Annotated in this window: 50 protein-coding genes and 7 pseudogenes (2 of these 57 running past the window's edge); 34 read left to right on the top strand and 23 right to left on the bottom strand. The window is 70.7% G+C overall.

The window, feature by feature from the left end:
* Positions 1-454, bottom strand: the 5' portion of a protein-coding gene (locus AMK21_RS17185; RefSeq protein ID WP_107429941.1) for a DUF6542 domain-containing protein. 146 nt of this gene lie to the left of the window's left edge; only the first 454 of its 600 coding nucleotides appear in the window; its start codon is at positions 452-454; its stop codon lies off the left edge, out of view.
* Positions 455-788: 334 nt separating this feature from the next.
* Here AMK21_RS17185 and ychF point away from each other — a divergent pair, with 334 nt between their 5' ends.
* Positions 789-1877, top strand: coding sequence for a redox-regulated ATPase YchF (gene ychF, locus AMK21_RS17180; protein ID WP_073878768.1), 1089 nt, complete (start codon positions 789-791; stop codon positions 1875-1877).
* An 84-nt stretch (positions 1878-1961) separates the two neighbouring features.
* On the opposite strand, the gene AMK21_RS35440 is transcribed toward ychF, so the two are convergent.
* From AMK21_RS35440 to AMK21_RS17170, 3 genes and pseudogenes are all read right to left on the bottom strand, one after another.
* Entirely contained in the window at positions 1962-2291 is a 330-nt protein-coding gene (locus tag AMK21_RS35440; protein WP_199863228.1) for a hypothetical protein, read from the bottom strand.
* A 43-nt stretch (positions 2292-2334) separates the two neighbouring features.
* Positions 2335-2787 (bottom strand): annotated as a pseudogene (locus AMK21_RS17175) (transposase); the annotation flags it as partial.
* A gap of 193 nt (positions 2788-2980) precedes the next feature.
* Positions 2981-3325 (bottom strand): hypothetical protein, encoded by a 345-nt coding sequence (locus AMK21_RS17170; RefSeq protein WP_073878766.1) that lies wholly within the window; start codon positions 3323-3325, stop codon positions 2981-2983.
* Between the two features lie 234 nt (positions 3326-3559).
* Between AMK21_RS17170 and AMK21_RS17165 the strand changes: the two genes are divergently transcribed.
* From AMK21_RS17165 to AMK21_RS17155, 3 genes are all read left to right on the top strand, one after another.
* Positions 3560-4429, top strand: a complete 870-nt coding sequence (locus tag AMK21_RS17165; RefSeq protein ID WP_073878764.1) for a DUF5707 domain-containing protein — start codon at positions 3560-3562, stop codon at positions 4427-4429.
* 514 nt (positions 4430-4943) lie between these two features.
* Positions 4944-6143: a PP2C family protein-serine/threonine phosphatase gene (locus AMK21_RS17160; protein ID WP_234421960.1), complete on the top strand. Its 1200-nt coding sequence runs from the start codon at positions 4944-4946 to the stop codon at positions 6141-6143.
* 319 nt (positions 6144-6462) lie between these two features.
* The gene (locus tag AMK21_RS17155) at positions 6463-7014 is read left to right on the top strand and encodes a tellurite resistance TerB family protein (RefSeq protein ID WP_199863216.1); all 552 of its coding nucleotides are present in this window, start codon (positions 6463-6465) and stop codon (positions 7012-7014) included.
* 373 nt (positions 7015-7387) lie between these two features.
* Here AMK21_RS17155 and AMK21_RS17145 read toward each other — a convergent pair.
* The 5 genes and pseudogenes from AMK21_RS17145 to AMK21_RS17120 all read right to left on the bottom strand — a co-directional run bounded on the left by AMK21_RS17145 (position 7388) and on the right by AMK21_RS17120 (position 11508).
* Positions 7388-8567: pseudogene (locus AMK21_RS17145) on the bottom strand (IS3 family transposase).
* Positions 8568-8620: 53 nt separating this feature from the next.
* A complete protein-coding gene (locus AMK21_RS17135) occupies positions 8621-8800 on the bottom strand; it encodes a hypothetical protein (protein WP_073878758.1) in 180 nt (59 codons plus the stop codon).
* A 76-nt stretch (positions 8801-8876) separates the two neighbouring features.
* Entirely contained in the window at positions 8877-9425 is a 549-nt protein-coding gene (gene ssuE, locus AMK21_RS17130) for an NADPH-dependent FMN reductase (protein WP_073878756.1), read from the bottom strand.
* A gap of 102 nt (positions 9426-9527) precedes the next feature.
* Positions 9528-10613, bottom strand: a complete 1086-nt coding sequence (locus AMK21_RS17125) for an LLM class flavin-dependent oxidoreductase (RefSeq protein ID WP_073878754.1) — start codon at positions 10611-10613, stop codon at positions 9528-9530.
* Between the two features lie 118 nt (positions 10614-10731).
* The gene (locus tag AMK21_RS17120; protein WP_073878752.1) at positions 10732-11508 is read right to left on the bottom strand and encodes an MBL fold metallo-hydrolase; all 777 of its coding nucleotides are present in this window, start codon (positions 11506-11508) and stop codon (positions 10732-10734) included.
* Between the two features lie 87 nt (positions 11509-11595).
* Between AMK21_RS17120 and AMK21_RS17115 the strand changes: the two genes are divergently transcribed.
* The 7 genes and pseudogenes from AMK21_RS17115 (at position 11596) to AMK21_RS37110 (ending at position 18044) form a co-directional block, all read left to right on the top strand.
* Complete coding sequence (locus AMK21_RS17115; RefSeq protein WP_073878750.1) at positions 11596-12213, top strand: CGNR zinc finger domain-containing protein; 618 nt, start codon at positions 11596-11598, stop codon at positions 12211-12213.
* A 145-nt stretch (positions 12214-12358) separates the two neighbouring features.
* The gene (locus tag AMK21_RS36895) at positions 12359-12730 is read left to right on the top strand and encodes an MBL fold metallo-hydrolase (RefSeq protein ID WP_308311598.1); all 372 of its coding nucleotides are present in this window, start codon (positions 12359-12361) and stop codon (positions 12728-12730) included.
* Positions 12731-13296: 566 nt separating this feature from the next.
* Positions 13297-14205, top strand: coding sequence for a MerR family transcriptional regulator (locus tag AMK21_RS17105; protein WP_073878748.1), 909 nt, complete (start codon positions 13297-13299; stop codon positions 14203-14205).
* A gap of 1281 nt (positions 14206-15486) precedes the next feature.
* On the top strand, positions 15487-15924 hold the full coding sequence (locus tag AMK21_RS17090; protein WP_073878744.1) for an NfeD family protein: 438 nt from the start codon (positions 15487-15489) through the stop codon (positions 15922-15924).
* 29 nt (positions 15925-15953) lie between these two features.
* On the top strand, positions 15954-17048 hold the full coding sequence (locus AMK21_RS17085) for an SPFH domain-containing protein (RefSeq protein WP_073878742.1): 1095 nt from the start codon (positions 15954-15956) through the stop codon (positions 17046-17048).
* 85 nt (positions 17049-17133) lie between these two features.
* Positions 17134-17823: pseudogene (locus AMK21_RS37115) on the top strand (zinc-binding dehydrogenase); the annotation flags it as partial.
* Positions 17824-17978: 155 nt separating this feature from the next.
* A complete protein-coding gene (locus tag AMK21_RS37110; RefSeq protein ID WP_308311601.1) occupies positions 17979-18044 on the top strand; it encodes a hypothetical protein in 66 nt (21 codons plus the stop codon).
* 9 nt (positions 18045-18053) lie between these two features.
* Here AMK21_RS37110 and AMK21_RS17075 read toward each other — a convergent pair whose 3' ends face one another.
* The 3 genes from AMK21_RS17075 to AMK21_RS17065 all read right to left on the bottom strand — a co-directional run bounded on the left by AMK21_RS17075 (position 18054) and on the right by AMK21_RS17065 (position 22433).
* Positions 18054-18302: an SCO4226 family nickel-binding protein gene (locus AMK21_RS17075; protein ID WP_073878738.1), complete on the bottom strand. Its 249-nt coding sequence runs from the start codon at positions 18300-18302 to the stop codon at positions 18054-18056.
* A gap of 94 nt (positions 18303-18396) precedes the next feature.
* Positions 18397-21039 carry a discoidin domain-containing protein gene (locus tag AMK21_RS17070; protein ID WP_073878736.1) on the bottom strand — a complete coding sequence of 881 codons (2643 nt, stop codon included), beginning with the start codon at positions 21037-21039 and terminating at the stop codon, positions 18397-18399.
* A gap of 179 nt (positions 21040-21218) precedes the next feature.
* Positions 21219-22433, bottom strand: coding sequence for an erythromycin esterase family protein (locus tag AMK21_RS17065; RefSeq protein ID WP_073878734.1), 1215 nt, complete (start codon positions 22431-22433; stop codon positions 21219-21221).
* Positions 22434-22502: 69 nt separating this feature from the next.
* On the opposite strand from AMK21_RS17065, the gene AMK21_RS17060 reads away from it, so the two are divergent.
* Positions 22503-23282, top strand: coding sequence for a TioE family transcriptional regulator (locus AMK21_RS17060; RefSeq protein WP_073878732.1), 780 nt, complete (start codon positions 22503-22505; stop codon positions 23280-23282).
* Positions 23283-23289: 7 nt separating this feature from the next.
* Here AMK21_RS17060 and AMK21_RS17055 read toward each other — a convergent pair whose 3' ends face one another.
* Positions 23290-24399: a threonine synthase gene (locus AMK21_RS17055; protein ID WP_079181192.1), complete on the bottom strand. Its 1110-nt coding sequence runs from the start codon at positions 24397-24399 to the stop codon at positions 23290-23292.
* A gap of 238 nt (positions 24400-24637) precedes the next feature.
* On the opposite strand from AMK21_RS17055, the gene AMK21_RS17050 reads away from it, so the two are divergent.
* Positions 24638-26236 carry a S8 family peptidase gene (locus tag AMK21_RS17050; protein WP_073878728.1) on the top strand — a complete coding sequence of 533 codons (1599 nt, stop codon included), beginning with the start codon at positions 24638-24640 and terminating at the stop codon, positions 26234-26236.
* A 76-nt stretch (positions 26237-26312) separates the two neighbouring features.
* On the opposite strand, the gene AMK21_RS17045 is transcribed toward AMK21_RS17050, so the two are convergent.
* Positions 26313-27716 carry a glycoside hydrolase family 18 protein gene (locus tag AMK21_RS17045; protein WP_073878726.1) on the bottom strand — a complete coding sequence of 468 codons (1404 nt, stop codon included), beginning with the start codon at positions 27714-27716 and terminating at the stop codon, positions 26313-26315.
* A gap of 367 nt (positions 27717-28083) precedes the next feature.
* Between AMK21_RS17045 and AMK21_RS17040 the strand changes: the two genes are divergently transcribed.
* From AMK21_RS17040 to AMK21_RS17020, 5 genes are all read left to right on the top strand, one after another.
* Entirely contained in the window at positions 28084-28836 is a 753-nt protein-coding gene (locus AMK21_RS17040; protein WP_073878724.1) for a GntR family transcriptional regulator, read from the top strand.
* A 223-nt stretch (positions 28837-29059) separates the two neighbouring features.
* Positions 29060-29263, top strand: a complete 204-nt coding sequence (locus AMK21_RS17035; protein ID WP_073878722.1) for a hypothetical protein — start codon at positions 29060-29062, stop codon at positions 29261-29263.
* 124 nt (positions 29264-29387) lie between these two features.
* Positions 29388-29792, top strand: coding sequence for an NUDIX hydrolase (locus AMK21_RS17030; RefSeq protein WP_199863215.1), 405 nt, complete (start codon positions 29388-29390; stop codon positions 29790-29792).
* A 139-nt stretch (positions 29793-29931) separates the two neighbouring features.
* A complete protein-coding gene (locus AMK21_RS17025; RefSeq protein ID WP_073878718.1) occupies positions 29932-30420 on the top strand; it encodes an ATP-binding protein in 489 nt (162 codons plus the stop codon).
* 193 nt (positions 30421-30613) lie between these two features.
* Positions 30614-33181, top strand: coding sequence for a SpoIIE family protein phosphatase (locus AMK21_RS17020; RefSeq protein WP_199863225.1), 2568 nt, complete (start codon positions 30614-30616; stop codon positions 33179-33181).
* Between the two features lie 4 nt (positions 33182-33185).
* On the opposite strand, the gene AMK21_RS17015 is transcribed toward AMK21_RS17020, so the two are convergent.
* Complete coding sequence (locus tag AMK21_RS17015) at positions 33186-33902, bottom strand: PspA/IM30 family protein (RefSeq protein WP_073878714.1); 717 nt, start codon at positions 33900-33902, stop codon at positions 33186-33188.
* Positions 33903-33955: 53 nt separating this feature from the next.
* Positions 33956-36085: a TPM domain-containing protein gene (locus AMK21_RS17010; RefSeq protein WP_073878712.1), complete on the bottom strand. Its 2130-nt coding sequence runs from the start codon at positions 36083-36085 to the stop codon at positions 33956-33958.
* Between the two features lie 240 nt (positions 36086-36325).
* Between AMK21_RS17010 and AMK21_RS17005 the strand changes: the two genes are divergently transcribed.
* The 3 genes from AMK21_RS17005 to AMK21_RS35435 all read left to right on the top strand — a co-directional run bounded on the left by AMK21_RS17005 (position 36326) and on the right by AMK21_RS35435 (position 39878).
* Positions 36326-37876, top strand: a complete 1551-nt coding sequence (locus AMK21_RS17005) for a glycosyltransferase (RefSeq protein WP_073878710.1) — start codon at positions 36326-36328, stop codon at positions 37874-37876.
* Positions 37877-37890: 14 nt separating this feature from the next.
* Positions 37891-39399 (top strand): DUF6056 family protein, encoded by a 1509-nt coding sequence (locus AMK21_RS17000; RefSeq protein ID WP_073878708.1) that lies wholly within the window; start codon positions 37891-37893, stop codon positions 39397-39399.
* A gap of 311 nt (positions 39400-39710) precedes the next feature.
* Positions 39711-39878 carry a hypothetical protein gene (locus tag AMK21_RS35435; RefSeq protein ID WP_199863214.1) on the top strand — a complete coding sequence of 56 codons (168 nt, stop codon included), beginning with the start codon at positions 39711-39713 and terminating at the stop codon, positions 39876-39878.
* 95 nt (positions 39879-39973) lie between these two features.
* Here the strand turns inward: AMK21_RS35435 and AMK21_RS16995 are convergent, their stop codons facing one another.
* The 4 genes and pseudogenes from AMK21_RS16995 to AMK21_RS16985 all read right to left on the bottom strand — a co-directional run.
* A complete protein-coding gene (locus AMK21_RS16995; protein WP_073878706.1) occupies positions 39974-40963 on the bottom strand; it encodes a glycoside hydrolase family 6 protein in 990 nt (329 codons plus the stop codon).
* A gap of 214 nt (positions 40964-41177) precedes the next feature.
* Positions 41178-41318, bottom strand: coding sequence for a hypothetical protein (locus tag AMK21_RS35120; RefSeq protein WP_158070721.1), 141 nt, complete (start codon positions 41316-41318; stop codon positions 41178-41180).
* 171 nt (positions 41319-41489) lie between these two features.
* Positions 41490-41705, bottom strand: coding sequence for a DUF397 domain-containing protein (locus AMK21_RS16990; RefSeq protein ID WP_073878704.1), 216 nt, complete (start codon positions 41703-41705; stop codon positions 41490-41492).
* Positions 41702-41914: pseudogene (locus tag AMK21_RS16985) on the bottom strand (transcriptional regulator); the annotation flags it as partial. The pseudogene AMK21_RS16985 and the gene AMK21_RS16990, both read right to left, overlap by 4 nt.
* A gap of 8 nt (positions 41915-41922) precedes the next feature.
* Here AMK21_RS16985 and AMK21_RS16980 point away from each other — a divergent pair.
* From AMK21_RS16980 to AMK21_RS16965, 4 genes and pseudogenes are all read left to right on the top strand, one after another.
* A pseudogene (locus tag AMK21_RS16980) lies at positions 41923-42325 on the top strand (hypothetical protein).
* A gap of 4 nt (positions 42326-42329) precedes the next feature.
* A pseudogene (locus AMK21_RS16975) lies at positions 42330-42738 on the top strand (hypothetical protein).
* A 24-nt stretch (positions 42739-42762) separates the two neighbouring features.
* On the top strand, positions 42763-43149 hold the full coding sequence (locus tag AMK21_RS16970; protein WP_073878703.1) for a hypothetical protein: 387 nt from the start codon (positions 42763-42765) through the stop codon (positions 43147-43149).
* Positions 43150-43260: 111 nt separating this feature from the next.
* A complete protein-coding gene (locus AMK21_RS16965) occupies positions 43261-43647 on the top strand; it encodes a hypothetical protein (RefSeq protein ID WP_073878701.1) in 387 nt (128 codons plus the stop codon).
* 82 nt (positions 43648-43729) lie between these two features.
* On the opposite strand, the gene eno is transcribed toward AMK21_RS16965, so the two are convergent.
* Positions 43730-45022: a phosphopyruvate hydratase gene (gene eno, locus AMK21_RS16960; protein ID WP_073878700.1), complete on the bottom strand. Its 1293-nt coding sequence runs from the start codon at positions 45020-45022 to the stop codon at positions 43730-43732.
* A 190-nt stretch (positions 45023-45212) separates the two neighbouring features.
* Between eno and AMK21_RS16955 the strand changes: the two genes are divergently transcribed.
* The 4 genes from AMK21_RS16955 (at position 45213) to AMK21_RS16945 (ending at position 46576) form a co-directional block, all read left to right on the top strand.
* A complete protein-coding gene (locus AMK21_RS16955) occupies positions 45213-45635 on the top strand; it encodes a MarR family winged helix-turn-helix transcriptional regulator (protein WP_073878698.1) in 423 nt (140 codons plus the stop codon).
* Between the two features lie 110 nt (positions 45636-45745).
* The gene (locus tag AMK21_RS36090) at positions 45746-45952 is read left to right on the top strand and encodes a hypothetical protein (RefSeq protein ID WP_234421958.1); all 207 of its coding nucleotides are present in this window, start codon (positions 45746-45748) and stop codon (positions 45950-45952) included.
* Positions 45912-46124 (top strand): tetratricopeptide repeat protein, encoded by a 213-nt coding sequence (locus AMK21_RS37105; protein WP_073878696.1) that lies wholly within the window; start codon positions 45912-45914, stop codon positions 46122-46124. The genes AMK21_RS36090 and AMK21_RS37105 overlap by 41 nt, the downstream gene beginning before the upstream one ends.
* Positions 46125-46303: 179 nt before the next feature.
* Positions 46304-46576, top strand: a complete 273-nt coding sequence (locus tag AMK21_RS16945; RefSeq protein WP_143194870.1) for a hypothetical protein — start codon at positions 46304-46306, stop codon at positions 46574-46576.
* Between the two features lie 134 nt (positions 46577-46710).
* Here the strand turns inward: AMK21_RS16945 and AMK21_RS16940 are convergent, their stop codons facing one another.
* Together AMK21_RS16940 and AMK21_RS36890 are read right to left on the bottom strand one after the other, a co-directional pair.
* Complete coding sequence (locus tag AMK21_RS16940; protein WP_073878692.1) at positions 46711-47910, bottom strand: PP2C family protein-serine/threonine phosphatase; 1200 nt, start codon at positions 47908-47910, stop codon at positions 46711-46713.
* A gap of 136 nt (positions 47911-48046) precedes the next feature.
* Positions 48047-48499, bottom strand: a pseudogene (locus AMK21_RS36890) (LacI family DNA-binding transcriptional regulator); the annotation flags it as partial.
* A 407-nt stretch (positions 48500-48906) separates the two neighbouring features.
* Here AMK21_RS36890 and AMK21_RS16930 point away from each other — a divergent pair.
* The 5 genes from AMK21_RS16930 to AMK21_RS16910 form a co-directional block, all read left to right on the top strand.
* Positions 48907-51411 (top strand): ABC transporter family substrate-binding protein, encoded by a 2505-nt coding sequence (locus tag AMK21_RS16930; RefSeq protein WP_073878690.1) that lies wholly within the window; start codon positions 48907-48909, stop codon positions 51409-51411.
* Positions 51412-51791: 380 nt separating this feature from the next.
* Positions 51792-53663, top strand: coding sequence for a translational GTPase TypA (gene typA / locus AMK21_RS16925; protein WP_073878688.1), 1872 nt, complete (start codon positions 51792-51794; stop codon positions 53661-53663).
* 295 nt (positions 53664-53958) lie between these two features.
* Entirely contained in the window at positions 53959-54378 is a 420-nt protein-coding gene (locus tag AMK21_RS16920; protein ID WP_073878687.1) for a hypothetical protein, read from the top strand.
* Between the two features lie 471 nt (positions 54379-54849).
* Entirely contained in the window at positions 54850-56478 is a 1629-nt protein-coding gene (locus tag AMK21_RS16915; protein ID WP_073878686.1) for a peptide ABC transporter substrate-binding protein, read from the top strand.
* Between the two features lie 93 nt (positions 56479-56571).
* A protein-coding gene (locus tag AMK21_RS16910) for an ABC transporter permease (RefSeq protein ID WP_073878684.1) crosses the window boundary here: on the top strand, positions 56572-57170 show its 5' portion. It continues 328 nt past the right edge of the window; the window shows 599 of its 927 coding nt (coding positions 1-599); it begins with the start codon at positions 56572-56574; the stop codon falls past the right edge of the window.

The following is a 57170-nucleotide window of genomic DNA, read 5'->3' as shown; positions in this document are numbered from 1 at the left end:
GGCGGACCTTGCGTACGGAGGCGATGAGACCGGCGATCAGCGTCCCGCCGTACAGCCAGCCGGCGTGCACGGCGAGCGCGGTGACCAGGGCCATGGTCTGCCCGCCGAAGCCGGCGGACCCGCCGGAGATCGGGAGGACCCCGACGGCGAAGGCGATGGGCACACTGATCGGCGCGGTGACGAGGTCGGCGGGCCGGACCCAGAGCGCGGTGAGCGCGCTGACCGGCAGGAACAGCAGTCCGTAGACGATCTCGGAGCTGTCGAACAGCAGCCGGTCCACACAGGCGAGCACGAACATGGTCAGCGCGGCGAACAGCCCGGCCCCGATCCCGGTGAGCCGGGGATTGGGGAACCGCCGCAGGGCGAGCAGCACCGGCGGCACGGCACGCACCCGCCCGCCGGCGCTGCCCCCCGCCCGGTAGACGGTGGCGGACTCACCGAAGGCGCCCTGCACCGGCGCGACGGGAGGGGCGGGCGCGGCGGCGGCCTGCGGGGCCGGCCTGCGCTGCGGGGGACGTGTCCTGTGCTGCTCCACGGGGACAACGTAGGTCGCGGGGCGGGAGGAATCAGGCGTTGGACACGCGCTTTGGCCGACCTTGGCGTTGCGTTCGATGCCACACGGCTGAAACGGACCTGTCCGGCGGTGTACAGACGGCCTGCGGCGGACCCGTGCGGGGCCGAGCGCCCCCGCCCGTAAACTGGAGAACCGGTCCACTCCGTGACCCGGCCCGAACAGCTGAGCCGGCCCCGGGCCCCTGACCCCCTCCTCACTCCAGGAAGTCGCCAAAGTGTCGCTCACGATCGGAATCGTCGGTCTGCCGAATGTCGGCAAGTCGACCCTGTTCAACGCCCTGACCAAGAACGACGTGCTGGCGGCCAACTACCCGTTCGCCACGATCGAGCCGAACGTCGGCGTGGTCGGCGTCCCGGACCCGCGCCTGAACAAGCTCGCGGAGATCTTCAACTCCCAGAAGCTCCTGCCGGCCACGGTGGACTTCGTCGACATCGCCGGCATCGTCCGGGGCGCGTCGGAGGGCGAGGGCCTGGGCAACAAGTTCCTCGCGAACATCCGGGAGTCCGACGCGATCTGCCAGGTCATCCGCGCCTTCAAGGACGAGAACGTCGTCCACGTCGACGGCAAGGTCTCGCCCAAGGACGACATCGAGACGATCAACACCGAGCTGATCCTCGCCGACCTCCAGTCCGTCGAGAAGGCCGTCCCGCGCCTGACGAAGGAGTCCCGCCTCCAGAAGGACAAGATCGCGGTGCTCGCCGCGGTCGAGGACGCCCAGAAGATCCTGGAGTCCGGCCAGACCCTCTTCTCGGCCGGCATCACGGCCGCCACGGAGAAGGGCAAGCTCCTCCACGAGCTGCACCTCCTGACCGTCAAGCCGTTCCTCTACGTCTTCAACGTCGACGAGGACGAGCTGGTCGACGAGGACTTCAAGAACGAGCAGCGCGCCCTGGTCGCCCCCGCCGAGGCGATCTTCCTCAACGCCAAGATCGAGTCCGAGCTCATCGAACTCGACGACGACGAGGCCCTGGAGCTCCTCCAGTCCATGGGTCAGGAAGAGCCCGGCCTCGCCACCCTCGGCCGTGTCGGCTTCGACACCCTGGGCCTCCAGACCTACCTCACGGCAGGCCCGAAGGAAGCCCGCGCCTGGACCATCAAGAAGGGCGCCACGGCTCCGGAGGCGGCCGGTGTGATCCACACCGACTTCCAGAAGGGGTTCATCAAGGCGGAGATCATCTCCTTCGACGACCTGGTCGAAACGGGCTCGGTCGCCGAGGCCCGCGCCAAGGGCAAGGCGCGCGTGGAGGGCAAGGAGTACGTGATGCAGGACGGGGACGTCGTGGAGTTCCGCTTCAATCTATGAATTCCACCGTGTTGTCGACGTGGGGGAGTTCAGTCCGAAAGTACAAGTGACTGATGAGGCCGGGACCAGTCTGGCCCGGCCTCATCAACTTTCCCCGCAGCCTTTGACGACGGCCTCGAATGTGAGGGTGACAGGTTCGGCGATGGCGGGTGCCGCGGTAGTGACGGCGGCCACGAACAGCAGCAGCACCACCGCCAACAGGATCGGATGGCCGCCGAGCAGGGACGCGACCGTGACGGCGGCCACGCCCAGCGCGAGAGCAGGACGGCAGGCGCAGTGCCGAGCAGGACGCCGCGGCCACGCCTGCTGCCATTGCCGGGGCCACGCCGTACCCGGGTGGGGGCGATGAGTGGCAGCGGACTGATTGCGATGCCCGGCGCGGACCCCCAGCAACTGCCCGATCGCATCGCCCACGCACCCCGCCCTCTTCCTCGCGGCTGTCACCACCGGACAGAGTGTCGGTGACCTGCACGGTATCCGCGTCGGGCTCGCCCCACGTGTCCGGCTTGGCGAAGCGGAACTCCTTGCCGTGCTTCGGCGGCCGCCCGCTCTGGGGGTAGGCCAGGGCGTACTCCAGTCGCGGAGGTGTCGGACGGCGCATGACCCGGTCCGAGCGCATCCGTCCGAGCACATCGATGGGCAGGCCGGTAGGGAGGTAGGCCATGCGCGGGGCGTCGTCGCCGGCGTCGAACACGACCAGGATGTCCGGGTCGCCGTCTTCCCACTGGCCCTGGCCGATCAAGTCGTTCACGACGCGGCGGACCTGGGCGGTGGTGACCTCGGCGACATCGTCGTGGGGGCCGAGACGGATGGCGTCCAGCAGTTGGCACCACGAGGTGCGGCCCGTCTCCAGCGCGGCGACGAACGAGTATGGCCAACCGGGGATGAACTGGTCACTGGAGCGTCCCGAAAGTGGGACGTGAAGTCGAACGCCTCGTCCCTGACATCGTGGTGCAGCAGACTCATTCCCCACGGCCTTCGCTGGTCAAGTGCCTTGTTGGTCGGAGCACAGGATCAGACGGGGGCCGTGTTCACGTCCCCGGAATCCCCGTACGAGCGATCACGTTCGGGGCGTCGTCCGGTCAGCCGGGGAGTCAACGAGATCAAGCGTTCTCTTCGGGCCCAACGTGGCGAAGGACTGTCTCGTGCTCGCCTGCGGCAACGAGCCCGTCGATGACCTTGACCATCGACTGCACACCCGCGTCGCGCACGATGAGGCCATCCCAGCACCACCAGTAGTCGCCCTCTGGTTCGCCGGCCTGCCGCTGACGGTCCATGATCCGGTGCACCTCGTCGAGAGTGAACACGGTTCCAGACCAGCGATCGCCGTCATCACGGATGACCCACATGTCCACATTGCAGACCTCGCCGAGGTCCTCTCCGGCACCGGGCACGAAGCAGACCTCGTATCCGTTGCGTCTGACTCGGTAAAAGGGGCCGTCCCACATGCTCGCTCCGTAGCGCTCTGTCTCACGCCGCCTTCATCAACAAGCCGGACGGCCGACCAGTACACCACGCACCCCTTGAGGGCGCAGCAGCAGGTTAAAGAACAAGCTGACCTGACCGGCTTGTGCGTACAACCATCGGCCGCATTCGTGTGTCTGTTCTAGTGAGCCAGTCGGCTCGTGGATCACTTGGGTCCCGCGGGGCTCTGCCCCGGGGCCTCCTTTCGTTGGGGACACATGCGAATTCGTGCCACCGTGGCTGCCGTTTCCGGTGCCATCGTTCTTTCCGCTCTCGCTGTACCGGCCGCGCAGGCCGATGAGGGGCGTTCCTGGACTCTGCAGCCCGGTTTCAAGGCCGTCCAGCCCAAGGTCGGGGACACGTCGAAGCAGGCGTTCGGTGCGACCGCGAAGGGCGCCGCCCCGGAGATCACCTCGGCTGTTGTCAACGCCGGGAAGCCGATCGTGATCGGCACCAAGGTCAAGAAGACGGTCTCCTTCTCCGCTACGGCCACCGCCGACGCCGACATCGGCGGTGTCGGCGGTGTTGCCGCGTTCATCTGGACCGGTAAGTCCATCGATGACGAGGACAGCTTCGCCTTCGGCCCCAACGCAAAGTCGCTCTCCTGCACGGCTGTCAACGCGACCACCACGACCTGCAAGGGCACCATCACTCTTGATCCGGCGGAGATGATCAACTCTGACGCCACCACGTGGCACGTCGGCGCTGTGGCCGTGACCGAGTATGGCGACGAGTTCAAGGACTACTCGGTCTCCAGGGTCCGCGTCCAGAGCTTCTCGCAGCTGACGGTGAACGCCTCCCCGGAGCCGGTGAAGAAGGGCAAGATCATCACGGTTACCGGGAAGCTGACCCGCGCGAACTGGGACACCGGTACGTACAAGGGTTACATCAACCAGTCCGTGCAGCTCCAGTTCAAGAAGAAGGGCGCCAAGAGCTACACGACCCTCAGGACGGTCAAGACCAGCTCGACCGGCACCCTGAAGACCACCGTCAAGGCCACGGCCGACGGAACCTGGCGCTACAGCTTCGCCGGCAAGTCGAACACTGCGGCCGTCTCCTCCACGGGCGACTACGTCGACGTGAAGTAGTGCCACCAGCCCAGCGCAGGACACTGTCCCGCCGAGGCCGCCCGCCTGGAGTCTCGTAGGCGCTGGTGTCGGCGGCGCTTCCGTTCGTGGAACGGTCACGGTGACCGTTTCCACGAACGATTACGCAAAGCTCCCATTCTGGACTCACCGCGCGTGACCTGGGGATTCGGGGATCGAAAACAGCTTCTTACCGAGACCGGTCACCGCGGTGCGGCGGAGATGACGGTCGCCGCCTCGCGTACCCAGATGGTGTGGGCAGCCGGGCCCGGCACTTCGTACACGTCCCCTGCCGCAGGGTGGGAGACTTGCGGGGATCGCTGTCCTGGTCGGCCTCTCGCCGAGGGGCCCGGGGTGGGCGTGCCGGTGTCGTTCCTTCGGGCTTGGTCCTGTAGTTCCCGGTGGCGTATGCGTGTGTTGATTCGCGGGCCCGTGTGGTCGTGCGCTAGTGGGGATGGGTCATGGCAGAAGAGGGATATGTCGGCGGCGGGCTGGGGCCTGGGCTGCGGAGACGGGTGTGACGGCGCTCGGCTTGGCGCGGGCGCTGACCGGCCTGCTGGCAGCAAGTCACACGGCGCCGTTCGAGCAGGTGCCCCGCCTGCTCGACAATGCCGCGAGGGAGGCCGGTGCGGGCGGGGCGCGGTTGTTCGTGGCGGATCTGCAGGAGGAGGTGCTGCTCGAGGTCACCGGCCTCGGTCTGAGCGCCGGCAAGGGCGGCGAGGAGTACGCGATCGAGGGCACGCTGCCCGGCCGCACCTACCAGACGGCTGAGGTCACGGCGCCGGCCCGTGGCGGGGCGTGCTGGGTTCCGGTGCGGGACGGTGCCGAACGCCTGGGGGTCCTGCACATCGAGCCCGGCGATGGGGACGGGGGCAGGCCCGATGAGGAGGTCATGCGGGCGCTGGCGTCGATGGCCGGGCTGCTGCTGACCTCCAAGCGGGCCAACAGCGACTCCCACGCCCGGCTGACCCGCGTCCGGCCGATGGGGATAGCGGCGGAACTGCAGTGGAGCATGATGCCGCCGCGGACCTTCTCCGACCGGCGGGTCACCGTCAGCGCCTTCATGGAACCCGCCTACGAGGTGGCCGGAGACGCCTTCGAGTACGCCGTGGCTGAGAACGTCCTGCACCTGGCGGTCTTCGACGCCATGGGCCACGACACCTCCGCCGGCCTGACCGCCGCCCTGGCCATGGCCACCTGCCGCAGCCACCGCCGTGCCGGCGCCACCATCCCCGACGCCAGCGCGGCCATCGAGGACACCCTGGTCGAACAGTTCGGACACAGTCGCTACGCCACCGGCATCCTCGCCGACCTCGAACTGGACACCGGCAAGTTCAGCTGGGTCAACCGCGGTCACCTGCTGCCAGTGCTGATCCGCGGCGGCCGATGGGCCAGCACGCTTCACTGCCCGCCCGCCGGGCCGATGGGCAGCGGATTCAACCTGCCGATCCAGCAGAGCACCGAGCAGCTTGAGCCCGGCGACCGGCTGCTGCTGTTCACCGACGGCATCACCGAAGCCCGCGATACCGACGGCCGCGAGTTCGGCGTGGAACGCTTCACCGACTTCATCATCCGCCACCACGCCGACAACCTCCCCGTCGACGAGACGCTGCGCCGTCTCATGCACGCCGTCATGGACTACCACCAGGGACGACTGGAGGACGACGCCACCGTCCTGTTCTGCGAATGGCACGGCCCGCGCACCTCAGCCCGGTGAAGTCGGCGCCGCCGCACAAACCCACCCCCGCCCGGGTCCGGCGCGGGTTCCGGAACCCCGCACGACGGCGGGCTCTCCGGCCGGTGTACCACCGCCGTCACCCAGCGCCGCGGCCCCGCCGTCCTGGAGCTGTCCGACGCCCCCGAGCAGGACAGCCGATGACTACGCGTGATCGGGTCGCCGAGTCGCCCGGAGCCGTCCGCTCCGGGAGGTTCACCGGTCACCGGGCGAGGATCGCCGACGAGCGGTTCGCGAAGAATGGTGGCAAGCGGCCGCGCACAGTGCGCGGACCATCGATCCGATCGACAAGGTGACACGCATGGCTATGTGGGACCGCATCAAGGACCAGGCCAAGGGGCTGCAGCAGCAGTCGCAGGGCACGAGAGGCCCCGCCGGCCAGCGGCAGGCGGGTACGGGGGCCGCCGGCGGCTCGAAGGAGAAGCTGGTGGGGCTGCTCAAGTCGCAGCTCGGCTCCCTGAAGACGGAGCTCAAGAGCGGGGCGTACCGGGACGCCAGTATGGCGATGTGCGCTCTGGTCGCGGCCGCCGACGGGTCTGTCGACCCCGCCGAGCGGCACCACGTGGAGACGCTGATCCTGCAGAACGACGTCCTGCAGAACTTCCCTCCGGAGCAACTGCGGCAGAGGTTCAACAAGCATGTCGATCAGATGATGTTCAACTTCCAGCAGGGCAAGACCGATGCCATGCAGGAGATCGCCAAGGCCGCGAAGAAGCCCGTGGAGGCCAAGGCGGTCGTCCAGACCGGTTTCGTGATCGCCGGTGCGGACGGGTACATCGCCCCGGCGGAGGCGCAGGTTCTGCGGGAAGCGTGCATGGCGCTCGGAGTGTCCCCGCAGGAGTTCGGCCTCTGATCCGGCCGATGCTATTCCCGTAGCGGCAGGAACCCGGCGGGCGTGACCGTGTGTCGCGTCCCGCCGGGCCCGGGCCCGGGCCCGGGCCGTCAGCCGTCGGTCAAGGACACGCCCCGACCGGATAGGACCGTACGACCTTCCGCACCAGCGAGTCCTCTTCCGTCGCCTCCGGTCGGCCGGGAAGCATCTCGCTGAACCTGTCGTCGTCCTGCGTGTACACGTCCGGCGCGGCATAGTCGGCGCGCCTATGCCGGCCCCCACGCTGCGTTCCTTGTCGACCTCGATGCTTATGCCGCTCACCAAGTCACGGGCAGTTCCACCAGCCCGCTTTCGTGCGGTACGGGGCTTCACCCTTGATCGTGAACACCGGTTGTTATGCGGCGGTGGCCAGCGTAGTTGATCGCTGTTCGTAAGCGATCGGGCTGATCTGGCCGAGGCGGGAGTGCCTTCGGCGGGTGTTGTAGCGAGTCGCCCATCGGAAGACGGCGAGCCGGGCCTCATGGGCCCCGTTCCGCCGTTTCCTGCCCTGGAGCGTCTCGCGTTTCATGGTCGCGTTCAGAGATTCCGCAGCGGCGTCGTCCGCGCTCGTGCCCACCGCGCCGCGCGATCTGATCACGCCGAGGTCCTTGCAGACCTGGGCGAACTCCTTCGAGACGTATTGCGCCCCGTTGTCGCTGTGGAAGGTCGCCCCGCGCAGGCCGCCGGCCCCCCGGGCCGCGGCCGCGGCCTTGAGCGCGTCGGTGACCAGTTCCGTGCGCATGTGGCCGGCGATCGACCAGCCCGCCAGGCGTTTGGAGCACAGGTCCAACACCGTTGCCAGATAAAGGAATTGGCCGTTGCCCACAGGGAGGTAGGTTATGTCGCCCACGTAGCGGCTGTTCGGTGTGGTCGCGGTGAAGTCGCGCTGCAGGAGATCCGGCACCGGTGTCGCCGAGGGCTCGGGGACGGTGGTGCGGACCTTCTTACGCAGGTGGAACCCGACGATGTGGAACTTCCGCATGACGCGTGCCACCCGCTTGTGATTGACGCGCTCGCCGCCGTCCCGGAGCTCGGCGCTGACGCGCGGGGCCCCGTAGGTGCCGTCAGACTCCTGGTGGATTTCGGTGATCCGCTCGGCGAGCTCGGCATCGCCCCGTGCCCGGTCGGCCCGCGCTTGCGCGCCGACCAGGTGCCGGTAGAAACCGGAACGCGAGACCTTCAGCATCCGCACAGCCGCTTGACACCGAAGGCGCCACGATGATCGTCGACGAACTGGAAGCGGCTGCTCACCAGCTGGTCTCGGCCGCAAAATACTTCGCGGCCCTCCGCAGGATCTCCCGCTCGAGCTCGAGTTCCCTCACCCGCGCCCGCAGCTGCCGGTTCTCCTTCTCCATCGCGGTGGCCTCCACGGCCCCGGGCCGGGCGGCCTGCTCGGCATCCCGCACCCACATACGCAGCGTCTCGTGGTTGACGCCCACGTCCTTGGCCACCGACGCGTACGTCCCACCCGGGCTGGCGTGGTACATCGCGACGGCATCGGCCCGGAACTCAGGCGAGTACTTCGACGTCCCCAACGGGAACTCCTGTCCTATGGATCTTCACGATCCAATGATCAGGGTGTCCACGATCAAGGGGTAGCGCCCCCGGCCAGCAACCCGGCGACGGTGACACCGGCGGCGAGGCCGAGACCGCTGAGAACCTGGGAGACGAGCAGCACGGTCAGGGTGCGCTTTTGCACCGCGGATATGGCGGGGGCGAGAGCGGCGGTGGGCGGGGTGCGGATGGGAGTGCGGGACAGGTGGGCCATGTGGTCCGTGCTTTCGAGAATACCGGGACGCCGGAAGACCGGGGTGGCGGCTACCGGGCGGCGCGGTCGGTCGTCGTCAGGCGGCGGTCAGGTGTGCGCGGGACGGGAGGGCGAGGTCGAACTGGTCGACGACGCGGGCGAGTTGCCTCTGGGCGTCGCGATCGAGGGTCATCGCGCCGTCCGGGGTGGTCGTGAGGTGCCGGTCCAGGACGAACCGGCCCTGACAGACCTGGGCGCCGAGCGCGGTGAGGACCGGGCGCAGGGCGTAGTCGAGGGCCAGGACGTGGGCCGCGCTGCCGCCGGTGGCCAGGGGAAGCACCGGTTTCCCGGTGAACGCGTGCTGGGGCAGCAGGTCGAGGAAGGTCTTGAGCAGGCCGGAGTAGGCGGCCTTGTAGATGGGGGTGGCCACGACGAGGGCATCGGCCTCGGCAACCCGGCTCACGGCGCGGGCGAGAGACGGGTCATGGATGTCCGCCGCGAGCAGCGGTGCCGCAGGCAGGTCACGCAGGGCCAGTACGTGGGTCTGGTGTCCGCGGGCCCGCAGCTCTGCGGTGGTGTGCCCGGCCAGGAAGGCGGTACGGGACGCACGGGAGGGACTGCCGGACAGGGCGAGGACGATGGCCATGGGTACTCCTCGAAATCCCCGGAGAATCAGGGGACTTGGCGGTGAAAGGGTGATCGGTGTGGATGGGCGCAGGTCCGGGGTTTTGTGGCCGCCCGTCCCGGGTCAGTGAGGGCTGTCAGGCATGCCGTAGGCGTCGGCGATCAGCTCCGTGGAACGCAGCCGGGCCTGGGCGGAGTGGCCGACGCTGCCGATCATGAGTTCGTCGGCGCCGGAGGCCCGCTGGATGTGGTTGAGGTGGGCGGTGACCTGTGCGGGGGTGCCGTGCGGGACGTGGGTCAGCCAGCTGTCGACGGCCTGGCGTTCCTGGGCGTCGTAGGGGTAGGCGTCCACCACCTCGGGGGACGGCAGCAGGTAGGACTTGCGCTGGAACATGCGGAGCATGGCGTGTGCGAGGGTGCCGGCCTGGCGGCGGGCTTCACGGGCGTCGTCGGATGCCGCGACGGTGAAGCTGACCAACGCGTAGGGCTCGGCCAGGGTCTCGGACGGAGTGAACCGCTCGCGGTACAGGCGCAGGGCGGTCACGACGTCGCGCGGGTTGAAGTGTGCGGCGAAGGCGAACGGAAGGCCGAGCCGGGCTGCGAGCTGCGCCGAGTAGCCGGACGAGCCGAGCAGCCACACGGGCAGGCGGCCGGTGGTCGGGATGACGCCGTTGAGCCGGTCCTGGGCGGGCCCCGGCACGGCGTACACGCGCTCCGCGTAGGGGTGCTCGGCGGGGAAGTCGTCGCCGAGGAAGTGCAGCAGCTCAGCGACCTGCTGAGGGAAGTCCTCGGCGTCGCTCGCGCCGCGGCGCAGGGCGGTGGCCGTGGCGTGATCGGTGCCCGGGGCGCGGCCCAGGCCCAGGTCGATGCGGCCGGGGGCGAGGGCGTTGAGCATGCCGAACTGTTCGGCGACGACCAGCGGCGGGTGGTTCGGCAGCATGATCCCGCCCGCGCCGAGCCGTAGCCTGCTGGTCTCCGCGGTGAGCCGGGACAGCAGGACGGGTGGGCTGGAGGTGGAGACGCCGGGCATGGCGTGGTGCTCGTTCATCCAGTAGCGGGTGAAGCCGCGCCGGTCGGCGAGCCGGGCGAGTTCGATGCTGCCGGCCAGCGCCTCCGCGGCGGTCTGGCCGGTGCCGGTCATGGCGGAGTCCAGTACGGACAGGGCGGCGGGGGCGGAGCCGTGGCGGGTGCCGCGGATGGGATCGGTCATGGTCGTGCGGTCCTTCGGTTTCGAGGTGTGCGGCGCGCGGGGGCGCCGGCCGACAGTCGTGGCAGATACTGTCGGCCGGTGCCCGGTTGTCCGGCGTACGCGTGCGGCGTAGGTGGGTTCAGCCGCGGACGCCGAAGTCGACGCGGTCGGTGAGAGCGGCGGCGGCGAAGGCGGCGACGAGCTCGTCGCGGCCCTCGGTGAAGTGGGCCCAGCTGTCGAAGTGGACGGGCACGATGCGGCGGGCGCCCAGGATGCGGGCTGCCTCGGCGGCCTGAGTGCTGTCGAGTGTGAGCAGCGCGCGGTCCAGGACCGGGGTGCGGACCGCGCCGGCGAACAGCACAGCGGTGTCCACCGGGCCGAATCGGTCGGCTATCTCACGGACGAGGGAGAGCTGGGCGTTGTCGCCACTGACGTAGACGGTGGGCAGGCCGTCACCGCTCAGGACGAAGCCGACGACCTCGCCGACGACCGGTTCGAGGTCCGCGCGTGCCCCGGGACCGTGCAGGGCCGGGACGCCGGTGACGGTGATCGTGCCACCGCCGGGTCGGTCCAGGTCGATGGACTCCCAGTCCTTGAGCGGGCGTGCGGTGCCGCCCAGCCGGCCCGCGCCACTGGGCGTGGTCAGGGTCAGGGATACGCCGGCGAGCAGGGCCCGGCCCGAGGCATCGAGGTTGTCGTCGTGCTCGTCGTGCGACAGCAGCACCACATCGATACGGCCCAGATCAGCGGGTGTGGCGGAGGCGGGCGCGGTCTTGGCCAGCCCGGACGGGTAGGCGCCGGGGGCGTCGAAGGTCGGGTCGGTCAGGAAGCGCAGCCCGCCGTACTCGATGAGGGCGGTCGGGCCGCCGAAGACACGGATGGGGACCTGCTCGCTGGAAGCGCCGGTTACTGTCATGACGAGAACCACCTCACGGATAGATTGGCCTACATCCGTGACTGTAGGCGTTTGTCACGGATGAACGCAAGCTGTAACGTGAGATGGGTGAGTGAGATCGATACCGCCGCCACCGTCGAAACTGCCGACCCCGGACTGCCGCCGTCACCGGGTGCCGAGCACTACCCCGCGCTCGACCTCGCCAACAGCGCCGTCGCCCTGCCGGGCGGCCAGTTCCTCGACTCGCTGGGCACGCCCTCCGGCGCCAACCAGTGGCTGGTCGACCACGGCCTGGCCCCCGCGGACGCGGGCCTGCAGGAGATCTGCGCGGCACGCCTACGTTCCCTGCGCGAACAGGTACGAGCCCTGCTCGCCGCCCAGGTCGGCGGCCACCCCGCCCCCGTCACAGCAATGGCTGTTGTCAACGACGCCCTCACCCGGGTCCCCACCGCCTCCCCGCTCGGCTGGGACGCGGTCCGCGGCATGCACCGCACCGCCCCGCACCCCATCGACCAGATCGTCGACCAGGCCCTGGGCATCCTCGCCGCCGACGCCGCCGACCTGCTCACCGGGCCCGACGCCGAACGGCTGACGGCCTGCCCCTCCACCCCCTGCAACCGCTACCTGCTCCGCGCCGGGCGCCGCCACTGGTGCTCGGTCCGTTGCGGCGACCGCGCCCGCGCCGCCCGCGCCTACGCCCGCCGCACGCAGACCCCCGCCGACTGAGTTCGGCCACCCCCGCCCCGCCGCCGGTTCACCGGACCCGCGCCGGGGCGCGGCTTCGCACACCCTCAAGCCCCGGGCACGGACGGCACACCTCGCCCCCCCATGCCGGCCATTCCCCACGACCGACGAAGGACCAGCACCTCTCATGACGGCCACCTTCACCCTGCTGACCACCGGCTACGACAGCCTCGGACCCCGCAATGCCGACCGCGACGGCCGCGAGAAGCCGTGGCACGTTGCCTCGACCGTCGGCCTCCTGCGCGACGGCGACACGATCGTCGTCGTGGACCCCGGCATGGTCGAGGACCGCACACTCATCCTCGACCCGCTCGCCGCCGCCGGGATCAGCCCCGGGCAGGTAACCGACGTGGTCTTCAGCCACCACCACCCCGACCACACCCTCAACGCAGCCCTCTTCCTCAACGCGCGCGCCCACGACGTCTGGGCCGCTTACCACAACCACCTCTGGTACGACCGGCCCGCCGACGGATCCAGCTCTCCCCCTCGATCCGCCTGATCGAAACGCCCGGCCACACCCCCCAGGACATCTCCACCGTCGCGGAAACCGCCGAAGGCACCGTCGTCCTCACCCACGCCTGGTGGAGCGTTGACGGACCCGCCGAAGACCCCACCTTTGACGACCACGAGGGCCTGCACGCCTCCCGCCGCAAGATCCTCGCCCTCAAGCCCGCCCTGATCGTCCCCGGCCACGGCGAGCCCTTCGTCCCCGACGAGAACACCCCCATCTGAACCCGGCACCCAAAACCCGCCGACGCGACAGAGCCCAACTCGGTACCGGACTGTGCGACATCCTGTGGGTTCCCGTGGTTCTTGCCAGGGCCCGGAGCCGCTGGCCTGGGGCTTCTTTCTCGTTCGCATGATCTGCCGGTCAGTGACGTGGCTTCGGGATTCCCGAAGCTTTCTCGTCCGATCTGATCAGGCTGCAGTCTGGTCGAAAGCGAGAAGGCGCATGCTGCCGACGCCGGCGTCGGTGAGAAAACTCGGCAGAGCTCTGGAGAACTCACGGGATGTCGCACCGAGGCACTTGAGTCTCCAGCCGCCGGAGGGTTGAGGATCTGGTTCATGGACGACGAACGCCCCGACGTGCTCACCATCGGCCGGCTCGCGCGCCGCACCGGAGTTGCGGTGCGGACCCTGCGCTTCTGGTCGGATGAGGGGGCGGTGCCGCCTGTGGCCCGCTCGGCGGGCGGCTACCGGTTGTACGACGCCGAGTCCGTGGCCCGCGTCGAGCTGGTCCGCACGCTGCGGGAACTGGGGCTCGGGCTCGACGACGTGTGCCGCGTCCTGAGCGGCCGCACCACGGTTGCCGAGGTCGCCGACGCGCATGTGGCCGCGCTCGATGCGCAGATCCGCTCACTCAAGGTGAGCCGGGCCGTCCTGTCCACCGTGGCGAAACGGGGTTCGACCGTTGAGGAGACAACGCTGATGAACCGGTTGGCGCGGCTTTCCGCCGCCGAACGCAAGCAGATCGTCGACGAGTTCAAGGATGAGGTGTTCGGCGGCCTCCACGACACGCGCCTGCGCGACCGCATGCGCACCTACAGCATCGAGTTGCCGGACGATCCCACACCTGAGCAGGTCGACGCCTGGATCGAACTGGCCGAACTGGTGCGGGACCCCGGTTTCCGCACCCGGTTGCGCACATGGATGGAGCTCAACACGCCCGTACCGGGACAGGGCCGTCCTCCCGGGGCCTCCATCTGGTGGGCCAGGCAGATCGTGCAGACCGTCGCGGAGGTCAGGAGAGGCGGTGTCGCTCCGGAGGAGGTGGCAGCGGCCGAGGTGCTGTCCGAGCTGTTCGGTGACGCTGACCGGGCCGCCGTGCTGCGCAGCCTGGAGGCCGGGATCGAGGCGGGAGCGGAGCGTTACCGCAGACTCGTCGCCCGTGTGCGCGGGCAGGCTTCGTCGCCCGACGCGACCAAGGAGCTGGAGTGGCTGGCGCGGGCCCTGCGCACCGCGGATCGGACCTGACCTGGCGCTCGGCCTCGGCCCGGGGCAGGCCGCCGACCTCGCGGTGCCGCTCGACCGGGACGAGCTGATCGCCTACGGGCCTCGGCTGTTCGACAACGGCGCCACCCGGCTGGGGACGGCGGCGTTGGTCTGGAGGCCGGCCCCGGACACGGCACGCGCCGTCCCGGCCCCGGACACGGCACGCGCCGTCCCGGCCCCGGACCGGTGCGGGTCCAGCCTCCTCTCCGGCTCCGGATCCAGCACCGTTCGGCAGCGCCGGTTCGCCGCAGTGAAGACGTTGTTCCACGAATGCGGCTGGAACGGCAGACCCATTTCGTTCAGCCACAGCCACAGCCACAACGGCTCCGGCCCTGCTGGGCCTTCGGTGTACCACGTCATCCGCTCGTCCGCGTCAGCCTCCGTCAGCGCGATGCGGCGACGCAGGTCGGCACGGCGAGGGACGCGAGTGCCTCGGGCAGCCCGTCCATCGGAGCGAGCCGAGCCGTGAAGGCAGCACCCCACGCCCCACCGAGGGCCTCGCCGCCCCTCGGCCTCGCCGAGAACGCCCGCCGTTCCGAGTCGCTCGGCGGGCGTGAGGCCTCGTTCGCCGACCGGGAAGGACGCGGACCAGGCCGCCAACAGCGCCGCCCGGTGCCTGCGCGAGGGAGACGCGCCGCTCGCGAACGTCATCGGACGAACCGGGAGCCGGACGGCCCTATCGAACAGGAGGCCCCACGGATCGATTCGACGGGGTCACGGTGACGCCCAGCCAAGCCGGTGACGCTCCGTCTCCTCGCCGTGGAGGAGCCGGGCCGGGGGGACACCGTCGTCGTCGGCGACATGCACGGACTGCCGGACCTGTTCGCCGGGCGGTGAGACGCGATCGGTGGCGCACCGGCCTCGTCCACGACCGGATCGCCGAGGGCGGCGCCCGCTGGCGGGTCTTCCTCCGCCGCCGGAGGCCCACCGTTCGAAGCGCACACCCGCACGCCGCTTCGTGGTCCGTTCGATGTCGATCTGCGCGTGGTCTCCGGTGAAGATGACGAGCAGGTCCTTGAGGGCCGCCTCGGGGCTGATGACGAGCTTGTTGTTCGCCCCCTTGGACCGGATATCGATTTTCTCCTCGCGGACCTCGACGTCGTAGACGATCTCGTTTCCTTGATCGTCCCGACATGGGATTCCGGCTCAATTTGGGGGGCGAGATTATTGCCGAATTGGCGTGATCGAACCGGAACAAGCGGTTCCCGCCGGCGCCTGAAGGGTAGATTTGATGGAAGAGGTCCCCTTAGGGAGGCTGATCCGATGCCGTGGCTCGCATGGTTGCTCGCCGCCGCGGCGCTTGGCGTCGCGGAGTTCTTCACCCTGACGCTGGTCTTCGGGCTGCTGGCCGGCGCCGCCCTGGTCGCCGCCGTCGTGGCGGGTGTGGGCATCGGCCTGCTCGGTCAGCTCGTGGCGCTCGCCCTGGCGGCGGTGGCCGGGCTCGTCGTCGTGCGTCCCGTCGCCCTGCGGGCCATGGACCGCTCACCCGTCACCCGTGAGGGCAGCGACGCGTTGATCGGCAAGCGGGCCGAGGTCATGCAGGAGGTGACCGCCACCCATGGCCTGGTCAAGGTCTCCGGTGAGGAATGGTCCGCCCGGGCTCTCGACGAAACCCATGTGATCCCGGTGGGAGCGCTGGTGGACGTCATGGAGATCGAAGGCGCCACAGCCGTCGTGTACCCGCGCGAGCTTCTTCCGTGAACGGCTGAACACTTAGCGAGGGAGGACGCATGGATCCGGTTGTCATCCCGATCCTGGTCGCGGCGATCGTCGTCGTTTTTCTCGTGGCCGCCACCGTGCGGATCGTTCCGCAGGCGCGCCGCTACAACATCGAGCGGTTCGGCCGGTACCGCCGGACCCTGCAGCCAGGCCTGAACCTCGTCCTGCCGGTGGCGGACCGGGTCAACACCAAACTCGACGTGCGCGAGCAGGTGTACTCGTCCGACCCCAAGCCGGTGATCACCGAGGACAACCTCGTGGTCAACATCGACACCGTGCTCTACTACCAGATCACCGACCCACGGGCGGCGGCCTACGAGGTCGCCGACTATCTGCAGGCGATCGATCAGCTCACCGTGACCACGCTGCGCAACGTCATCGGCAGTATGGACCTGGAGGGGACGCTCACCTCGCGTGAGGAGATCAACGCCCGGCTCCGCGCCGTCCTCGACGACGCGACCGGCAAGTGGGGGATCCGCGTCAACCGGGTCGAGATCAAGGCCATCGACCCGCCGAACACCATCAAAGAGGCGATGGAGAAGCAGATGCGGGCCGAGCGCGACAAGCGCGCGGCCATTCTGCACGCCGAGGGGGAGCGGCAGGCCAAGATCCTCACCGCGGAGGGTACGAAGCAGAAGGACATCCTGGAGGCGCAGGGCACGCAGCAGGCCATGATCCTGAGGGCGGACGGCGAGTCCAAGGCGGTGGAGCTCGTCTTCCAGTCCGTCCACCGCAACAACGCCGACGCGAAGGTCCTGGCCTACAAGTACCTGGAGACCCTCCCGCATCTGGCGCAGAGCGAGAACAACACGTTCTGGGTGATCCCGGGCGAGCTGACCGAGGCGGTCCGCGCCGTCACCAGCGCGTTCGGTGATCGGTCGGCGATGGGTTCCCCCGTATCCGCGCAGCGTGCGGAAGCAGCCGACGGTGACGGTACGCCGGACGACGGCGGCGCCCCGGAGATCGAGGCGGATCCGACGCTGGCGCTGGACGCCGCCGCGGCCGCCGACGAGGCCGCGAAGCAGGCCGCCGTCGCGGTGAGCGACGCGAAGGCCGAGGCGGAGGCGGCGGGGGAGGTGCAGCGGCCGGGCCGGGGGCAGGTATAGGCGCCCGGCGGCTCTGAGCGGGGAGGCATCCGGCGCCCTCCGACGAGACGAGGTGGCCGCCTCCCTCGCCGCGGTGGGGAACCGGATGTTCTCCACCACCGCGCGGCGCCGGGTCATGGCCGCCTCCGGGCTCGGTCTGTCCCTCGGGGACCGCACGCGGGGACCGCACGCCGCTCGTCCAGATCTCCCAGCACGCTCCGGTGGCCTGTCGGTCCTGGCGGAGCTGATGGGGGTCGACAAGTCGACCCTGCGAGGCGGTACCCGGCGGCCGGGTGCTCGCCACGACCGCCGCCGTCGGCGGATACGCCGAACTCGCCGTCGTACCAGCCGATTCGCTCATCCCCGTGCCGGAGCCCCTGGACACGCGGTCGGCCGTCGCGCTCTACCGTCACGGTGCCACCGCCGAGGCCCTGATCCGGGCGGCCCGCGTGGCCCCCGGCGACCGGGTCCTCGTCAGGCCGCCGCCGGAGCCGTCGGCACGATCCTCGTGCAGCTGCTCAAGCGGCGCGGCGCCTCGGTCATCGGTACGGCCGGTGGCGGGCACAAGCCGACCCTCGTCAAGGAGCTCGGCGCCGACCACGCAGTCGACCACGCGTTGCCCGACTGGGCGGACCGGGTGCGGGAGGTCGCCGGGGGACGTCACGCCGCCGCCGTCGTCCTCGACCACATCGGCGGCACCCTCGGCCGCGAGGCGTTCGGGCTGCTCACCTCCGGCACCGGGCGGGAGGTCGTCGTCGGCTTCTCCGGCGGAGAGCCGCAGGACGCGCCGCCGTTCGAGCTGCTCAACCGCAATCCGACGCTCACCGGCTTCAGCGCACGCGCCCTCTGGAGCCGGCCGGACCAGGCCCGCGAGCTGGTCACCAACATCCTCGACCTGGCCGTCGAGGGGCGATCAGGCCCGTCGTCGGCCAGATTTTCCCCCTGGATGAGGTGGCCGAGGCGCACGCAGCCGTGGAGGCGCGCACCACCGTCGGCAAGACTCTGCTCATCCCCTGAAGCCGCGCGTCACACGGCCAGCGGCACCGCGTGGATCTCATCAGCCGCGTGACCCGCGCGTTCGTGGATGCGCTGGACCGCGTCGGCGGACGGGGCGGTGGACAGACAGTAGACGGTGCCGGATTCCGGGTCCGCCCAGGCGCGCTCGAAGTGGACGCCCTCTTCCTTCTCGATCGCCGTGTCGGCCTTGTGCGCTTCCTTCAGTTGCGCCGCCGTGATGCCTTTCATGCCTCGGTGGACATCCATGTACATGGTCATGGCCCGCGCACCTCCGATGGTCGGATGCGGTCCCCCCTTCCATGGTGCATCCTATGGAGCGCCGGGGCTCGCCGCCCGGGCGGCGCCCCGCCGCCTACCGCCCCGCCTCCACCCTCAGCTCCGCCACCCCCGCCGGTTTCTCCGGGTCCTCCGAGGCCACCGTCACCCGTACCTTGCGGGCCGTGTCGCCCGCCAGGTACGGGCGCCAGAAGCGGCCGTCGACGGAGGTCTCCAACGTGTGGGACGCAGGCGGTACGTCGCTCCAGCGCGGGGTCACCGAGGTGACGCGCAGGGGGTGCGGCCCCAGGTCCACCGTCAGGGTCCCCGTCGCTCCGTCCGGGGACCAGGACGTCGCCGGGGAGCCGTCCACCGCCGCCTCCGCGTAGAGGCCGGGGGCCTGCGAGGTGGCCGTCACCGGGCGGCAGCGCGCCACGTCGGCCGTCGGGGTCAGGTCGGGGCGGCGGGTGGGAAGGGTCAGGGCGGAGGAGAGTCGGTGCGGGCCGGCCGCCGTGTGGACCGTGAACGGCGTGCCCGACGTCAGGCGGACCGTGCTCGTCCGGGCACCGATCTCGACCTCGTACGTCGCGTCCCGGTGCCGCAGACCCGTCAGCCGCACGCCCTCACCCAGCTGAGGCGGCAGCAGCGGGTCCAGGCGCACGCCGTCCTCGCGCAGGCGCAGGCCCGTCAGGCCGTGCGTGAAGACCTGGAGGAAGCCGCCCTTGCCGGTCAGGAAGTCCTCGGCCGGGAAGCCGGACAAGGGATCCTCAGCGCCGGACTTCTCGCCGCGCGCCTCGGAGAAGAGGTCGTAGGGCCCCCGTAGATACGGCCGTACCGCGCGATGGAGATACGTGTACGTCGAGCAGCCCGGCTCCCCGATCGCCGCCGCGGCGATCGCGTGCACCGAGTCCGTCATCGCCGGGCCGTCCGGGTCGGTGCGGGCCGCGTAGTAGTCGAGGGTGGCGGCAGCGGCGCCCGGCTGCATCGGCCACTCCAGCGGGTACATCAGCAGGACCGTGTCGGCCTGTTTGATCGTGGAGCCGTTGTAGCCCGCGTACTGGAGGAAGACCTTCCGGTCCGAGTCGTACGGGATGCGCAGTCCGTCCGCCATCCGGTTCCAGACCGTCGGCGGGCGGTGGCCGAGGAGGTGGGCGGCCCGGGTCGCGTTGCGGAGGGCCGTGGCGGCGACCGCGTTGGTGAAGACGGCGTCGTCGACGCCGTTGCTGTACTCGTCGGGCCCGGCCACGTTCTTGATGGAGTAGCTGCCGTCCGCGTTCGCCGTGGCGCGTGACTGCCAGAACTCGGCGATGCCCCGCAGCAGTGGCCAGCCCCTCGCCGCCAGCCAGTCACGGTCGCCGGTGGCGAGGTAGTACTGCCAGACGGCGAGGGACACATCACCCTGGAGGTGGTTCTGGGTCAGGCAGTGTGGCGGGTCCCAGCTCTGGCACTCGGAGTCGATGCGGCCCCGGCTCGCGCTGGTCCAGGGGTAGAACAGGCCCCGGTGGCCGTACTTCTCGGCGTTCGCGCGGGCCGCGTCCCGGGTGCGGTAGCGGTACTCGACGACCGGGCGGGCCAGTTCGGGGCGGGTGGCGAGCAGCCCCGGGAACATCCACGTCTCCGCGTCCCAGAAGATCATGCCCGCGTAGTTGTCGCTGGTCAGACCGGCCGGGGCGACGCTGTCCAAGGAGCCGCGCCGGGTGTTGGCCAGCAGCCCGTACTGGGTCGACCGCAGCCAGCGCTGGAGCTCCGGGCGGCCGTTGACCAGGACGTCGGCGGACCACGCCTCGCGCCAGGCCGTCTCGTTCGCCGCGAAGATCCGGTCCCAGCCGCGCCGGGCCGCGCGGTGCGCCGCCTCGTGGGCGTCCTCGGCGGGGGCGGCGGAGGTGAGGGCGGTGTCCACGCCGACGTACTTCTCGAAGGTGTACGTCCGCCCCTCGCGGACCGGCGTCGGCCTCGGGGCCGTACGTGACTCGGGGCGCAGCGTCTCCACGACGCCCGAGCCGCGCCGCATCGCCTGCGCCACCGCCCCCTCCACGCCGGTGCCGAGCGTCCTGAACGTGCCGTCCTCGCGCAGCGTGATCCGGCGTGCGCCCCGGTCGTCCAGCCGGCCGGTGACCGTCGCCGTACCGCTCCAGCGCGGGGTCATCCGCAGGCGTACGGCACCGGTGTGGACGTCGGACCGGTCGGCCAGGACGTCGTAGTCGAGGTCCGTGGCCCGGCCGTCCGCCGTCGTCCACCGCAACGAGGTGCGGACGAGGCCGCAGCTGAGGAATACCGTCTGCCGGTAGTGCGAGATCCGGCCGGCCGGGGTGTCGGCGCCGAACCTCTCGGCGCCGACACCCACCTCGATCGTCGTCCAGCTCGGCAACGCGGCGATCACCTCGCGGCCCTCGGAGACCGCCTCGTCCCGTGCGTACAGGCCGGAGACGAACGCGCCGTCGTAGCGGGGAGTGTAGAGCGGCCAGCCCGTCTTCTCGCCGGTGGCCGCGTAACCGGTGCCGGTGGCCGGGACCCGGTGGCCGAGGTAGCCGTTGCCGACGTACGCGTCGTAGCCGTCCGCCTCCCCGAACCGGGTGGACGACAGGGCCCAGGTGGGGTCCTGACCGTCCGTCCGGCCGCACGCCGGAACGGCCGGGGGCGGCGGCGGGGTCGCTGCGGCCGCGGGGGAGAGGGGCGGCAGCGGTGCGATCAGGGCGGCCGCGACCAGGGGAGCGAGGACGGAGATACGCGAGAGGCTCACGGTACGAAGGTAGGGAGGCGGCGACGGGGGCGCGGGGAACGGCACGCCCGGCCCCGGAACGTGGCGTGGACGTGCCCGCCGGATGGCCCTGCCCTCCCGGACGCGGCCCTCAGGTCAGGGGGCCTCAGGTCCGGTCGGCCCTCAGCTCCGGACGCGGCTCCCGGTTCAGGGCGAGACCCTCAGGTCCGGTCGAGGTCCTTGACGAAGACCAGGCCGTCCGCCTCCGCCAGGTGCGCAGGGTCCAGACCGGCGTAGCCGAACCAGGGGGACACGCGGGGCGCGGGGAGCGCGTCGCCCAGCGCGGCGGCCAGGCGGCGGGCGTCGACGAGGAGGCGGTCCTCGGGGAGCGCGTACAGCAGGCCCTCCACGGTGTCCGGCGGCGGCGCGTCCACTCCCCGGTGCCGGATCGTGCCGAGGGCCGTGGCGAGGAAGGCGTACTCCTGGCCCAGCCGGGCGCTCGCGATCGAGCCGGCGCCCCACCACTCCAGCCGCTCACCGCCCATCCGCACCGAACTCCTCTCCCGCTGGAGATGGCTGTTGTGGGCGAAGGCCAGGACCGGGCCGCGTGCGGCGAGAGCGAGGAGGTTCTCAGCCATCATCCGGTCCCGCACACCGAGCAGCCGCGTCATCCGGCCGGGTGAGGTGTCGGCCATCCAGGAGTGGTAGCGCAGCAAGCCGGTCGCGGTGCGCCCGTACAGGCGGGCGCGCTCCCAGCTCTCCCGCCCGGCCGCCGCGATCAGGTGCGGGGCGCGCTCGTCGAGGAGGGAGACCAAATCGGCGGCGAGAAGGTGGAGTTCGGCCGCCTCGGGGGAACGGCCGAAGGACCGGGAGGGGTCCGTCATCGCCGCCGGTTCGCTCCAGCGGTCGTCGGGGCCGAGGAGGCGGTCGAGCGTGGCCGCGGTGCAGGGGAGCAGGCCGTCGGCGTCCAGCCAGGACGCGAGGTGGTCGTGGAGCGCGGTGAGGGCCTGCCGGGGGCTCGCGGCGCCCGTGATCTCCAGCGGGCCGTCGAAACCGGTGAGGCGGAGCCGGTCGCAGGCCGGGCGGTCGGCGTTGAACTCCCGCGCCCAGCGCACGAGTTCGCGGTTGGCGGCGGACGTGCCGAGCCCGTGGCTGAACCCGTGCCGCACGGCTTCGTCGAGGGAGCCCGTGCCCGCGGTGACGTAGGCGTCCACGACGAGCCCCATCAGGCAGTCACTCTCGATCGCGATGGTCCGGTAACCCTCCTGCTCGACGAGGTGCCGGAAGAGTTCGTTGCGTACGTCGAGCAACGTGTCCTCGCCGTGGGTGGGCTCGCCCAGGGCGAGCAGTCGGGGGCGGGAAGGGAGCAGCTTCAGGACGGCGGAGGCTTCGACGGCATGGGCGGTCCGCGCGACGCGCGTGATGTCTGTGACCATGGATTCAACGGTATCGTTGAACCTTCGGTGGAAACTTTTGCACCGCGATCCCGGGATTTGGCGGTTCAGGTGAGGGAAAAGCTTCAAAGCCGTCCACGGCTCCGGCCGGTCGATCTCGCCCGCCCGTACGGTCTGTCCACCCAGGCCGTACGGAACTACGAGGAGGCGGGCATCCTCCCGCCCGCCGGGCGCACGGAGAGCGGCTACCGCACCTACACCCCGCTGCACGCCCGCGCCCTGGGCACGTTCCTGGCCCTCCTGCCCGGCCACGGCCACCGGACGGCGACGGGCATCATGCGGGCCGTGAACCGGGGCGCGGCCGACGAGGCGTTCCTCCTCGTCGACGAGAGCCACGCCCAGCTGCTGGAGGACCGGAGGACCCTGCGGGCGGTGGAGAGCGCCCTGCGTGATCTGGGGCCGGAGGCGACCGGGGCCGGGCCGCCCGAGAGCCCAGCTTCCACCTCCACCTTCATCGGCCCCCTGGCGGGTCGGCTCTCCATCCGGCCGGCCACCCTGCGCAAGTGGGAGGACGCCGGGCTGGTGTGCCCGCGCCGCGACCCGTCGACCGGGTACCGGGTGTACGGCGAGGCCGACGTTCGGGACGCCCGGCTGGTCCACCAGCTCCGGCGGGGCGGCTACCTGCTGGAGCAGATCGCCCCGCTGATCGACCAGGTCCGGGCGGCCGGCGGGCTCGCGCCCCTGGAGGCCGCACTGGGTGACTGGCGCTCCCGGCTCTCGGCCCGCGGACGCGCTCTGCTGTCCGGGGCCGCGGAGCTGGAGGCATACCTGGTGGAGAGGGGCGCGGCGGACCGCCCCGGCGAGCACCCAGGGCCGCCCGCCACCGCCTGACCGCCCCCTAACCCGCCATCCCCGTCTTCACGCCCGCCCCGCACAACGGCACCACCACGCTCCCCGGCCGGTAAGCCGATCCGTCCCGTACCGCCGCCCAGCACGCCACCCCCGTCGTCTCGACGTAGAACCCGCGCGCCGCCAGGTCCCGCTGGGCGTCCCGGATCTCGTCCTCCGACACCGTCAGGAACGTGCCGCCCGACCCGCGTACCGCCGCCAGGATCTGGCGGGCGCGCGGCGGACGCGGGATCGCGATGCCCTCCGCCAGGGTCGGGGCGGGGTCACCGTGTCCGGCGGCGGGCAGCAGATCCTCCGCTCCCACCCGAAACGCCCCCGCCAGCGGCGACACCGCCTCGGCCTGTACGGCGATCAGCCGGGGGCGGACCGTGATCAGTCCCAGGGCGTGCAGCTCGGCGGTGGCGAGGGCCGCGCCGAGGAGGAGGGTGCCGTTGCCGACCGGGACCACGAGGGCGTCCGGGAGCCGGCCGCCCAGGTCCTCCCAGAGCTCGTACACGTACGTCTTCGTGCCGTGGAGGAAATGCGGGTTGAAGACATGCGACGCGTAGAAGACGCCCGGCTCGTCCGCCGCCGCGCGGGCCGCGAGGGCTGTCGCCTCCCGGCCGCCGGGGACGGCCACCAGGCGCGCGCCGTGGGCCCGGATCTGCTGGGTCTTCTTGGGCGATGCGCCCTCGGGGACGTACACCGTGCAGGGCAGTGCCGCACGCGCGCAGTACGCGGCGATCGACGTGCCCGCGTTGCCGCTGCTGTCGGCCACCACCCGGTCCGGGCTCAGCCGCCGGGCCAGCTCCGCGAGCATCACCGCGCCCCGGTCCTTGAAGGAGAGCGTCGGCATCAGGTAGTCGAGCTTGGCCGAGACGGTGTCCGTGAGCGGGACGAGCGGGGTGCGGCCCTCGCCGAGGGAGACCTCGGGGGAGGAGAGCGGCAGGTTCTCTTCGTAACGCCAGAGTGAATTGGCACGCCCGGGAAGCACATGCAGGGCGAGCCCGGGGGAGGGTGTGAAGTCCAGGTCCCACGGGCCCCGGCAGACCGGACAGCACCAGGTCAGGGCGGAAATGGGGGACCGGGTTCCGTCCCGGGGGCAGTGATAGGTGGTCATGGTCCCCAGGATGTCAGGCATATAACAGGTGAAGGGCGTGCGTACAGCGTTGCTCAAGGCACCCTTGTGTGTTTGCCATGGATCGGTCAATCTTTCGCTGGCAGCAGGGCGTGCCGGTCACGGCCGACGCAGAAAACGGGGCGTTCGGACGGGTGATTTGTCATGCCCCTGTCGGGAGTCTCGCGCGGCTCCGGCACCACCCCCCACCAGCGCACCGCCTATGAGGAGGACCCCTCACATGTCAGTGATGCGTCACACCCCCCATGCACGTCGAAGACTCGCCGCGGCGACCGTCATAGCCACCGCAGCCGCCGTCGCCCTGGCCACCGCCGGCACCCTCCCGGCGACCGCGGCCGAGAGCGCACCCGAAGGCGTGATTCTCAACGCGGGCGCTCCGGGCGCCGTCAGCGACAGCTACATCGTCACCCTGAAGGACTCGGCCGCCAGGTCCGACTCCGCCCAGGGCAAGGCGCTCGCGAAGAAGTACGGCGCGAGCATCGAACGGACCTACCGCTCGGCCCTCAACGGCTACGCGGTCGAGGCCACCGCGGCGGAGGCGAAGAAGTTCGCCGCCGACCCGGCCGTCGCGTCCGTCTCGCAGAACCGCACCTTCACGGCCTCCGCCACCCAGAACAACCCGCCGTCCTGGGGCCTGGACCGGATCGACCAGCGCAACCTCCCGCTGGACCAGCGCTACACCTATCCCGACAAGGCCGGCGAGGGCGTCACCGCCTACATCATCGACACCGGGGTACGGATCAGCCACAGCGACTTCGGCGGGCGCGCGTTCAACGGCTACGACGCCGTGGACAACGACAACGTCTCGCAGGACGGCAACGGCCACGGCACCCACGTGGCGGGCACCGTGGCGGGCACCGCGTACGGCGTCGCCAAGAAGGCCAGGATCGTCGGCGTCCGGGTGCTGAACAACAGCGGCTCGGGCACCACCGCCGGGGTCGTCGCGGGCATCGACTGGGTGACGGCCAACGCCGTCAAGCCCGCCGTCGCCAACATGAGCCTCGGCGGCGGCGCGGACTCGGTCCTCGACGCGGCCGTGCAGCGCTCCATCGCCTCCGGCATCACCTACGCCGTCGCGGCGGGCAACGAGTCGACCAACGCGAACACCAAGTCCCCGGCGCGTGTCGCCGAGGCCATCACCGTGGGCTCGACGACCAACACCGACGCCCGCTCCAGCTTCTCCAACTACGGCTCGATCGTGGACATCTTCGCGCCCGGTTCCTCGATCACCTCGTCGTGGCACACCGGCGACAGCGCCACGAACACCATCTCCGGTACGTCGATGGCCAGCCCGCACGTCGCCGGTGCGGCCGCCATCTACCTCGCCGACAACCCGGGCTCGACCCCCGCCCAGGTCTCCGCCGGCCTCGTCGCGGCAGCCACCCCCGGCGTCGTCGGCAACCCGGGCACCGGCTCGCCCAACCGCCTCCTGTACGTGGGCGCGGGCGGCACCACCCCGCCGGACCCGGACCCGGGCAAGAAGTTCGAGAACACCACCGGCTACCCGATCAACGACAACGCCACCGTCGAGTCGCCGGTCACCGTCACCGGGATCACCGGCAACGCCCCGTCGGCGCTGCAGGTTCCGGTCAACATCTCGCACACCTACATCGGTGACCTGAGGATCGACCTCGTCGCTCCCAACGGCACGGTCTTCAACCTGAAGGCGTTCGGCTCCGGCGGCAGCGCCGACAACGTGGTGACCACCTACACGGTCAACGCCTCCTCCGTCGCCGCCAACGGCACGTGGAAGCTCCGGGTCGCCGACAACGCCCGCTACGACACCGGCCGGATCAACAGCTGGGGCCTGCACTTCTGATCCCCGCGAAGCGGCACTGAACCGGTGACATGACGTTGGGGCGGTCGCATCACGCGACCGCCCCAACCTCGTTCCTCTAGCGGCGGTTGAGCCCGCGGTCGACGGCGGTGATCAGCTCACCGTTCTCCGTGTCCCCGTCCAGCGACCAGAACATCGCGCCGCCCAGGCCCTTGTCCCGGATGTACGTCGTCTTGGCGCGCAGTACCTGCGGGTCGTCGTACGTCCACAGCGTGGTCCCGTCGAAGAGCCAGGCGTGGCCGTTCTTCGTGTCCCGGTGGACCTTGAACGTGCCGGACTCGGCCAGCTTCTTCAGGACCTTGTAGTCCTCGTAGCCGTTCGCCCAGGTGGCCGGAGCCGGGCCGGTGGCCGGCTGGCCGAGGCCCTTGCCGCCGCCGCTCACGCCGGTCCAGCCCTGGCCGTACGTCGGCATCCCCACCACGAGCTTGTGCTTGGGGGCGCCGCGCCTGACCCAGTCCCGTACGGTCTGGTCGACGCTGAAGTCGTCCTTCGCGTACAGCGCCGACTGCTGCGCCGTCCTCTTCTCGCTCGACACGTGGTAGTCGTAGCCCTGAAGGTTCACGAAGTCGAAGTCCTTCATGAGGCGCTTCACGTCGAAGCCCGCGTCGATCGCCTTCGGGTTGGCCGGGACGTAGGCCGACAGGTCGTAGTGCTTGGGCTTCGGCTTGTGGTGCCCGTGGCCCTTGCCCCTCGCGGCCTCCGCCTTGGCCTGGCTCTTCGCGTACGCGTCGAGCTGGGTGCGGAACTCGCTGATCAGGGCGGTGAAGTTCTTCTTGTCCTCCGGACGGAAGACCGTGCCCTCGTTGGCCGCCGAGCCGGGCCACTCCCAGTCGACGTCGATGCCGTCGAAGACGCCGGCCGCCGCGCCCTGGCCGCCGCGCACCCCGTCCACCGGCAGGTTGCCCTTGATGTACAGGTCGATGCAGGAGGCGACGAGCGCCTTGCGGGAGGCCGCCGTGCGCACCGAGTCGGAGAAGTGGGTGGACCAGCTCCAGCCGCCGAGCGAGATCATGACCTTGAGGCCGGGGTTCTCGGCCTTCAGCTTGCGGAGCTGGTTGAAGTTGCCCGCGAGCGGCTGGGTGTCGGTGTCGGCGACGCCGTCCACCGAGTTCGCCGCGTCGAGCGGGCGGGCGTAGTCCGCCCAGGCGTCGGCCTGGCCGGCGACGTTGCCGGTGAAGCACTTGCCCTCGGCGCTGACGTTGCCGAAGGCGTAGTTGATATGGGTCAGCTTGGCCGCTGAGCCGCTGGTCTGCAGGTCGTTGACCTGGAAGTCGCGCCCGTAGACGCCCCACTGGGTGAAGTAGCCGATGTTCTTGTACGCGGGCCGATGGTGGCCCTTGGAGCGGTCGCCGCCGCTGCTCTGGCCGCGGTCCGGGCCGGCCACGGCGGCCGGGGCGGCACTCGCCAGCAGGGCGAAGGTGACGCCCGCGATGGTCAGTCGGGACAGGTTTCTTCGGGGCATGAGGCTCGTTCCTGTGCGTGATCCGGTGGGGAGGGACATGCGGAGCCGTGCTGTGCACAGGAAGGTATTGGTCTGGACCAAAAACGGTCAAGGGGTGGGGAGTTGCCGGTCCCGCCCGTTGTGTCGTTCCGTGGGATGCGGGGCAGATTCGAGGCGGATGCGGAGCGGGGCCGGAGCGGGTCCGGGGGACGGGTCCGGGCCGGATGGAGGGCCGGAGAATGTCTGGGAAGCGCTCTGGCGTCCCTGGCCGATCCATGCCTGATCCGTCGCACTGTCATCACATTGAGTGAAACCTTGGCCCATGCTTGCGGTGCACAACCCGCGGTTGTCAGGCTGTTGCAGACTGTCAACCTGTTGGGAGTGGCCTGTGACTTTCGGTGAGCAGCCCGCCTATCTGCGCGTGGCGAGCGATCTGCGGGAGAAGATCGTGAACGGCGCGCTGCCGCCCCATACCCGCCTGCCGTCGCAGGCCCGCATCCGGGAGGAGTACGGGGTCTCGGACACCGTCGCCCTGGAGGCGCGCAAGGTCCTGATGGCCGAGGGGCTGGTCGAGGGGCGCTCCGGCTCCGGCACGTATGTGCGCGAGCGCCCGGTCCCCCGCATGATCGCCCGCTCCGGATACCGGCCGGGGAGGGGCGCCAGCCCCTTCCGCCAGGAGCAGACCGCCGAGGGGGTCCGCGGGACCTGGGAGTCCCGCAGCGAGCAGGAGGGGGCGAGCGCCGAGGTCGCCGAGCGGCTCGGCATCGAGGCGGGCGACCGGGTCATGCGGACCCGCTACGTGTTCCGCGAGGCAGGCGAACCGATCATGCTCTCCACCTCCTGGGAGCCCCTTTCTGTCACCGGGCGTACGCCGGTGATGCTCCCCGAGGAGGGTCCGCTGGGCGGCTGCGGGGTGGTCGACCGGATGGCGGCGATCGACATCGTCGTGGACAACGTGGCCGAGGAGGTCGGCGCGCGCCCGGGGCTCGCGGAGGAGCTATTGGCGCTCGGCGGGGTGCCGGGCCATGTGGTCATCGTGATCGGGCGTACGTACTACGCCTCGGGGCGCGCGGTGGAGACCGCCGACGTGGTGGTGCCCGCCGACCGCTACCGGATCGCCTATCACTTGCCGGTCAGATGAGTTGACGCCCCGTCGGGCCCCGCCGCTCCTTCGCGAGCAGGGGTGATGGGGTCGAGGAGGGGGCGCATCCAGCGGATGCGCCCCCTCCGTCATGGCCGGATGTGTATCTCTTTGTGTAAAGGCGCCTGCGCTGAGTGAAGGTCGGGCGTACGCTCGGGCATATGCGCACTGCGGTTTCCTGGGGATCCTTAGAGACGTGCACGCCGGTGGGAAGAGGGGCGACATGCGGGGGAGCGACACGATGAGCGACAGCGGTGCCGTGCTCCCGTGGCTGGTGATACGGCAGGACGACAGCGGCAACCGCTACCGGGTCGGCAGATACGCCACACAGGCCGAGGCGCAGAGGGTCGCCGACGGCCTCGACGACCGCAAGCACCGCCAGGTGTACCGGGTGGAGCGCGTCGGTCAGGGCGGGGGCAGGCCCTGAGGGTCTGAAGCGCTCCCGTCGCGTTCCGGCGGCCCGCTGCCGGGTCCGGGGCCCTGCCGCACAGGCGGTAGGGTCCCGCCCGTCCGGTAGGAGCGTCCCGGGCGCGGCGAACGAGGGCGGAGCGGTGATGTCGGTGCTGATCGACACGGTGGCATGGGTGCGGATCGAGGGCGGCAGGATTCTCTGTGCCCGCCCCAAGGGCAAGGACGTCTTCTACATCCCGGGCGGCAAGCGCGAGGGCGACGAGACCGACCTGGAGACCCTCCTGCGCGAGATCGAGGAGGAGTTGACGGTCGGCCTGATCCCGGAGACCGCCGTCCACGCCGGTACGTACGAGGCGCACGCCCATGACGGTCCGGACGCCCCCCTCGTCACGATGAGCTGCTACTACGCCGACTATCGCGGGACCCTGGCCGCGAGCAGCGAGATCGAGGAGGTGGCGTGGTTCTCCTACGCCGACCGTCCCCTCGTGCCGCCGGTCGACCAGCTTCTCTTCGACGACCTCGCGGCCGCGGGCGAGCTGCGCTGACCCGCGGCGTGGGGACGGGTGGGGCCGATAGGGCCGTCTGCACCAAACCCGGAGGTGTGCGGTAGTAAGCGATAAATGGTGGGTATGGGCTGTTTAGTCCCCTTTGCTTGTGGGGTGAGCCCGTGGCCGGCCCTGGGAAGTGATCGGCGTGATCGATACCGAAGGCGACTGTGCCGAGTGGACCTTCCCGGCCGAACCGGGTTCCGTGCGCAGCGCCCGGCACGCCGTCCGCGACGCCCTGGACTGCTGGGGCCTGGACCTGGCCGTCGGCGACCTCGCCGTCCTGCTGGTCAGCGAGCTGGTCACCAACTCCCTCCGGTACGCCTCCGGCCCCATCGGCGTTCGGCTGGAGCGCTCGCACCCGGACGCCGGGAGCAACGGGTCGGGCGAACTGACCGGAGACTTCTCCACCGACCTCCGGCTCGACGCCGGCCGCCCTCCCGCCACCCCGGGACTGCTGGTGGAAGTTTCCGATCCGCTTCCGGATCCACCCACCGAACGCAGTGCGGGACCCGACGACGAGGGCGGCCGAGGACTGCAGCTCGTGGCTTGTTCCGCACGCCGCTGGGGGACTCGTCGTGGAAAGAGTGGCAAGACGGTGTGGTTCGAGCTCGCTCTCCCTGGTTAGGAGTGGGGAGGGACGCACAGCGATCACCAGAGGTCGGGCAGGACCTGGCTGAAAGGGACTGAGACCTTGCTGTGATCGTGAACGCCGTGTCGGTCGGGGCCGTAGTGCTGAATACTGCGGGCAGGACCGGTCCGGTGTGTGAGCTGGAGGGGACGGTCGCGTGAGCGAAATACCTGGGACAACGGGCGACGTCGTGTGGCAGAGCAGTCCGCCCGGCTCGATCTACGACTACATCAGGGTCGCCTCCTTCTCGATCGGCCCCGACGGCCTGATCGAGCAGTGGAGCCGCCGGGCCGCCGGCCTCTTCGGCATGGCCGCCGACGAGGCGATAGGGCGTGACCCGGTCGACGCCTTCATGCCCGCCGAGCTGCGCTCGGACGGCCACCGGAGAGTCGGCGAGATCCTGGACGGCAAGGAGTGGACGGGCCTCGTCCCGTTCCGGATGCCGGGCGAGGGCCGAGCGCACGGGCTCGCCGAGGTCTATGTGATGCCCAGTGAGACGGCGGACGGTGAGCGGGCCGCGCTCTGCATCGTCGTGGACGTCCGGGCGTTGCGGAGGATCGAGACGGACCTCGCCGCCTCGCAGGCCATATTCGGCCAATCTCCCTTCGGCTTCGTGCTGTTCGGTACGGACTTCACCGTCGTCCGGGCGAACCAGCGCTTCGCCACGGTCTTCGGCGGCGTGGCCGACGACCACCGGGGCCGCACGGTCGACGACTACCTCCCCGGCCCCGAGGCCGAACGGCTGGCCGCCACGCTCAAACGCGTCCTGGAGACCGGCGAGTCCGTCACCGACCTCCAGCTGGTCGGCCCCATCCCCGGCGAGACCGGCCGCCGCCACTGGTCCATGAACCTCTACCGGGTGCACAGCGGCGCCGGCCGCCCCGTCGGCGTCGCGGGCCTCGCCACCGACGTCACCCGCCGCCACATCGCCGCCCGCGAGGCCGCCAGCGCCCGCCGCAACCTGGCCCTCCTCAACGAGGCCAGCGCCCGCATCGGCAACTCCCTCGACCTGGAGACCACCGCCCGCGAACTCCTCGACGTGGCCGTCCCCGGCTTCTGCGACCTGGCCACCGTCGACCTCTACCAGGGCCTCCTCACCGGCGAGGAGGCCGCGCCCGGCTCCTGGGCGCCCGCCCACCGCGAGTCCGCCGGAGGATCGGCGGAGCTGCGCCGGGTCGCTCACGCCAGCGCCGTCGCCGACGCCCTGGCGACCGCCGTGGCGGGCAGCGGCGCACCGGGCCCCGACGACCTGCCGCCCGCGCTCGGCTCGGTCCACCGCTTCCCGTTCGGCTCGCCCTGCGCGGTCGCCCTGCGCTCGGGCCACGTCGAGGCGGTGCCCGGCGACGACATGGGGTTCGTGCAGTCGACGCTCGCCGTGCCGATGGTCGCCCACGACACCGTCGTCGGCCTCGTCCAGTTCTCCCGTACGAAGGGGAGCGAGCCCTTCGGGGAGCGGGACCGGGTGCTCGCCACCGAGCTGGCCGCCCGAGCCGCCGTCTGTATCGACAACGCCCGCCTCTACCGCCGCGAGCACGAACGCGCCCTGATCCTCCAGCGCAGCCTGCTGCCCCCCGGCGACCCCGAGGCCGCCGGACTCGACATCGCCTGCCGCTACCTCCCCGGCAACACCGCGACCGAGGTCGGCGGCGACTGGTTCGACGTCATCGAACTGCCCGGCCACCGCACCGCCCTGGTCGTCGGCGACGTCATGGGCCGGGGCCTGCGGGCAGCCGTGGCCATGGGCGAACTCCGCACCGCCGTCAGGACGCTGGCCCTCCTCGACCTGGAGCCGGCCGAGGTGCTCTCCGCCCTCGACGAGGTCGCACGCGGCCTCGGCTCCCCGGGCGGTGGCGAGCGCAGCGAGGGGCTCGGCGGCAGCGGAGGAGCCCAGTGGCCCTCCCGCGCCGCGCAGAAGTCGCGGGAGGCGGACCTCTCCGAGGTGTACCTCGCCACCTGTGTGTACGCGGTCTACGACCCGGTCACCCGGCGCTGTACGTTCGCCAACGCCGGGCACCTCCCCCCGGCCGTCGTCGAGCCCGGCAGGCCCGCCCGGCTCATCGACGTACCGCCGGGGATGCCGCTCGGCGTCGGCGGCGAACCGTTCGAGGAGGTGGAGGTGGAGCTCGCCGAGAACGCCCTGCTCACGCTCTACACCGACGGCCTCGTGGAATCCCGCGACCAGCCGCTCGACGAGGGCCTGGACGCCTTGCGCGCCGTGCTGACCGGGCCGCAGATGCCCCTGGAGGACGCCTGCGACTTCGTCCTCTCCACGCTCGACACCCGGCACGGCGAGGACGACATCGCCCTGCTGATGGCCCGCATCCAGGGGCTGCCCGGGGAAGCGGTCGGGGACTGGACGCTGCCACGCGAACCCCGATCGGTGGGCCGCGCCCGCGAACTGGCCCGCTCCCAGCTCATGGCCTGGGACCTCGACGACCTGGTCGACACCGCCGAACTCCTCGTCAGCGAGCTGGTCACCAACGCCCTGCGTTACGGCGAGGGCGAGATCCGACTGCGGCTGCTGCGCGACCGCACCCTGGTCTGCGAGGTGTGGGACGCCGGGCTCGTCCAGCCGCGCCGCCGCCGGGCCCGCGACACCGACGAGGGCGGGCGCGGGCTACAGCTGGTCGGCCTGCTCAGCGCGGCATGGGGCTCGCGCCGCACCCCGCGCGGCAAGACCGTCTGGTTCGAGCTGGCCCTGCCGACCGGGGCGCCGGCCGCCGAACTCTCGGTGGAACAGTTGCTGAGCATGTACTGAACCGCTAAGCGGCACCCGCCTTCAGGGCCGCCAGCCGGGCCTCCACCTCCGCGCTGGCGCCCAGGCTGTCCAGCTGCTCGAACTGCGCGTCCAGCGAGGAGGCGGCCAGCTCCTGCTTGCCCAGCGCCCGGGCCTCCTCGCGCCGCACCTTGTCCTCGAAGCGGCTCAGCTCGCTCGTCGGGTCCAGGACGTCGATGTTCTTCACGGCGTCCATCATCTGGTTCTGCGCCTGCGCCGACTTGGCGCGTGCCATCAGCTCGTCGCGCTTGGCCTTCAGCTCGGAGAGCTTGACCTTCATCCGTTCCAGCCCCGTCTTGAGCTGGTCCACCACCTCGGTCTGCGAGGCGATCGTCGGCATGGCCGTCCTCGCCTCCTGCTCGGACTGGAGCTGACGGCCCAGCGCCACCTTGGCCAGGTTGTCGAACTTGTCCGCCTCCGCGCCCGACCCGGCCCCGCGCAACTCGTCGGCCTTCCGGCTGGCCGCCAACGCCTTGGAGCCCCACTCGGCGGCCGCCTCCACGTCCTCCCTGTGGTCCTGCTCCATCAGCCGCAGGTTCCCGATGGTGGCGGCGACCGCCTGCTCGGCCTCGGCGATGTTGCTGGTGTAGTCGCGGATCAGCTGGTCGAGCATCTTCTGCGGGTCCTCCGCCTGGTCCAGCAGGGCGTTGATATTGGCTTTCGCCAGCTGGGTGACGCGGCCGAGGACGGTCTGCTTGGTCATGGCACGGCTCCTTGGATGTCGGGAACAGCTGAGTTGTGGTGTGTGCCGGTCGTTCAGAAGCGGCCGCCACCGCCCCGGCGACCCCGCGTACCGCCCCCGCCGAAACTGCCGGGACCGCCGCCGAACCCTCCGGACCGGCCGCCTCCGCCCCCGAACCCCCCGCCGAAGCCGCCGCCCGTGCCGCCCCGGCCGCCGCCCCCGAACAGCCCGCCGAGGATGATCCCGCCGAGCACCGCCCCGCCCATGCCGCCGCCGGGCGCTCCGCCGGGACCGCCGAAGCCTCCGGTTCCCTGGAAGCCGCGTACGTCCTGCTCGGCCAGGCTCTGCGCCTGCCGGGCCAGCGCGTCCGCCTGCTGCGCCTCGGCCAGGGCACCCTGCGCGTCGCCCTCGGCCAGCTGCCGGGCCTGCTCCCAGCGGCGCTGGGCCTCCGCGAGGCGGGTGCGGGCCTGGGCGCCGACCGCGCCCCGGTGCGTGGTGATGTAGTCGGCCGCCGCCCCGATCGCGGAGCGGGCGGTGAGCATCGCCTGGTCGAGGAGCGAGCGCGCCCGCCGGCCGCCCGCCTCCTGCTCCCGGGCCCCGGCGAGCGCCTCGTCCAGGGCCGCGTCGGCTTCCTCCACCCGGCGCAGCGCGTCGACCGGGTCGTACGGTCCCTCCGCCATCGCCTCCCGTACGTCGGTGAGTACGGCCTCCGCGCGGGCGATCCGGCCCCGCAGGTCGGCCGTGGAGGTGGCGCCGGTGGTGCCTTCGAGGAGGCCGCCCGCGTCGGCGAGGTCGGTCTCCGTCTCGGTGAGGGCCGCGGGCAGCTTCCCGGCCGCCTCGGCCAGCTCGGCCGCGCGCCGGTCCACCGCGTCGATGAGGGCGCCCGCCTGGCCGACCGCGCCCTCGGCGGCCCGGACGTAGACGGCGGCCCGGGCGTGATCGGCGCCGTCCACCGCCTGGCGGGCCTGGTCCAGGGCGGAGGTGGCGAAGGCGAGCCGGTCCTTGGCCTGGTCGACGTCGCCCGTGACGGGGGTGGCGGCCCCGACCCCGTACCGCTCGCGCATCCCCGCGACCGTCGCCTCGGCCGCCGGGACACGTCCGGTGAGCGTGCGGAACGTGGTCTCGACGGTGGCCAGGGCCTCCGGAGCGTCGCGTTCCAGGGCGCGCAGCCGGTCGAAGTCCTCCGCGACGGCGTCGAGCCCCTCGTCGGCGGCCGTGCACCGGGTGAGGATCTCCTCCAGCATCCGGCGGCGGGTGGCATCGTCCTCGGGGAAGGCGTCGTCGAGCTGCTGGCGCAGCCGGAACGAGCGCGTCAGCTCGTCCTTCGCCCGCGCGAGCGCCGCCGTGAAGGGCTTCGCCGCCTCCTCGCCGAACTGGGCGGTCGCGAACCCGAGTTCCTCCTCGCTGGTGCGGACCGCGTCGTCGGTGTCCACCAGCAGCTGCTTCGCCCGCGCGTCCAGCTCCTCCAGCGGGACCGGCACGTCCTTTGCCTCCGCGGGCCGTCCCCAGCCGGTCGCGGCCGGGGTGGTGCGGGTCTCCGAGCGCCGCTTGCGCCGGGTGTACGCGAACACGGCGAGCGCCCCCGCGCCCCCGACGACGACCACCGGCAGGATGAGGTCACCCGCACCGGAGGGGCCGGAGGCGCCGGTACCGGGGTCGGCGGGGCCCGGGGTGATGGCGGGGGCGGTCACGGGGCGCCCGGCCAGGACGGAGGCGTAGCCCTCCGCCGCCCCGATCGCAGCCCCCGCCCAGTCGTTCTCCCGCAGCGCGGGCTCGACCGCGGAGGACGCCACCTCGCGCAGCTGCTCGTCGGTGAGCTCGGATCCCGCGTCCACGGAGTAGGCGTACTGCCGGTCGTGGGTGGCGACGGAGAGCAGCACGTCGTCCTGGCCGAGCCCGTTGCGGTTGGCGGTCTCGTCGCTCCAGGTCTGCCCGGCGCGCCCGGAGAAGTCGCGTACGTACACCACGAAGAGCTGGATGCGCCGCTCCGCGTAGAGCCGGTCGAGGGCGTCCTCCACCACGCCCGCACGGTCCTGGAGCGCGCCGACCCGGTCGGTGATCTGGCCGTCCCGCGAGAGCTCCACCGGGTCCTCCGCGCGAGCTCCCACCGCGGCGGGCACGGCGAGCCAGCACGCGGCGATGAGCGTGGCGAGCAGGCCGGTGAGCAGGGCCCTGCCGGGCGCGGAGCTCCGGATACGGTCCACGGATGGCGTCACGTTTGTGAGGTTATGTCCGGCTTCCCGGCCTCGCGACCGGAGCTTCGGGGACCTCGTCGGCGGCTCTCGGGCGGCCTGCGCTGTTCGGATGAAAGGGTCGGGCGGCCCGCGCGTCCGGGGCGGGAAGGGCCGGCCGGCCACACGTGATGGGCAAAAGTAGGAAAAGGGAATAAACCTCCCCTTCTGCCGCAGGTGACCGGCCGCCGAAGCGAAGTCCGGAGGATCCCCATGAACGGCCTTCAGCTCTCCGTCGTCGTGCCGTGCTTCAACGAGGCCGAGGTGCTCGACACCTTCCACACCGCCCTGCTCACCGTCCTCGAAGGGCTCGGCACGCCGTTCGAGATCTGTTACGTGGACGACGGCAGCGGCGACACCACCCGCCGGCTCCTCGCCACCCTCGCCCTGCGCGACGAGCGCGTCCACTACACCGCCTTCAGCCGCAACTTCGGCAAGGAGGCCGCCATGCTCGCCGGTCTGCGGATGTCGCGCGGGGCGGCGGTGGTCATCATGGACGCCGACCTCCAGCACCCGCCCGAGCTGATCCCCCGCATGCTCGAACTGCACCGGCACGGCTACGACCAGGTCATCCCGCGTCGCGACCGGGCGGGCGAGGGCGTGGTGCGCTCCACGCTCAGCCACACGTACTACGCCCTGGTACGGCGGTGCATGGACGTCGAGCTGATCGACGGCTCGGGCGACTTCAGGCTGCTGTCGCGGCGGGCCGTGGAGAGCGTCCTCTCGCTCCCCGAGAGCAACCGCTTCTCCAAGGGGATCTTCTCCTGGATCGGCTTCGACACCGTCAGCTTCCGCTACCGCAACACCGAGCGCGTGGCCGGCCGGTCGAAGTGGGGGAGCAGGCGCCTGCTGAACTACGGCATCGACGGGCTCCTCTCCTTCAACAACCGTCCCCTCCGCCTCGCCATCTACGCCGGCTTCTGGGTCTTCGTCTCGGCCCTGGCGTACGCGCTGTGGACGGTGATCACCGTCGTCCTGCGCGGCGCGGACACCCCGGGGTACGCGACCCTCCTCACCGCCGTCGTCGCGCTCAGCGGCATCCAGCTGGTCACCCTCGGCGTCATCGGCGAGTACGTGGGCCGCATCTACCACGAGGCGAAACACCGCCCGCCCTACGTGGTGCGGGAGACCGACGCGACGCGTCGGACCCTGCGGGAGCGCCGGCCGCCGACCGGGCCGCTGACCATCGGGGAGCCGGGGGAGCCGGCCGTCCCGGCCCGGTCCGCCACCCAGCCCCCCACCCGGTCCCGCACGGCGCGTCAGTTCGGCAGCTTCGTCCTCATCGGCTGCGTCAACACCGCCGTCTACCTGGGCGTCTACGCCTCACTGAACCGCTGGATCCCCTACCTCGCGGCCCATGTGCTGGGCTACGCGGTCGGCATCGTCTGCTCGTTCCTCCTCAACTGCTACGTCACCTGCCGGACGAAGCCGACCTGGCACGCGTTCGTGCGCTATCCGGTCTCCACCCTGGTCAACCTGGTGGCGTCCGGAGCACTGCTCTACGGAGCGGTCAGTGGTCTCGGGATGGACAAGAACCTCGCCGCGCTGGCGGCCGGGGTCATCGTCACGCCGGTCTCGTTCCTGCTGGCCCGGTGGGCGATCATGTCGGGCCGCCCCGCCGGGGTCGCCGTAGCGGAGCGGACGGCGCATCCCCTGCCCGGACGGCCGGTGCCGGAGGGGCCCCTCTCCGCAGGGACCTCCCCGCGTCCCTCGGCGGCGGCCCGGCGGACGCAGACCTCCGGGCCCTTCTCCGAGGACCGGTGAACAAAGGATTCGTGATGACCGACAGCGCCCGGGAGATTGCCGTGTCGGACGAGCCGGCGGGGACAGGTGAAGCCCCGGGGAGGAGACCGGAACCCGGTCACGGGCCCCGGTCCGCCCTCTGGGTGAGCGCCCTGGCGCTCCCGCCCCTCGCCCTGCTCGCCGCCGCCTCCTGGTTCGGCCGGTGGGTGCGGCCCAGCGCCGACGACTGGTGCTTCCTCCCCGCCGTACGGGACGGCGGCATCACGGGCCTCGTCGGAAAGTTCTACTTCGACGACAACGGACGCGTCGCCAACGCGATGCTCGTCGGCGCCTACGCGAAGTTCCAGGTCGCCGGGCACCAGTGGTTCCCCGTCGTCAGCGGGGTGCTGGTGCTCGCGGTCCTGTGGGCGGTGACGGTGTCGGCGCTGCGCCGGGGCGGCGTCACCGTGCCGCGCGGGCTGCCGCTGCTGGTCGCGGCGATGGTGACCGCGCTCTTCCTGTTCGTCACGCCGAACACCTACAAGACGTTCTACTGGCCCGCCGCCTCGGTCTCCCACACCCTGCCACCGGCCCTGGCCTGCGCAGCCCTGATCCCGCTGCTGCTCGCCCGTACGCGCCGGGGCCGGGGGTTCGCCCTCGCCGTCGCGCTGCTCGCGGGCGCCTTCATCGCCACCCTCTCGGAGGAGACGGCGATCGTGATGCTGCTGGTGCTGCTGGCCACGCTGCTCCTGAGCGGCCGTCTCATCCCGTCCCCCGCCAGGGCGTTCGCCCGCCGATGGTGTGTGGCGGGCCTGGCCGGCACGTTGGCGGGCGGACTCGTGCTGATCACCTCACCCGGCTCGATCCACCGCCGCGAACGGTTCGGGGCGGAGACCACGTCGCTGCTCGCCCCCGACTCGCTCGCCGCCTCCCTGCGGCACTTCGCGGAGATCACCGTCCAGACCGTCACGACCTGGCAGTACGTCGGCGCGGTGGCGGTCGGCGTACTGCTGGGCCTGCTCGGCGACCGCCGGGACGGCCGTACGCCGCGCACTCCGGCCCACTGGCCGCTGCTCGCCTGGGCCGGACCGCTGACCTTCCTGCTCTCCGGCTACCTGTGCACGATGATCGCGTACCCGGTGTTCCAGGACCGGGTGAGCGACCCGAGCGCCAACCGGCTCTGGAACGACTACCTCCTGCTCTACGTGGTCCTCCTCGTCGCGGCCGGGGCACTCCTGGGCCTCGCGGTGCGGCGGCACGTACGCGGTACGGCCCTGGCGAAGGCCGTGTGCGCCGCGCTCTGCGTCCTGGTCTGCGCCGGCCCGGCCGTCTCGCTACTCAACCTGGACACCAACATGCGGGCGAGGGCGGAGAAGTGGGACGCGCAGGACCGGCGGCTGCGGCAGGGGGCGGCGGACGGTGAGCGGGTGATGCCGTACGAACGGCTCGTCGTCAGCGCCATGCTGGAGCCGTTCGGCCGGGGAGGCGCCACTTACTGGCCGGGCGGGTGCGTGGCGGACTACTACGGGCTGGAGCGGGTGACGGACGGGACGCGGACGCCCTGAGCCGCGCTCTGCGACTGGGACCGCCTGCTCCCCCTCCTCGGCCGCACCCTGACCGGCGGCTGAGCCCTCTGACCCGCGCGCCGGGCGTCACCGCCACCGGCCGCTGTTGAGCCGGGCCGCCCGGCCCTGGATCTTGTCACCGTCGGGATCCACGAAGGTGTCCCGCAGTCACCGAGCTGCTCGTCGGTCTGCGTCCCGGTCGCGGTCGGGGGGCCATCTCCGCGCCTACTGCACCAACAAGCACTGCAAACTGCGGTTCTCCTGGAGAAGAGCGGCACCGCCCCATCTCATGAACCGAAAGGAGAGACCGGATGCCAGGAAGACGCTGGTGGCTGCTCATCGTCCTGATCGAGACGCTCATCTTCTCCACCATCGGCTACCACCTCAATGACGGCAGGCCGAGCGTTCCTTGGGCACTCGCGGGCCTGGCCTGCGGCGCGCTCACGGTCCTCATGATCATCAGGGCCCAGAAGAAGTAGAAGTAGAGAAACCACGGTGCGGCCACCCTGACTCGCAGGGTGGCCGCACCGTTGCGATAGGCGGCAACGCCGCGCCTGGTCTCCTGTCCGGATCCTCAGTACCCGTAGATCATCTTGTACGCGACCTCCGGCAGGAACTGCCCGGCCGCCGACCCGCCGCCGACCCCACAGTCGCCGTCCGACTCCCCGGGCGTCTTCAGCCAGAGCAGCATCTCGGCCCCGCCACCGCCGCCCGTCTGGCTGACGGCCCCGATCCGGCGCCCGCCGGGGTTGCACCACTCGCCGGTCGAGCCGTTGCCGTTGCGGCTGGTGTCGACGACGTACGGCTTCGTGTAGCCGTAGGAGGCGGAGAGCGCCGAGCTGATGGCGTTGCCGTACGCGGTGTTCTCGCCGGTGGTGAAGTAGTTCGAGATGTTCAGCGAGAAGCCGTGCGCCTCGCGGGCCCCGGCGCCGTCGAGGTGCTGGGCCATGGTGGCCGCGCCGATCCAGGCCGGGTTTCCGGCGTCGAGGTAGGTCCAGGTGTTGGGCGCACGGTTACGGAACTCGGTCAGGGCGCCTCGGAGCATCCCGTTGCGCTCGTTGATCTGGGCCTGGCTCAGGCAGCTGAAGTCGCCGAGCGAATCCGGCTCGATCACCACCAGCGCGGGCCGTGTGCCGATGGCGGAGGCGAAGGCGGAGATCCAGGAGTGGTACGCGGCCGGAGTCCCGGCGCCACCACCGGAGTGGCCGCCGCAGGCGTCGCGGCCCGGGATGTTGTACGCGATGAGCACGGGCAGCTTGTCGGCGGCGTCGGCGGCACCGACGTACGAGCCGACGGCCGCTCCGATGTCTCCGCTCCAGGCGCCGAACCAGCGGGCCATGGGCCGGTTGGCGATGTTGTCCCGGATGGCGGCGGCGCGGCCGTCACCGGGGTTGGCGGCGGCCCAGGCGGCGGGGCCGGAGTGCGGGTCGGTGTGGAAACCGCTGGTCATGCTGATCGGGCTCGCCTGGACCGACGTGGTCGTGGCGCTGCTCGGTACGGCGCCGAGCGGGAGGAGCAGACAGGCGAACGTCGAGGCGGCGAGCGTACGGAGAAGTCGTCTCACGAGTGCGGCCCTTCTCTGGGAGCGCTCCCATCCGACGGCGGCCGAGCTGTGGGGGTGGGAGGCGCGGGGTGGGGTGGGGTAAGGGAGCGCGCGCGGTGGACCCTTGAGGCTGAGGTCCGGGAACGGCCGCCGTCAGACGAGACGGTGGCAGGGGGACCCCTCGCTGTCAATGAGTCGGGCACGGCGGCCGGACGGCGGTGGGCCATGACATCTGTCATCGACGCCGGTGGCAGCTCGCGCCCCCGCGCCGGCACTGGTTGTACGCCGCGGCCTCCGCGACCGAGGGTTCCTCCACCGCCGCGACGGCCAGCGCCGCGGAGACGACACCGAAGACCTGGCGCGTGCTGAGATTCAACGGACCGGCGAAGTGACGCGACTACAGAGCACCTTTGACGAAGCGGGGGAAGTCGGCGAGGGCGCCTGAGGGTCGGGCGCTGAGCCCGGCGGTCTCCGGCCCTGGAACCGCCTCCGCCCCACCGTGCCGAGCGCGCGCTGGGGTGGGGCGGAGGCTGGGCCGGTGGGCCGGTCAGACGGTGCCGAAGTCTCCGGCCCGTACGCCCGCGACGAAGCTGGAGAACGCGGCGGCGGGGAAGCTGAGCACCGGACCGCTCACGTTCTTCGAGTCGCGTACGGGGACGATGCCGGTGGTGGTCGCGGTGCGCGGGGCCCACTCGACGCAGGTGCCGCCGTTGTCACTGTAGGAGGACTTGACCCACTGCTGGGTCGTCGTTTCGGTCGTCACGGTGTGCCCTTTCGGTGCCGGTGGAACACGTCCACGGAGTCTGTCTGCGACAGAGACACGTTCTGCAACTGATGGTGGGCCCTCACCAGCGGGATGACGGAGCCGAGTTCACGGTCCAAGTGCCCCTGCGTCTCGGACTCGACGTAGGAGACCACGGACCGGTCCTGGAGGGTCAGCAGGTTCACCGACCGGCTGAAGGGTCGACGCTCGCTGCCGCATGAGGGACCTGGATCACGTGGCGACCGTCACCGTCACGGCCGACGGGTGGGGCCCTGTGGCTCGGCGGAATCGCCGTACCGCATCGCCGGCTGGTCCTCCTGTGGCTCCGCAGACAGGCACTGCGCCTGGCGGACGGACACGGGCGCGACCTGCCGCCCGCCTCTCCGTGGCTCAGGGCGAGGGACGTCCGGCAGATCACCTTCCACGGCTCGGACGCCCCGGAAGGGCTGCGGGCGTGGGCGAACGACGAGGGCCGCCAGGACGAGGCCATAGGCGTTCTGGAGTCCGGGCGCCCCGCCCTGCTCATCGTGACCGACCCCGCCGTCGGGCTGCACGTCACCCTCGCCGGATGGCCGGTCGGCCCGGACCGGCCGCTCACCACCCGTAGGGAAGAGACCTGACGCCGTGCTGCAGTGCACCGCCGTGACCGAGGTTCCGTACTGCGAGGCGCTTCTCGCGCTCACCACCATGGAGGGTGGCCCGGAGCACGCGCCCGATGTTCTCGACCAGGGCGAGTTCCTGCTCTGCGAACTGGGGCGAGCACGGCGAGTCCGCCGAGCACGCCGCGTACCTCTGGGCGGTCGAGACCCCGGACGTGGACCAGGACCTGTGGCTCCTGTGGACCGGCACCGGCGTCCACCGCGTCTACCGCCTGGCCACCCTGCCGGTCTGCCCCGCCCGCCTCCGCGAGCTGGCCACCCGCACCGTCACCCCGTGTGCGTACTTCGACCACCACCCCGCCCCGCACTCCTTCCGCGTGACCGACCCCCTCGGCGACCTGATCACGTCGCCCACCGGCAACGACGAGTCCTGACGGCGACCGGAGGTCTTCCGCCCCATGAAGCAATGCGCCGCCGTGGCCCTGCTGCCACCGCCGGACCACGTGGTGCGCCTGGCCGCGCCCGGGAACCCGCCGCAGGCCGGGTACGTCCTGTGCGAACTCGGCGAGGCCCACGACGACGATCATGCGTGCCTGCTGTGGGAGGACGACGCGAACCGTGAGGCCGTCTGGGTGCGATGGAACGGGGGCAGGGCCCGGCTGGCGGGGCCGGCCTGGTGCCCCGCGGTCGACGCCCGGAGCGGGGACGCGTGCGGGCTGTTCGCCGGACACCCCTCCGTACACGACTGGGACGTCGTGGACCCCACGGTGGAGGCGTTGGACGCGTACGTCGTCGGGTGGCCGGACCTCGCGGGGCCCCGGCCCGACCCGCCGGACGGGCCGTAGGGACCACTCGGGCCGGTGAGTGTACGGCGGCTTCCGGCGGTCATCCCCGCATCCGGCCCGGGCGCGTGCTAGGGATGGCAGCAAGATTTCCTAAATGGGAGGTATGCCACGATGCGCACGACCCTTATCCGTGTGACGACCGCGCTCGGTGCCGCCGCCGCTCTGGCCCTCTGCGGCGCCGGTACGGCGAGCGCCGACAGTGTGGGCAGCTCCGGCATCGGCAACACGGGCGTCGGGAGCGCCGGCCTCTACAACGGCGGCGCCGGCAACGCGGGCATCGCCAACTGGGGCCTGGGCAACGCAGGTATCGAGAACTCCGGCCTGGGCAACGCGGGCATCGCCAACTCGGGTCTGGGCAACGCCGGGATCGCCAACTGGGGCCTGGGCAACGCGGGCATCGAGAACGGCGGCATCGGCAACGCGGGTCTCGGCAACACGGGCCTCGGCAGCCACGGCATCGGCAACTCTGGCGTGGGCAGCTCCGGCATCGGCAACTGATACCGCGCACCGCGATGTGGAAGGGGCCGGGAGCTTGAGCTCCCGGCCCTTTTCGGTCTCTCCTACGGCTGGGCGGGCGCCATCAGCGTGCGGCTGTGCCGACCCGCAGCGCCTCGGCCCCCGCGTACTGGGCGCTTTCGCCCAACTGCTCCTCGATGCGGATGAGTTGGTTGTACTTGGCCGTGCGGTCGGAGCGGGACAGCGAGCCGGTCTTGATCTGGCCGCAGCCGGTGGCCACCGCCAGATCGGCGATCGTCGTGTCCTCGGTCTCTCCCGACCTGTGCGACATGACGACGGTGTAGCCGGCCCGGTGGGCGGCGTTGACGGTGGCCAGGGCCTCCGTCAGGGTGCCGATCTGGTTGACCTTCACCAGGACCGAGTTGGCGACACCGGAGGCGATGCCCTCGCGCAGGATGGTCTCGTTGGTGCAGAAGACGTCGTCACCGGTGAGCTGGCAGCGCGCACCGACGCGTGCGGTCAGGTCCCGCCACCCCGGCAGGTCGTCCTCGGCCATGGGGTCCTCGATCGACACGACGGGGTAGGCGTCGATCAACTTGACCAGGTAGTCCGCCTGTTCGGCGGGGGTGCGGCGTACGCCCTCCCCGGTGTAGTCGTAGACGCCGTCGCGGAAGAACTCGGACGTGGCGGGGTCCATGACCAGGCCGATGTCCGTGCCCGGCCGGTACCCCGTGCGCTCGACGGCGGCCACCACGAAGTCGAGGGCCTCCTCGGCGGTGCGCAGGGAGGGGGCGAAACCGCCCTCGTCGCCCACGCCGGTGGAGTGCCCGGCGGCGAGGAGGTCGCGGCGCAGGGTGTGGAAGATCTCCGACCCCATCCGTACGGCCTCGGCGAAGGTCTCCGCACCGATCGGCGCGATCATGAACTCCTGGAAGTCCAGCGGATTGTCGGCGTGCGCGCCCCCGTTGACGATGTTCATCATCGGTACGGGCAGCAGCCGGGCGCCGGGGCCGCCGAGGTAGCGGTAGAGCGGCAGGCGGTGGGCGGCGGCCGCGGCCTTCGCGGCGGCCAGGGAGACCCCGAGGACGGCGTTGGCGCCGAGCCGGGACTTGGCGGGGGTGCCGTCGACGGCGACGAGGACGGCGTCGAGGCCGGCCTGGTCCTCGGCCTCGCGCCCGACGGCTGCGGCGGCCAGCTCCGTGTTCACGTTGCGTACGGCCTGGTCGACGCCCTTTCCGTGCCAGCGGGCGGGGTCGCCGTCGCGGAGCTCGACGGCCTCGCGGGCGCCGGTGGAGGCGCCGGAGGGGACTGCGGCCCGGCCGGTGGACCCGTCGGCCAGTTCTACGTCCACTTCGACGGTGGGGTTGCCCCTGCTGTCGAGGACGGTGCGGCCGGTGACGGAGGTGATGGCGGTCATGGGATGCCCTCCCGTTGTCGCATGTGTTCCGCCGGGTTCGGCTGCGGCGGCGGTGGCGCGGTACCCGGCTCCGTAGACTCTACAGCAGTGCTGTGCAGTTATGCTGTTTAGCTTTGCTGTGTAGGTGAGCTGCGCAGTTCTGCTGTGTGACGGCGGGCGGCTGCCCAGCGCGCCCGCGTTAAAATTCGGTATGTCCCAACCGGAATCCGCCGCCGTCGCGGCCGAACTGCGCACGGCGATGGGCAAGCTCACGCGGCGCGTGAAGCTTGAGGACCAGATGCCGCTCGGCCAGGTGGCCGTCCTCGGCGCCCTGGACCGCAGCGGTGCGATGACGACCAGCGAACTCGCCGCCGACCAGCGGGTTCGCCCGCAGTCCATGGCCCGAGCCGTCGGCCTGCTCATGGACCAGGGCCTGATCACCCGCCGTGCTCACCCGACCGACGGCCGCAAGAGCCTGGTCGAACTCTCCACCGCCGGGCAGGCGCTGCTGGAGGAGGAGCGGGGGCGCAGGACGGACTGGCTCGCGCGGGCCATCGAGTCGGAGCTGACGGGCGAGGAGCGGGAGCTGCTGGCGCGGGGGATCGGGCTGGTGGAGAGGCTGGCGGCGCACTGACGACCGGGTGCGGGGGGTGATTCCCGGGCGCCCGGACCGGCACTCGTCCTATCGTGTCCGCTCCCGCCCGCTGTTCCATGCCGGGACAAGTTCGACGGAGGGTCGGCGGAGTGCCGGACGTGTACGAGGTCATGTTGGGCGCCGAGTTGAGCAAGGCGTTCGACGGGTGGTCCGGCTACCTGGACGCCCGGACCGGTGAGGACCCTCATGTCCGTGCCCGACTGCGCTCCACCCTGGAGAAGGCTCGCGCGGCGGCCGCCGAGTGCGACCGCGCACGTGCATGGGTGGCGGACGTGCCTGGAACCATTTCGGGGTAGCGCTGGGAGAGTTGCGGCGTCTCGTCTCGATGGGGCTGCCCACGCCCACCAGACCGCTCTTGACCTCTTCCGGCAGACCGGCGACACCCATGGTCAAGCCACCGCTTGGAACAACCTCGGTACCGCGTATAGGGGCACGGGGCGTCTCGACGAGGCCATCGCGGCCGGCTGACGGGCTGTTGAGATGCCGACCGTAGTTCAGGACTGGTTCCACACCGGGGAGGCGTGGGCCGAAATGGCCGAGACTCCGAGCGCCGCAGGCACACCTCCGTCACAGGTACGGGAAGCGTGGGAACAATCCGCCGCCGCCTACACCAGGGCGGACGCGGATGAGGAAGGGGATGGGACGTGATGAAGGCAGTCGTGCCCCCTCCCGACCCGGCGGACCGGGCGTTCAGGACATGGCTCCATACCCTGGCCGTACGCCTCGATACCGACCCGGAAGGCGCCCTCGCCTCCCGAGACGCCCTCGCGTTCCTCTGGTCGGCCTTCGTGGAGATTCGAAAGCAGGGCGAATCGGTGATTGCCCTCATGGACGACGCGGGAGCGATGACGGCCGAGGCGGCGGAGCTGGATGCGAACCAAACGCGGCTCTCGGGGGAGTGGGTGACGGCTGCCGACTGAGGGGCCGGCTGCGTTGCGGGCCCGGCCGTCCGAGGGGCCCGGACGCCGCAGGGGTCGGCCGTCCGGCGAGGCCGGCCCACTCGCGGGTCTGCTCTGCTCGTCCGGCGGCTGGCGCGGGCCGCCACGGCACGGGCTCAGGAGTGCGGTCGGCGGGTCTCGCTCCGGGGGCCGTTCCAGTCCAGGCACAGGGCGGTGGCGTCGTCCTTGGGCGGGTTGCCACCGTAGGCGTCGGCGACGGCGTTGACCAGCGAGCGGACGACCTCTCGCGGGTGCTCGGCGGCGGTCTGGAGCAGCAGCCCGGACAGGTCGACCGTCTCCGCTTCGCGTTCCTGCACGCCGTCGGTGAAGAGCACGAGACGGTCTCCGGGGCGCAGGTCGAGGTCCTGTACCTGGTAGGAACCCTGCGGGGGGAAGCCGAAGGGCATGTCGACCCGCACGGCGATCTCCTCGACCGCGCCGTCGCGCAGCCGGAGCGGCCCTGGGTGGCCGGCGTTTACGAGCTGGGCGCGGCTGCCGTCCAGGGCGATGCGGAGCACCTGGCCGGTGGCGAAGGTGTTGTTCCCGTGGTCGAGGAGGGCCTGATGCATCTGGCGGGCTTGCTCGGAGAGATCCGCTCCGGCACGGCGGGCGCCGCGCGAGGCGTTCACGACGAGGGTCGCGATCAGAGAGGCGTTGACGTCGTGGCCCATGGCGTCGGTGACGGACAGGTGCAGGTCGCTGCTGTCGAGGCTGTAGTCATAGGTGTCCCCGGCGATGTCGGAGGCCGGTACCAAAGCTCCGGCGAGGGCGAACTCGGCCGCGTCGCAGGAGGGGGCGGAGGGAAGGAGCTGGCGCTGGATCTCCGCCGCCAGACTGACCGGGGTGGTGCGGTTGCCCCAGTGGTAGAGGTCGGTGAAGCGGCGGTCCGTGACGATGATGTACGCCAGCGCGTGCGCGGCCTCCTCGATCTTCGCCAGCACGTCCTCGGTGACGGTGTCGAGGAACAGCTCCAGCACGCCGATGGCGTCACCGCGGTTGGTCACGGGGGCGAGTACGCGCTCACCCTGCCCGTCCTGCTCCACCTCCACCTCCACCAGCTTCTGGGAACGCAGCACCTTGTCGTAGATGCCGCTGCCGGCCAGCGGAACCCGCTCGGTCCGGTTCTCCTCGGAGGTGCCGGCCGTGTCGATGACCCGCAGCAGGTGACCGCCGACCACGTCCACGAAGAGGAACGACACGTACCGCGCACCGAACCGGGTGCGCAGGTCGCGCGCCACGACATCGAGCGAATTCACCGGTGCGGCATCCCTCGCGGCCGCGAGCACTGCGGCCAGCCCCGTTCCGTCATTCACCACCACAGCCTCCTCGGGTAGGGAGTGCTTGTGCCCTCCCCGGCCCGGTTCAGCCCTTCGTTCGAGAAGCCTGGCCGATTTCTCGGCACACATGCGCGTGCAGCGGCCGAGTCATCGGCTGCCCGGCGGCCCGCCGTCCCACCTCCAGGTCCTCGGTCGGCACGGGCCGGTGCAGTACGGCGAACCCGTCGACCCTCCCCGCGACCTTGGCGACCAGGCTCTCCGGCCCGCCGTCCAGCGAGGCGGCGATGAGCAGGGCGTAACCGTGGCGCCTCGCCGCCCGCTCCATACCCCGGATGATCTGGTCGGAGTAGAGCATGACGGCCTGGTCGTCGTCCGCGTCGTTGAGCGCGGCGGCGCTCTCGGCGTCCGGGTCGGCGTAGTCGGGGAAGCAGAGGCCGAGCACGCCGGTGGTGCGGCTGGCCAGGCCCCTGGCGCTGCCGCTGGGTACGTATCCGAGCTCGCGGGCCGCCGTCAGGACCCGCTCACGGGTCTGGGCGCGCACGGAGTCGGGGTTGCGGTGGACCCGCGAGACCGTGGCGATGGAGACGCCCGACCGCTCGGCGACGTCGTACACCGTGGGGGCGCTCACTCGACCGACCGTCCGCTTCTTCTTCCGCAGCGCGGCCGTCCGCCGGTCGTGGTCACCGGGCGGCCCGCCCGCGCTGTCACCTGGGCGGCTGATGCCGTCCCTCCTGGCTTGTGAAAGCGCATTCACCCTAGGTCCTGGGCCGCCGGGGGAGCAAGACGCGGTGATCCGGGCCGCGGTGGGGGCGCCCCGGGGGATTCCGGGACCACGGGGGCGCCCGATGGCGCCGAAACGTTCCTCCGGGCGGGTGAGCTTGTGGTCCCCGTCGGCCGTGTCGGCGCCCCCTCCCGCGCGGAGGCGCTTTCAGTGGGTGGCAGGAATCAGTGTGATCAACTGCAAATGCCACCAACAAGCACTATCCGGCCCATTCCGGTACGGGGTGGTCCGGGCCGGCCCCGGAGGTATCAGCCATGTCCCACGTCGGCGTCCCGCGCGGGACGGTACGAAAGCGCCGCTCGCTCGCGCTCCTCACGGCGGGGGTGCTCACGATCCCCGCACTGGCGGGGTGCAGCTCCGACACCGAGGAGACCTCCCGGGGGGTCCCGCAGGACATCGCCCCCGCCGCCCGCGACCGGGTCGCCGACGGATCGACGGTGAACTGGGCCGTGGACGCGATGCCCACCACCCTCAACGCCTTCCAGGCGGACGCCGACAGCGCCACCACCAGGATCACCGGGGCCTTGCTGCCCACGCTCTTCCCGATGGACGCGTCGGGGCGGCCGAAGCTCAACCCGGACTACCTGGAGTCCGCCAAGATCATCGAGCGCGAGCCGAAGCAGGTCGTGCTCTACAAGCTCAACCAGCAGGCGGTCTGGAGCGACGGCCGCGAGATCGGCGCCCCCGACTTCGTCGCCCAGTGGCGGGCGCTCAGCGGCAAGGACTCGGCCTTCTGGACGGCCCGGAACGCCGGCTACGAGAGGATCGAGAAGATCGAGCGCGGCGCCGACGACCTCCAGGTCAGGGTCACGTTCGCCAAGCCGTACGCCGACTGGCGCTCGCTCTTCTCGCCGCTCTACCCGAAGGAGATCACCGGCTCGCCGGACGCCTTCAACGACGGTGCGCGCACCGCCCTGAAGAACACCGCGGGCCCCTTCCAGCTCAAGGGCGTGAGCAAGGCCAAGGGAACCGTCACCCTCGTCCGCAGCCCCCGCTGGTGGGGCGAGAAGGCCAAGCTGGACAGCATCGTCTTCCGGGCGGTGGCGCCCGAGGACCGCACCAAGGCCCTCGCCGACGGCACCGTGCACATCACCGACGTCGACGCCACCACCGCCAACCGCATCGCCCTCGCCCTCCGCGACGGCGGCAACGGCCAGCCGCTCACCCACGGCCCGGGCGCCGACCTCACGCCGGCCGCGGCCCTGCGCTCCTGGGCCCTGGCCCACGGCTCCGACGAGGAGCAGGCGGAGATCGCCCAGGCGGCCCGGGAGAAGAACCGCAAGGCCGTCGTCGCGTACGGGGCGGAGCAGAAGGCCCTGCGCGGATACGCCGTACGCAAGTCCCTGGAGCCCGCCTACACCCAGCTCGCGCTGAACGGCGAGTCCGGCCCGCTCGCGGACGACCGGGTCCGCCGGGCGGTGGCCCGCGCCCTGGACCGCCAGGAGCTCGCCGAGACCGTACTGAAGCCGCTCGGGCTCCCGGCGAAGCCGCTCGGCAGCCACCTGGCCCTGGCCGGCCAGCCCGGCTACAAGGACGGCAGCGGGGCGCTCGGCGACCAGAACACCAAGGAGGCCCAGGCCCTGCTGGCCGACGCGGGGTGGACCCAGGGCGGTGCGGCCGAGAAGCCGAAGGACACCAAGGCGGGCAGCGAGGCGGAGAAGAAGGACGCGGAGGACAAGAAGAAGGACGCGGACAAGGAGGGCACGGAGAACACGGAGAAGACCGAGGCGGAGAAGGAGACCGACAAGGCCGAGGCGGACGACAAGGAGACAGACAAGGCCGACAGGACCGACAAGGACGAGGAGAAGGCCGAGAAGAAGGCCGACACGACCGACAAGGACGAGGACAAGGCCGACCGGGCCGCCGTCGGCTCCGACGACAGCGCCGCCTCCCGCGCCGAGGGCCTCTACATCGTCGGCCAGGACAACAAGCCGGGCGCCGGCCCCGTCCAGGCCCCCGACGCCTCCACCGCCACCCACGTTCTCGCCCCTTCCCGGGCCGCGGCCGCCCAGGGCCTCGCCCTGCTCCGCCAGGCGAGCGCCGTGAGCGAGGACAGCACCACCGCGGAAGCCGCCTCGAAGGCGACCGCCCAGGACAAGGCCACCGCCCAGGAGAAACAACCCGGCGGAGCGGCCGGTGCGTACGCCCCCCTGGGCACCGCCGCCCCCGCCCCCGCCTCGGCCAATGGGCCGCTCGGCAAGGACGGCAAGACGCTGACCCTGCGCTTCGTGCTCCCCTCCGGCCCCGGCTCGCAGACGCTGCGTGGTGTGGGCGAGCGGATCGCGGCGATGCTGGAGAGGATCGGGATCGGTACGGAGATCACCAAGGTTCCCGACGAGAGCTACTTCAAGGACCACATCGCCTCCGGCGACTACGACCTGGCGCTCTACTCCTGGCCCGCCACGGCCTACCCGGCCACCGACGGACGCCCGATCTACGCCAAGCCGGAGCCGGCCACCGACGGGTCGCTCCTGGTGGAGCAGAACTACACCCGGGTCGGTACCGACCACATCGACCAGCTCTTCGACCAGGCGGTCGCCGAGCTCGACGAGAAGGCCGCACGGGAGCTGATGAAGCAGGCGGACGCCCGGATCTGGGCGGCTGCCGGATCCATTCCGCTCTTCCAGCGCCCGCAGCTCGTCGCGGTGGACAAGAAGCTCGCGAACGTCGGCGCCTTCGGCTTCGCGGCCCCCCGCTACCAGGACATCGGGTTCACGGACCGGCAAGCGGCAGGTTCCCCCGCAGACCGCAAGAAGTAGCAGGTCAGCGGAGGAACCAGCAGGTCAGCGGAGAAAATACCAGGTCAACGGTTTGCGCAAGCTCAGATGCTGCTCAAAAGCCTTGCCCGTCGGCGACCCCGGCGGGCAGGGTGGTATCCGCCCTGACCCGGGCCGTTCGACCTCCTCACACCCTCCCCCCCCCACGCGGCTCCTCCTCAGCTGCCGCCGCTCCTTGACACCGGCTGAATATCGGCTGAATCACACGGGAAGACCGCCTGCGCGGATCGGTCCGGGAAGCCCGGCACGCGCAAGGCCCGTACCATGGGACGAGCCGTGGCGTGCCGCCCGGCGGGCGTACGAGGACTCGAAGACCGACTGAGACGCCTGATCCCACGATCCGAGAGAAGCTCAAGCCACCCATGCCCACGCGCCACGACATCCGTAACGTAGCCATCGTCGCCCACGTCGACCACGGCAAGACCACGCTGGTCGACGCCATGCTCAAGCAGGCCGGAGCGTTCGCCGCCCACGCCGCCGAGCACCTCGACGATCGCATGATGGACTCGAACGACCTGGAGCGTGAGAAGGGCATCACGATCCTCGCCAAGAACACGGCGGTGAAGTACCACCCCAAGGACGGCGGGGACCCGATCACGATCAACATCATCGACACCCCCGGCCACGCCGACTTCGGCGGCGAGGTCGAGCGCGGTCTGTCGATGGTGGACGCGGTCGTGCTGCTCGTCGACGCCTCCGAGGGTCCGCTGCCCCAGACCCGCTTCGTGCTGCGCAAGGCGCTGGCCGCGAAGATGCCGGTCATCCTCTGCATCAACAAGACCGACCGCCCCGACTCCCGGATCGCCGAGGTCGTCGACGAGACGTACGACCTGTTCCTGGACCTGGACGCGGACGAGGACCAGATCGAGTTCCCGATCGTCTACGCCTGTGCCCGTGACGGCGTCGCCTCGCTGACCAAGCCCGAGGACGGCACCGTCCCGCAGGACAGCGAGAACCTGGAGCCGTTCTTCAACACGATCCTCTCGCACGTCCCCGCCCCGGAGTTCGACGAGGACGCGCCGCTCCAGGCCCACGTCACCAACCTGGACGCCGACAACTTCCTCGGCCGTATCGCGCTCTGCCGCGTCGAGCAGGGCGAGCTGCGCAAGGGCCAGACCGTCACCTGGATCAAGCGCGACGGCACCATGTCCAACGTGCGCATCACCGAGCTGATGATGACCGAGGCACTCACCCGCAAGCCGGCCGAGGTGGCGGGCCCGGGTGACATCTGCGCGGTCGCCGGGTTCCCGGACATCATGATCGGCGAGACCCTTGCCGACCCCGAGAACCCGATCGCGCTGCCGCTCATCACGGTCGACGAGCCGGCCATCTCGATGACCATCGGCACCAACACCTCGCCGCTCGTCGGCAAGGGCGGCAAGGGCCACAAGGTCACCGCCCGCCAGGTGAAGGACCGCCTCGACCGCGAGCTGATCGGTAACGTCTCGCTCCGCGTCCTGGACACCGAGCGCCCGGACGCCTGGGAGGTCCAGGGCCGTGGTGAGCTCGCGCTCGCCATCCTGGTCGAGCAGATGCGCCGCGAGGGCTTCGAGCTGACCGTCGGCAAGCCCGAGGTCGTCACCAAGCAGATCGACGGCAAGACGCACGAGCCGATCGAGCGCATGACGATCGACTCCCCCGAGGAGCACCTCGGCGCCATCACCCAGCTCATGGCGACCCGCAAGGGCCGTATGGAGACCATGACGAACCACGGTTCGGGCTGGGTCCGCATGGAGTGGATCGTTCCTTCCCGCGGCCTCATCGGCTTCCGTACGGAGTTCCTGACGCAGACCCGCGGCACGGGCATCGCGCACTCCATCTTCGAGGGCCACGAGCCGTGGTTCGGCGAGCTGCGCACCCGTCACAACGGCTCGCTGGTGGCGGACCGTTCGGGTTCGGTGACGCCGTTCGCGATGGTCAACCTCCAGGAGCGCGGTGTCATCTTCACCGAGGCCGGCACCGAGGTCTACGAGGGCATGATCGTCGGCGAGAACTCCCGCGCCGACGACATGGACGTGAACATCACCAAGGAGAAGAAGCTCACCAACATGCGTGCGGCCTCCGCGGACACCACGGAGAACGTGGTCCCGGCCCGCAAGCTCTCGCTGGAGCAGTCCCTGGAGTTCTGCCGCGAGGACGAGTGCATCGAGGTGACCCCGGAGACCGTGCGTATCCGCAAGGTCGTCCTGGACCAGAAGGAGCGCGGACGCGCCGCCTCCCGCGCCAAGCGCTGACGTATCTCTGTGCGGGGCGCTGAGGTGGCTCTCGGCGCCCGGCGGTACGGCTGAGGTGTGACGGCGACCGGTCCGGCCTTCCACGACCCGTGGAGGGCCGGACCTTTCGCTTCCCCGCGGCTGCGGGTGGATGCGCAGTTGGATGTGCAGTGGGAAACACTCTGACGGAACATCACATTCCAGTTGCGCTCCGTTGCATGTGCTCGATGCTCAGTATTCCCTCAAATCACTGGAGTTACGCACAAGCTGACCTGGACGTCGAAGACGAAGTCGTGGGTCGTCACGCACCACCAACGTGCTGGAGAACTGCACCGGCGGGACCGCGACCAAGACGCGCAAGGCCGAGAAGGTCACCGAGGTCGGCGCCCCGGTGAAGGCGACCGCCGGGGCCAAGGTCAGCGGGAAGGTCGTCCTGGCCGGCCTGGAGGGCTCCGTGGGGCTCGAGTTGCAGGCCGAGGGTAAGCGGACCAACAGGGAGTCCGAGTCCGTGACCTTCAAGCTGACGAAGAACGGCAAGTACGTCTTCTACGCGGGGACGCGGAAGGCCGGCGGCTACTACACCCAGTGGCGCTGCGACGCCGGGACGAAGTGGATCAAGACCGGCCGCTACGGCGAGGCGCAGGGCTGGACGGTCAGGACCGACGGCGGCCTGCGCTGCGGCACCAAGGTGCCGAAGAACTCCCTGGCCGCCGTCGTGAAGAAGAAGCACTGCTGATCGAGGCAGGCCTGACGGGGCCGCACCTCAGCTGACGGTCCGTTGCCGATCCGGTCCCACCGGGTCGGCGATACGCCTGTCCGGGCCCTGGTTCCGGTGCGAGAATGCCGTCCGGGGCGGGTCGGTTCGCAAACCATTTTCCTGATGCATGTGTCCGGTTATCGGGCGTCGCCCTCCGGAAGTTGCGTTAACAGTCCGTTTCGCGGTCGTCTGTCTAGGATCACTTTGTCCGGATTTCGGGCATCCGAGCGTCGGTGATGTTGTCAAACCGAGACCCTTTAAGTGTGGTTTACGGCTCGGTCGTACTCAATAGTTGGCTCCATTGAGCTCGGGTCAATGGGTCACGCGCTGTGGGGAGCGCCGACTCACGAGCACACTTCGGGGTTACTGCTCATCGCCGTCAGGGGTGTCGGCGACGTACCAGTGCCCCTCTCGCAGTGATCAAAAGTGGACTCTTGAGGAGGAGAACCCATGCGTGGTTCCAAGATGGTCGGGTGCGCGATAGTCGTCGCCCTGGCCGCAACCGCTTGTGGCGGTGGCGGTAGCGACGAGGGTGACAAGGGCAAGGGCAAGTCCGGTGGCGGGTTCAGCATGAACATCGCCGAGCCCAAGCGCCTCGTCCCGCAGTCGACCACCGAGTCCGGTGGCTCGCAGGTCCTCTCGGGGCTGTTCACCCCGCTGGTCGACTTCGACTCGAAGAACGAGCCGGTGCTCGCCGCCGCGGAGTCCATCGAGAGCCCGGACAACAAGGTCTGGACGATCAAGCTCAAGGACGCCACCTGGCACGACGGCAAGCCCGTCACCGCCAAGGACTACGTCGGTGCCTGGAACTGGGGTGCCTACGGCCCGAACGCGGCCGACGGCAACTACTTCTTCGACACCATCCAGGGCTACGACGAGATGAACCCCGTCGACCCGGACGGCGAGGAAGGCCCGAAGAAGGCCGCCGAGCCGAAGGCCAAGGAGCTCTCGGGCCTCAAGGCGCTCGACGACAAGACCATCGAGGTCACCCTCAAGGCTCCGTTCGCCGGCTACAAGTCGGTTCTGGGCTACACGGTCTTCTACCCGATGCCGGAGGCGGCCCTCGCCGACCTCAAGGCGTACGAGGAAGCCCCGATCGGCCAGGGCCCGTTCCAGATGGACGGCAAGTGGAACCACGACAAGTTCGTGAAGGTCAAGGCCTACAAGGACTACAAGCTCGGTGACAAGCCGAAGGTCGACTCGGTCGAGTTCCGGATCTTCCAGGACCAGAACACCGCGTACAACGACCTGCTCGCCAACAACCTCGACATCGTGGACCAGATCCCGACCGAGGTCATGGGCACCGCTCCGAACGAGCTCGGCGACCGCTTCCAGACGTCGACGGCCTCCACCTTCCAGTTCGTCGCCTTCCCGACGTACGACAAGAAGTACAGCGACCCGCGCGTCCGCAAGGCCATCTCGATGGCCATCGACCGCGACGAGATCATCAAGGTCGTCTTCCAGGACTCGCAGTCCTCCGCGCGTTCCTTCGTCTCCCCGGTCGTGGGCGGGTACCGCGAGGACACCTGTGGCGAGGCCTGCAAGTTCGACCCGGCCGCTGCCAAGAAGCTGCTCGCCGCGGCCGGTGGCATCGACGGCAACAAGATCAACATCGGCCACAACGCCGATGGCGGTCACGAGCAGTGGGTCAACGCCACGTGTGACCAGCTCAAGAAGAACCTGGGCCTGGAGTGCGTGAGCCAGGCCGTGCCGAAGTTCGCCGAGCTGCTGACGCAGGTCGAGAACAAGAAGTTCTCCGGCATGTTCCGCATGGGCTGGATCATGGACTACCCGTCCATGGAGAACTACCTGGGCCCGCTGTACAGCTCCAAGGGTTCCTCGAACTACTACGGCTACAGCAACAAGGACTTCGACCGTCTCGTTCAGGAGGGCCGCGAGGCCAAGACCGAGGCCGAGGCCATCAAGAAGTGGCAGGAGGCCGAGGACATCCTCGCCAAGGACATGCCGGTGATCCCGCTGCGCTTCGGCAAGAACGTCTTCGGTCACTCGACCAACGTGAAGAACGTCGAGATGAACCTGTTCAACCAGGTTGAACTCACCAAGGTCGAGAAGTCCTGACCTGCGTCTTCCATGACGCAGCAGTCAAAAATTAGGGCCTGACGACGGGGGGCGGACCCAATCCGCCCCCCGTCGTTCCCACGAGGAGGAACCATGGGCCGCTACGTCGCAAGACGGCTGCTCCAGATGCTCCCGGTCATCATCGGGACCACCTTTCTGGTCTTCGCTCTCGTCACCGCCATGGGCGGCGATCCGGTACAGAACCTGTACGGAGAGCGACCTGTTCCGGAAAGCATCAGAGTTGCGCTGACCGCGCAGTACCACCTGGACGACCCCCTGCCGATCCGCTACGGCTACTACCTCGCGGGTCTGGTCCAGGGTGATTTCGGGACGAGCCTCAGTGGCGGCCGTCCCATCAGCGAGATGATCGCCGACGCGTGGCCGGAGACCCTCCGCATCGCCGGCATCGCCTTCGTCTTCGAAATGATCATCGGTGTCGCAGCCGGTGTGATGGCGGGCATGCGGCGCGGGAAGTTCCTGGACAACCTCGTCCTGCTCTCCACGCTGACCGTCATCGCTGTCCCGATCTTCGTCCTCGGGCAGGTCAGCCAGATCTTCCTGGGCGTCAAGGCCGGCATCTTCCCCGTCTCGGGGACCAACGAAGGTTTCATCAGTTACCTTCTGCCCGGCCTCGTGCTCGGTTCCGTCTCGCTCGCCTACATCGCACGTCTCGCTCGGGCCTCCGTCGCGGA

The sequence above is a fragment of the Streptomyces sp. CB00316 genome, from assembly GCF_001905595.1.
Classification (GTDB): Bacteria; Actinomycetota; Actinomycetes; order Streptomycetales; family Streptomycetaceae; genus Streptomyces.
This window is presented reverse-complemented; position numbering and strand designations above follow the sequence as displayed.

Bases quoted from the DNA above. Each gene is read 5' to 3' on its own strand.
- AMK21_RS17155 (WP_199863216.1), top strand. From the start codon at position 6,463: ATGGCTATGTGGGACCGCATCAAGGACCAGGCCAAGGGGCTGCAGCAG.
- AMK21_RS16970 (WP_073878703.1), top strand. From the start codon at position 42,763: ATGAAGCAATGCGCCGCCGTGGCCCTGCTGCCACCGCCGGACCACGTG.
- AMK21_RS17005 (WP_073878710.1), top strand. From the start codon at position 36,326: ATGAACGGCCTTCAGCTCTCCGTCGTCGTGCCGTGCTTCAACGAGGCC.
- AMK21_RS17035 (WP_073878722.1), top strand. From the start codon at position 29,060: ATGCGGGGGAGCGACACGATGAGCGACAGCGGTGCCGTGCTCCCGTGG.
- ssuE (WP_073878756.1), bottom strand. From the start codon at position 9,425: ATGGCCATCGTCCTCGCCCTGTCCGGCAGTCCCTCCCGTGCGTCCCGT.
- AMK21_RS17085 (WP_073878742.1), top strand. From the start codon at position 15,954: ATGGATCCGGTTGTCATCCCGATCCTGGTCGCGGCGATCGTCGTCGTT.
- AMK21_RS17120 (WP_073878752.1), bottom strand. From the start codon at position 11,508: ATGACAGTAACCGGCGCTTCCAGCGAGCAGGTCCCCATCCGTGTCTTC.
- AMK21_RS17075 (WP_073878738.1), bottom strand. From the start codon at position 18,302: ATGACCATGTACATGGATGTCCACCGAGGCATGAAAGGCATCACGGCG.
- AMK21_RS17165 (WP_073878764.1), top strand. From the start codon at position 3,560: ATGCGAATTCGTGCCACCGTGGCTGCCGTTTCCGGTGCCATCGTTCTT.
- AMK21_RS17000 (WP_073878708.1), top strand. From the start codon at position 37,891: ATGACCGACAGCGCCCGGGAGATTGCCGTGTCGGACGAGCCGGCGGGG.
- AMK21_RS17125 (WP_073878754.1), bottom strand. From the start codon at position 10,613: ATGACCGATCCCATCCGCGGCACCCGCCACGGCTCCGCCCCCGCCGCC.
- AMK21_RS17055 (WP_079181192.1), bottom strand. From the start codon at position 24,399: ATGACCACCTATCACTGCCCCCGGGACGGAACCCGGTCCCCCATTTCC.
- AMK21_RS17050 (WP_073878728.1), top strand. From the start codon at position 24,638: ATGTCAGTGATGCGTCACACCCCCCATGCACGTCGAAGACTCGCCGCG.
- AMK21_RS16915 (WP_073878686.1), top strand. From the start codon at position 54,850: ATGCGTGGTTCCAAGATGGTCGGGTGCGCGATAGTCGTCGCCCTGGCC.
- typA (WP_073878688.1), top strand. From the start codon at position 51,792: ATGCCCACGCGCCACGACATCCGTAACGTAGCCATCGTCGCCCACGTC.
- AMK21_RS16945 (WP_143194870.1), top strand. From the start codon at position 46,304: ATGAAGGCAGTCGTGCCCCCTCCCGACCCGGCGGACCGGGCGTTCAGG.
- eno (WP_073878700.1), bottom strand. From the start codon at position 45,022: ATGACCGCCATCACCTCCGTCACCGGCCGCACCGTCCTCGACAGCAGG.
- AMK21_RS17015 (WP_073878714.1), bottom strand. From the start codon at position 33,902: ATGACCAAGCAGACCGTCCTCGGCCGCGTCACCCAGCTGGCGAAAGCC.
- AMK21_RS17065 (WP_073878734.1), bottom strand. From the start codon at position 22,433: ATGGTCACAGACATCACGCGCGTCGCGCGGACCGCCCATGCCGTCGAA.
- AMK21_RS17090 (WP_073878744.1), top strand. From the start codon at position 15,487: ATGCCGTGGCTCGCATGGTTGCTCGCCGCCGCGGCGCTTGGCGTCGCG.
- AMK21_RS17105 (WP_073878748.1), top strand. From the start codon at position 13,297: ATGGACGACGAACGCCCCGACGTGCTCACCATCGGCCGGCTCGCGCGC.
- AMK21_RS16965 (WP_073878701.1), top strand. From the start codon at position 43,261: ATGCGCACGACCCTTATCCGTGTGACGACCGCGCTCGGTGCCGCCGCC.
- AMK21_RS16955 (WP_073878698.1), top strand. From the start codon at position 45,213: ATGTCCCAACCGGAATCCGCCGCCGTCGCGGCCGAACTGCGCACGGCG.
- AMK21_RS36895 (WP_308311598.1), top strand. From the start codon at position 12,359: ATGACGGCCACCTTCACCCTGCTGACCACCGGCTACGACAGCCTCGGA.
- AMK21_RS17135 (WP_073878758.1), bottom strand. From the start codon at position 8,800: ATGGCCCACCTGTCCCGCACTCCCATCCGCACCCCGCCCACCGCCGCT.
- AMK21_RS17045 (WP_073878726.1), bottom strand. From the start codon at position 27,716: ATGCCCCGAAGAAACCTGTCCCGACTGACCATCGCGGGCGTCACCTTC.
- AMK21_RS17170 (WP_073878766.1), bottom strand. From the start codon at position 3,325: ATGTGGGACGGCCCCTTTTACCGAGTCAGACGCAACGGATACGAGGTC.
- AMK21_RS16930 (WP_073878690.1), top strand. From the start codon at position 48,907: ATGTCCCACGTCGGCGTCCCGCGCGGGACGGTACGAAAGCGCCGCTCG.
- AMK21_RS35435 (WP_199863214.1), top strand. From the start codon at position 39,711: ATGCCAGGAAGACGCTGGTGGCTGCTCATCGTCCTGATCGAGACGCTC.